At 52.6% G+C, this 56,562-nt stretch carries 60 protein-coding genes, 1 other RNA gene and 2 pseudogenes (2 of these 63 cut by a window edge); 18 read left to right on the top strand and 45 right to left on the bottom strand.

Annotation, left to right across the window (positions count from 1 at the left end):
- The 8 genes and pseudogenes from OGY17_RS20530 to ffh form a co-directional block, all read right to left on the bottom strand.
- Positions 1-139, bottom strand: the 5' portion of a protein-coding gene (locus OGY17_RS20530; RefSeq protein WP_234103736.1) for a hypothetical protein. The gene continues 695 nt to the left of window position 1, outside the view; 139 of the gene's 834 nt are visible here — the first part of the coding sequence; it begins with the start codon at positions 137-139; the stop codon falls past the left edge of the window.
- A pseudogene (locus tag OGY17_RS20525) lies at positions 121-492 on the bottom strand (tyrosine-type recombinase/integrase); the annotation flags it as partial. The gene OGY17_RS20530 and the pseudogene OGY17_RS20525, both read right to left, overlap by 19 nt.
- 62 nt (positions 493-554) lie before the next feature.
- Positions 555-731 carry a YdcA family protein gene (locus OGY17_RS23375; protein ID WP_458573879.1) on the bottom strand — a complete coding sequence of 59 codons (177 nt, stop codon included), beginning with the start codon at positions 729-731 and terminating at the stop codon, positions 555-557.
- A gap of 515 nt (positions 732-1,246) precedes the next feature.
- Positions 1,247-1,594: a 50S ribosomal protein L19 gene (gene rplS, locus OGY17_RS20520; protein WP_002914145.1), complete on the bottom strand. Its 348-nt coding sequence runs from the start codon at positions 1,592-1,594 to the stop codon at positions 1,247-1,249.
- 39 nt (positions 1,595-1,633) lie between these two features.
- A complete protein-coding gene (gene trmD / locus OGY17_RS20515) occupies positions 1,634-2,401 on the bottom strand; it encodes a tRNA (guanosine(37)-N1)-methyltransferase TrmD (protein ID WP_003031232.1) in 768 nt (255 codons plus the stop codon).
- A 44-nt stretch (positions 2,402-2,445) separates the two neighbouring features.
- Complete coding sequence (rimM, locus tag OGY17_RS20510) at positions 2,446-2,994, bottom strand: ribosome maturation factor RimM (protein WP_003031230.1); 549 nt, start codon at positions 2,992-2,994, stop codon at positions 2,446-2,448.
- Positions 2,995-3,012: 18 nt separating this feature from the next.
- Positions 3,013-3,261 carry a 30S ribosomal protein S16 gene (rpsP, locus tag OGY17_RS20505; protein ID WP_003031228.1) on the bottom strand — a complete coding sequence of 83 codons (249 nt, stop codon included), beginning with the start codon at positions 3,259-3,261 and terminating at the stop codon, positions 3,013-3,015.
- A 249-nt stretch (positions 3,262-3,510) separates the two neighbouring features.
- Positions 3,511-4,872: a signal recognition particle protein gene (ffh, locus tag OGY17_RS20500; protein ID WP_003031226.1), complete on the bottom strand. Its 1,362-nt coding sequence runs from the start codon at positions 4,870-4,872 to the stop codon at positions 3,511-3,513.
- Positions 4,873-5,037: 165 nt separating this feature from the next.
- Here ffh and OGY17_RS20495 point away from each other — a divergent pair, with 165 nt between their 5' ends.
- Entirely contained in the window at positions 5,038-5,829 is a 792-nt protein-coding gene (locus OGY17_RS20495; protein WP_003031224.1) for a cytochrome C assembly family protein, read from the top strand.
- A gap of 18 nt (positions 5,830-5,847) precedes the next feature.
- Positions 5,848-7,137, top strand: a complete 1,290-nt coding sequence (locus OGY17_RS20490; RefSeq protein ID WP_008785520.1) for an HlyC/CorC family transporter — start codon at positions 5,848-5,850, stop codon at positions 7,135-7,137.
- Positions 7,138-7,186: 49 nt separating this feature from the next.
- On the opposite strand, the gene grpE is transcribed toward OGY17_RS20490, so the two are convergent.
- Complete coding sequence (gene grpE, locus OGY17_RS20485; protein WP_008785521.1) at positions 7,187-7,780, bottom strand: nucleotide exchange factor GrpE; 594 nt, start codon at positions 7,778-7,780, stop codon at positions 7,187-7,189.
- A 122-nt stretch (positions 7,781-7,902) separates the two neighbouring features.
- Here grpE and nadK point away from each other — a divergent pair, with 122 nt between their 5' ends.
- From nadK to bamE, 3 genes are all read left to right on the top strand, one after another.
- Complete coding sequence (nadK, locus tag OGY17_RS20480; RefSeq protein WP_032944608.1) at positions 7,903-8,781, top strand: NAD(+) kinase; 879 nt, start codon at positions 7,903-7,905, stop codon at positions 8,779-8,781.
- 85 nt (positions 8,782-8,866) lie between these two features.
- Positions 8,867-10,528: a DNA repair protein RecN gene (gene recN / locus OGY17_RS20475; protein WP_286608249.1), complete on the top strand. Its 1,662-nt coding sequence runs from the start codon at positions 8,867-8,869 to the stop codon at positions 10,526-10,528.
- Between the two features lie 149 nt (positions 10,529-10,677).
- A complete protein-coding gene (gene bamE, locus OGY17_RS20470) occupies positions 10,678-11,022 on the top strand; it encodes an outer membrane protein assembly factor BamE (RefSeq protein WP_008785524.1) in 345 nt (114 codons plus the stop codon).
- Positions 11,023-11,072: 50 nt separating this feature from the next.
- Here the strand turns inward: bamE and OGY17_RS20465 are convergent, their stop codons facing one another.
- A complete protein-coding gene (locus OGY17_RS20465; protein ID WP_008785525.1) occupies positions 11,073-11,369 on the bottom strand; it encodes an RnfH family protein in 297 nt (98 codons plus the stop codon).
- On the bottom strand, positions 11,353-11,796 hold the full coding sequence (ratA, locus tag OGY17_RS20460; RefSeq protein ID WP_003826396.1) for a type II toxin-antitoxin system toxin RatA: 444 nt from the start codon (positions 11,794-11,796) through the stop codon (positions 11,353-11,355). Before ratA ends, OGY17_RS20465 begins: the two co-directional genes overlap by 17 nt.
- 154 nt (positions 11,797-11,950) lie before the next feature.
- On the opposite strand from ratA, the gene smpB reads away from it, so the two are divergent.
- The 8 genes from smpB (at position 11,951) to OGY17_RS20420 (ending at position 31,307) form a co-directional block, all read left to right on the top strand.
- Positions 11,951-12,433, top strand: a complete 483-nt coding sequence (gene smpB, locus OGY17_RS20455; protein ID WP_003031211.1) for an SsrA-binding protein SmpB — start codon at positions 11,951-11,953, stop codon at positions 12,431-12,433.
- 584 nt (positions 12,434-13,017) lie between these two features.
- Entirely contained in the window at positions 13,018-24,228 is an 11,211-nt protein-coding gene (locus OGY17_RS20450; RefSeq protein WP_286608247.1) for a BapA/Bap/LapF family large adhesin, read from the top strand.
- A gap of 100 nt (positions 24,229-24,328) precedes the next feature.
- On the top strand, positions 24,329-25,738 hold the full coding sequence (locus tag OGY17_RS20445; RefSeq protein ID WP_286608245.1) for a TolC family outer membrane protein: 1,410 nt from the start codon (positions 24,329-24,331) through the stop codon (positions 25,736-25,738).
- A complete protein-coding gene (locus OGY17_RS20440; protein WP_234103740.1) occupies positions 25,735-27,921 on the top strand; it encodes a type I secretion system permease/ATPase in 2,187 nt (728 codons plus the stop codon). Before OGY17_RS20445 ends, OGY17_RS20440 begins: the two co-directional genes overlap by 4 nt.
- A 7-nt stretch (positions 27,922-27,928) precedes the next feature.
- A complete protein-coding gene (locus tag OGY17_RS20435) occupies positions 27,929-29,092 on the top strand; it encodes a beta-barrel domain-containing protein (RefSeq protein ID WP_234610515.1) in 1,164 nt (387 codons plus the stop codon).
- Between the two features lie 72 nt (positions 29,093-29,164).
- Positions 29,165-29,528: a transfer-messenger RNA gene (gene ssrA / locus OGY17_RS20430) on the top strand.
- Positions 29,529-29,900: 372 nt separating this feature from the next.
- On the top strand, positions 29,901-30,851 hold the full coding sequence (locus OGY17_RS20425; RefSeq protein ID WP_286608242.1) for a hypothetical protein: 951 nt from the start codon (positions 29,901-29,903) through the stop codon (positions 30,849-30,851).
- 18 nt (positions 30,852-30,869) lie between these two features.
- Positions 30,870-31,307 carry a hypothetical protein gene (locus OGY17_RS20420; RefSeq protein WP_286608240.1) on the top strand — a complete coding sequence of 146 codons (438 nt, stop codon included), beginning with the start codon at positions 30,870-30,872 and terminating at the stop codon, positions 31,305-31,307.
- Positions 31,308-31,399: 92 nt separating this feature from the next.
- Here OGY17_RS20420 and OGY17_RS20415 read toward each other — a convergent pair.
- Both OGY17_RS20415 and OGY17_RS23370 read right to left on the bottom strand, forming a co-directional pair.
- Positions 31,400-31,778 (bottom strand): annotated as a pseudogene (locus OGY17_RS20415) (HumD family translesion DNA polymerase).
- 2 nt (positions 31,779-31,780) lie between these two features.
- Positions 31,781-32,023, bottom strand: coding sequence for a DNA polymerase V (locus OGY17_RS23370; protein WP_502872515.1), 243 nt, complete (start codon positions 32,021-32,023; stop codon positions 31,781-31,783).
- 75 nt (positions 32,024-32,098) lie between these two features.
- On the opposite strand from OGY17_RS23370, the gene OGY17_RS20405 reads away from it, so the two are divergent.
- Positions 32,099-32,341, top strand: coding sequence for a DinI-like family protein (locus OGY17_RS20405; RefSeq protein ID WP_115642623.1), 243 nt, complete (start codon positions 32,099-32,101; stop codon positions 32,339-32,341).
- Positions 32,342-32,386: 45 nt separating this feature from the next.
- Here OGY17_RS20405 and OGY17_RS20400 read toward each other — a convergent pair whose 3' ends face one another.
- The gene (locus OGY17_RS20400) at positions 32,387-32,941 is read right to left on the bottom strand and encodes a recombinase family protein (RefSeq protein ID WP_286608238.1); all 555 of its coding nucleotides are present in this window, start codon (positions 32,939-32,941) and stop codon (positions 32,387-32,389) included.
- Between the two features lie 125 nt (positions 32,942-33,066).
- Between OGY17_RS20400 and OGY17_RS20395 the strand changes: the two genes are divergently transcribed.
- Together OGY17_RS20395 and OGY17_RS20390 are read left to right on the top strand one after the other, a co-directional pair.
- The gene (locus OGY17_RS20395) at positions 33,067-33,366 is read left to right on the top strand and encodes a gp53-like domain-containing protein (protein WP_286608237.1); all 300 of its coding nucleotides are present in this window, start codon (positions 33,067-33,069) and stop codon (positions 33,364-33,366) included.
- A gap of 4 nt (positions 33,367-33,370) precedes the next feature.
- Entirely contained in the window at positions 33,371-33,814 is a 444-nt protein-coding gene (locus tag OGY17_RS20390) for a tail fiber assembly protein (protein WP_286608236.1), read from the top strand.
- Here OGY17_RS20390 and OGY17_RS20385 read toward each other — a convergent pair.
- The 28 genes from OGY17_RS20385 to OGY17_RS20245 all read right to left on the bottom strand — a co-directional run bounded on the left by OGY17_RS20385 (position 33,786) and on the right by OGY17_RS20245 (position 53,979).
- Positions 33,786-34,259 (bottom strand): tail fiber assembly protein, encoded by a 474-nt coding sequence (locus tag OGY17_RS20385; RefSeq protein WP_286608235.1) that lies wholly within the window; start codon positions 34,257-34,259, stop codon positions 33,786-33,788. The two genes, OGY17_RS20390 and OGY17_RS20385, sit on opposite strands and share 29 nt — an antisense overlap.
- A gap of 2 nt (positions 34,260-34,261) precedes the next feature.
- Positions 34,262-34,948 (bottom strand): gp53-like domain-containing protein, encoded by a 687-nt coding sequence (locus OGY17_RS20380; protein WP_286608234.1) that lies wholly within the window; start codon positions 34,946-34,948, stop codon positions 34,262-34,264.
- A gap of 3 nt (positions 34,949-34,951) precedes the next feature.
- Positions 34,952-35,536 carry a YmfQ family protein gene (locus OGY17_RS20375; RefSeq protein WP_286608233.1) on the bottom strand — a complete coding sequence of 195 codons (585 nt, stop codon included), beginning with the start codon at positions 35,534-35,536 and terminating at the stop codon, positions 34,952-34,954.
- A complete protein-coding gene (locus tag OGY17_RS20370) occupies positions 35,527-36,585 on the bottom strand; it encodes a baseplate J/gp47 family protein (protein WP_286608232.1) in 1,059 nt (352 codons plus the stop codon). Before OGY17_RS20370 ends, OGY17_RS20375 begins: the two co-directional genes overlap by 10 nt.
- The gene (locus tag OGY17_RS20365; RefSeq protein ID WP_286608231.1) at positions 36,572-36,997 is read right to left on the bottom strand and encodes a phage GP46 family protein; all 426 of its coding nucleotides are present in this window, start codon (positions 36,995-36,997) and stop codon (positions 36,572-36,574) included. The genes OGY17_RS20370 and OGY17_RS20365 overlap by 14 nt, the downstream gene beginning before the upstream one ends.
- The gene (locus tag OGY17_RS20360) at positions 36,997-37,545 is read right to left on the bottom strand and encodes a phage baseplate assembly protein V (RefSeq protein WP_286608229.1); all 549 of its coding nucleotides are present in this window, start codon (positions 37,543-37,545) and stop codon (positions 36,997-36,999) included. Before OGY17_RS20360 ends, OGY17_RS20365 begins: the two co-directional genes overlap by 1 nt.
- The gene (locus OGY17_RS20355) at positions 37,545-38,624 is read right to left on the bottom strand and encodes a phage baseplate assembly protein (protein ID WP_286608227.1); all 1,080 of its coding nucleotides are present in this window, start codon (positions 38,622-38,624) and stop codon (positions 37,545-37,547) included. The genes OGY17_RS20360 and OGY17_RS20355 overlap by 1 nt, the downstream gene beginning before the upstream one ends.
- Positions 38,621-39,919: a DNA circularization protein gene (locus tag OGY17_RS20350; RefSeq protein WP_286608225.1), complete on the bottom strand. Its 1,299-nt coding sequence runs from the start codon at positions 39,917-39,919 to the stop codon at positions 38,621-38,623. The genes OGY17_RS20355 and OGY17_RS20350 overlap by 4 nt, the downstream gene beginning before the upstream one ends.
- Positions 39,920-39,958: 39 nt before the next feature.
- On the bottom strand, positions 39,959-41,863 hold the full coding sequence (locus OGY17_RS20345) for a phage tail tape measure protein (protein ID WP_286608223.1): 1,905 nt from the start codon (positions 41,861-41,863) through the stop codon (positions 39,959-39,961).
- A 141-nt stretch (positions 41,864-42,004) separates the two neighbouring features.
- Positions 42,005-42,274 carry a phage tail assembly protein gene (locus tag OGY17_RS20340; protein ID WP_276294949.1) on the bottom strand — a complete coding sequence of 90 codons (270 nt, stop codon included), beginning with the start codon at positions 42,272-42,274 and terminating at the stop codon, positions 42,005-42,007.
- Positions 42,274-42,630 (bottom strand): phage tail tube protein, encoded by a 357-nt coding sequence (locus OGY17_RS20335; protein ID WP_286608218.1) that lies wholly within the window; start codon positions 42,628-42,630, stop codon positions 42,274-42,276. The genes OGY17_RS20340 and OGY17_RS20335 overlap by 1 nt, the downstream gene beginning before the upstream one ends.
- A complete protein-coding gene (locus OGY17_RS20330; RefSeq protein WP_286608216.1) occupies positions 42,630-44,126 on the bottom strand; it encodes a phage tail sheath subtilisin-like domain-containing protein in 1,497 nt (498 codons plus the stop codon). Before OGY17_RS20330 ends, OGY17_RS20335 begins: the two co-directional genes overlap by 1 nt.
- The gene (locus OGY17_RS20325) at positions 44,116-44,280 is read right to left on the bottom strand and encodes a DUF2635 domain-containing protein (RefSeq protein ID WP_286608214.1); all 165 of its coding nucleotides are present in this window, start codon (positions 44,278-44,280) and stop codon (positions 44,116-44,118) included. Before OGY17_RS20325 ends, OGY17_RS20330 begins: the two co-directional genes overlap by 11 nt.
- Before the next feature lie 8 nt (positions 44,281-44,288).
- Positions 44,289-44,849, bottom strand: a complete 561-nt coding sequence (locus OGY17_RS20320; RefSeq protein WP_286608212.1) for a phage tail terminator protein — start codon at positions 44,847-44,849, stop codon at positions 44,289-44,291.
- Positions 44,846-45,352: a hypothetical protein gene (locus tag OGY17_RS20315; protein WP_286608211.1), complete on the bottom strand. Its 507-nt coding sequence runs from the start codon at positions 45,350-45,352 to the stop codon at positions 44,846-44,848. The genes OGY17_RS20320 and OGY17_RS20315 overlap by 4 nt, the downstream gene beginning before the upstream one ends.
- Positions 45,327-45,740 carry a phage head closure protein gene (locus OGY17_RS20310; protein WP_286608208.1) on the bottom strand — a complete coding sequence of 138 codons (414 nt, stop codon included), beginning with the start codon at positions 45,738-45,740 and terminating at the stop codon, positions 45,327-45,329. Before OGY17_RS20310 ends, OGY17_RS20315 begins: the two co-directional genes overlap by 26 nt.
- Complete coding sequence (locus OGY17_RS20305) at positions 45,737-46,060, bottom strand: head-tail connector protein (protein WP_286608206.1); 324 nt, start codon at positions 46,058-46,060, stop codon at positions 45,737-45,739. Before OGY17_RS20305 ends, OGY17_RS20310 begins: the two co-directional genes overlap by 4 nt.
- Before the next feature lie 34 nt (positions 46,061-46,094).
- Entirely contained in the window at positions 46,095-46,289 is a 195-nt protein-coding gene (locus OGY17_RS20300) for a hypothetical protein (RefSeq protein ID WP_286608204.1), read from the bottom strand.
- A gap of 43 nt (positions 46,290-46,332) precedes the next feature.
- A complete protein-coding gene (locus OGY17_RS20295; protein ID WP_286608202.1) occupies positions 46,333-47,550 on the bottom strand; it encodes a phage major capsid protein in 1,218 nt (405 codons plus the stop codon).
- 16 nt (positions 47,551-47,566) lie between these two features.
- On the bottom strand, positions 47,567-48,217 hold the full coding sequence (locus OGY17_RS20290) for an HK97 family phage prohead protease (protein ID WP_286608200.1): 651 nt from the start codon (positions 48,215-48,217) through the stop codon (positions 47,567-47,569).
- Positions 48,207-49,433 carry a phage portal protein gene (locus OGY17_RS20285; RefSeq protein ID WP_286608198.1) on the bottom strand — a complete coding sequence of 409 codons (1,227 nt, stop codon included), beginning with the start codon at positions 49,431-49,433 and terminating at the stop codon, positions 48,207-48,209. Before OGY17_RS20285 ends, OGY17_RS20290 begins: the two co-directional genes overlap by 11 nt.
- A complete protein-coding gene (locus OGY17_RS20280) occupies positions 49,433-49,615 on the bottom strand; it encodes a hypothetical protein (RefSeq protein WP_191219745.1) in 183 nt (60 codons plus the stop codon). The genes OGY17_RS20285 and OGY17_RS20280 overlap by 1 nt, the downstream gene beginning before the upstream one ends.
- An 11-nt stretch (positions 49,616-49,626) precedes the next feature.
- Positions 49,627-51,360 (bottom strand): terminase large subunit, encoded by a 1,734-nt coding sequence (locus tag OGY17_RS20275; RefSeq protein ID WP_286608196.1) that lies wholly within the window; start codon positions 51,358-51,360, stop codon positions 49,627-49,629.
- Positions 51,357-51,851, bottom strand: a complete 495-nt coding sequence (locus OGY17_RS20270) for a phage terminase small subunit P27 family (protein ID WP_140434873.1) — start codon at positions 51,849-51,851, stop codon at positions 51,357-51,359. Before OGY17_RS20270 ends, OGY17_RS20275 begins: the two co-directional genes overlap by 4 nt.
- Before the next feature lie 127 nt (positions 51,852-51,978).
- On the bottom strand, positions 51,979-52,332 hold the full coding sequence (locus OGY17_RS20265) for an HNH endonuclease (RefSeq protein ID WP_286608194.1): 354 nt from the start codon (positions 52,330-52,332) through the stop codon (positions 51,979-51,981).
- Positions 52,333-52,384: 52 nt separating this feature from the next.
- The gene (locus OGY17_RS20260) at positions 52,385-52,594 is read right to left on the bottom strand and encodes a hypothetical protein (RefSeq protein ID WP_286608192.1); all 210 of its coding nucleotides are present in this window, start codon (positions 52,592-52,594) and stop codon (positions 52,385-52,387) included.
- Positions 52,595-52,814: 220 nt separating this feature from the next.
- Positions 52,815-53,270, bottom strand: coding sequence for a hypothetical protein (locus tag OGY17_RS20255; RefSeq protein WP_286608190.1), 456 nt, complete (start codon positions 53,268-53,270; stop codon positions 52,815-52,817).
- Between the two features lie 481 nt (positions 53,271-53,751).
- Positions 53,752-53,979: a hypothetical protein gene (locus OGY17_RS20245; protein ID WP_286608189.1), complete on the bottom strand. Its 228-nt coding sequence runs from the start codon at positions 53,977-53,979 to the stop codon at positions 53,752-53,754.
- Positions 53,980-54,276: 297 nt separating this feature from the next.
- Here OGY17_RS20245 and OGY17_RS20240 point away from each other — a divergent pair, with 297 nt between their 5' ends.
- Together OGY17_RS20240 and OGY17_RS20235 are read left to right on the top strand one after the other, a co-directional pair.
- Entirely contained in the window at positions 54,277-54,486 is a 210-nt protein-coding gene (locus OGY17_RS20240; protein WP_286608187.1) for a hypothetical protein, read from the top strand.
- Positions 54,487-54,886: 400 nt separating this feature from the next.
- Complete coding sequence (locus OGY17_RS20235) at positions 54,887-55,246, top strand: hypothetical protein (protein WP_286608184.1); 360 nt, start codon at positions 54,887-54,889, stop codon at positions 55,244-55,246.
- A 9-nt stretch (positions 55,247-55,255) separates the two neighbouring features.
- Here OGY17_RS20235 and OGY17_RS20230 read toward each other — a convergent pair whose 3' ends face one another.
- The 3 genes in view from OGY17_RS20230 to OGY17_RS20220 are tightly spaced (at most 23 nt apart) and all read right to left on the bottom strand, a layout consistent with a single transcriptional unit that may run on beyond the window.
- On the bottom strand, positions 55,256-55,759 hold the full coding sequence (locus tag OGY17_RS20230; protein WP_286608256.1) for a hypothetical protein: 504 nt from the start codon (positions 55,757-55,759) through the stop codon (positions 55,256-55,258).
- A 23-nt stretch (positions 55,760-55,782) separates the two neighbouring features.
- Complete coding sequence (locus OGY17_RS20225) at positions 55,783-56,331, bottom strand: lysozyme (protein ID WP_286608182.1); 549 nt, start codon at positions 56,329-56,331, stop codon at positions 55,783-55,785.
- Positions 56,303-56,562: the 3' portion of a phage holin gene (locus OGY17_RS20220; RefSeq protein WP_001568784.1), read on the bottom strand. The gene runs 19 nt beyond the window's last position; 260 of the gene's 279 nt are visible here — the last part of the coding sequence; its start codon lies beyond the right edge, outside the window; the stop codon is at positions 56,303-56,305. Before OGY17_RS20220 ends, OGY17_RS20225 begins: the two co-directional genes overlap by 29 nt.

Genomic DNA, 56,562 nt, shown 5'->3' with positions numbered 1-56,562 from the left:
CATAGGTATAAATTTTAACTAAAGATGTTCCTGATAACACACAGTAAACTATTATAATAAAAATAATAACTTCAGAGAGATTCGCTATCCCCATGAACTTTCGTTCATAAACATCATACGTCAATTCTTCTTTTTCCATTTTAATAATCCATTTTTAAAATTAGCTAATGTGTTTAATATTACAGCTTCTTCAAGATGGTCTGGAGCAAAATGTGCGTACCGCATGGTCTCACGAATATTCGCGTGTCCAAGTATTTGCTGGAGTACCAGAATATTCCCACAATTAATCATAAAATGACTAGCAAAAGTATGTCGTAATACATGAGTTTTTTGTCCTTCAGCCAACTGTATATCGGTCAGAGCCAGCATTTTCTTGAACTCCTGATAGCAGGGGTGGTACATTTTTCCCTGCAAAGGATCCAGCTCGTAACAGAGCCACTGAGGGATCGGAACCGTACGATTCTTCTTTCCCTCCGTTTTCGTGAAAGTCAGCTAGCTGTAAATGAGTCAGACATTCGGCTTCATATAATCCAGTTAGCCTCAGAAGACAATATTTAAGAACACTTTTTCTTAGAGCGACTAATACTACCATCATTACAGACAAATTTTCCGTCAGCGGTGCAATGCGATACTCCACCTTTAGATTTAGAACATGGGTAGTTTTTTGCAGATACAGTAGAAGATGAAATTGAGAGCAGTATTATTATTAGAAAAGAAAAACATACTTTCATTAGTATTATCCTTTAAATAGAGAACATCAAATATTACTCATGATTTTTATTGTTGCTGCCTGACATTCCTCGCACGCTTTAGCACCAGTTAGGTACTAAAATCCTTATCGAGCACTAGCCAGCTACAGGACCAAACCCAGCGTAATCACCCAAACAATAATCTTGGTAAATATAGAAGCATTGGGTTTCGCAATTACAGACCACATACTATCAAAACAATGTTTACCGTTTGTGATCCGTTTCTAATATGTCGTAAAAACAAGGCGATGCAACCAAATCAATATAATTATTTTTATTATAATCACCATCAACATGTAATCAACTGCACTGCATCCACCATTACAACCGTAACAACAATAAACAATGCTTTCTGAACTTCAGTTCCCGCCAAAATATCGGATAATTTATTTATTAACCACACTCCACAATATTTCGACATATTATGGGCAGCATCAATAAAAAAGGGCCAGCCTTTCGGCCAGCCCTTTTCTAACAGGATGTCGCTTGCGCGAATCTTAGTTAAGACGCTCTTTGATACGAGCAGACTTACCAGTGCGCTCACGCAGGTAGTACAGTTTAGCTTTACGAACAGCACCACGACGTTTAACAGCAATGCTGTCAACTACCGGAGAGTGAGTCTGGAAGACACGCTCAACGCCTTCGCCGTTGGAAATTTTACGAACAGTGAATGCAGAGTGCAGACCGCGGTTACGAATAGCGATAACCACGCCCTCGAATGCCTGCAGACGTTTTTTGGAACCTTCAACAACCCATACTTTCACTTCCACGGTATCACCCGGACGGAAGGAAGGTACGTCCTGCTTCATCTGTTCTTGTTCAAGTTGCTTAATAATGTTGCTCATAATTTAATCTCTTATCCTGGGTAAACTGATATTGGGGGCTTACGCCTGCCCATCATGTTTATGTTGCTGTTGTGCGTGTTCCTTTTTGAACTCCGCCAGCAACCTTGCTTGCTCTTCAGTCAGAGCCAGGTTTTCCAGAAGTTCAGGTCTTCTAAGCCAGGTCCGGCCCAGCGACTGCTTCAAACGCCAGCGACGTATCTCAGCGTGGTTCCCCGACAGTAACACCGCCGGTACTTCCATCTGCTCTAACACTTCAGGTCGGGTATAGTGCGGGCAATCCAGCAACCCATCAGCAAAAGAATCTTCGATTGCCGAAGCTTCATGACCCAGAACTCCCGGAATAAACCGGGAAACGGAGTCGATCAGCGTCATTGCCGGTAACTCACCGCCGCTGAGTACGTAATCGCCGATTGACCATTCTTCGTCAATTTCGGTTTGAATCACGCGCTCATCTATTCCTTCATAGCGACCACATACCAGAATCAGCTTTTGATTCGTGGCCAGTTCGCTGACGCCCGCTTGATCAAGCTTGCGTCCCTGAGGTGACAGATAAATCACCTTTGCGCCTTCACCAGCCGCAGCTTTTGCTGCATGAATGGCGTCCCGTAAAGGTTGCACCATCATTAACATCCCCGGCCCGCCGCCGTAAGGACGATCGTCCACGGTACGGTGCCGGTCATGAGTAAAGTCACGAGGACTCCAACTCTGGATGTTCAGCAGGCCATTTTTTACTGCCCGGCCAGTTACCCCGTAATCGGTAATTGCGCGGAACATTTCTGGAAACAGGCTAACGATACCTATAAACACAAGCCAATCCCCATAACGCCGACTTTTACCGTTTATCCGGTGGTTTAAAAACCAGGATCCCAATCTACTTCGATAGTACGAGTAGCGAGATCGACTTTCTTGATAACCTGCCCATCGAGGAACGGCACAAGACGTTCCTTGATACCAAACGCATCTTTCAGGTTTGCCTTGATGACGATGACGTCATTCGAACCGGTTTCCATCATATCGACGACTTTACCGAGATCGTAGCCTTCAGTAGTCACTACCTGGCAGCCCATAAGGTCTTTCCAGTAGTAGGAACCATCTTCCAGCGCTGGCAACTGCGAGGAATCCACGACAATTTCGCAATTAGTCAGTAGATTCGCCGAATCACGATCGTCAACGCCTTTCAGCTTGATGATCAGATCCTGATTGTGGTGCTTCCAGCTTTCCAGCTGTACTTGCTGCCACTGACCCGCCTTCTGGATAAACCAGGGCTGATAGTCAAAAATGCTTTCGGCGTCTTCAGTGGAAGAAAACACTCTGAGCCAACCACGGATACCGTAAGAAGACCCCATTTTCCCCAAAACGATGGGTTCCACAGGAGCCTGTGCGGCGAGTTGCTTGCTCATCATGACCACCGTGACAGATTAAGCTGCTTTGTTTGCTGCTTTGATCAGCGTAGCTACGCGATCAGAAATAGTCGCGCCCTGGCCAACCCAGTGAGCGATGCGATCCAGATCCAGGCGAGTGCCTTCTTCTTTTTCGCTAGCGATTGGGTTAAAGAAGCCAACGCGCTCGATGAAGCGACCGTTGCGTGCATTACGGCTGTCGGTAACAACAACCTGGTAGAACGGACGCTTTTTAGCGCCGTGACGAGCTAAACGAATAGTAACCATAACATCCTCTTGTGTGAATAAAACACCCAGGCCCCATCGAGGAACGGAGCCCGGGTGTCATATTAAAAGCCCGAAAATTTTACTGATTTCTGGGGAAAATGCAATCAGCAGTTGATAACTCTGCTATAAAAGGCCGTTGGCGGTGCCGTCAGTTCGGTGCCGGCGTGCGCGCAGCCACCGGAGCGTACACGCGGTACGTGAGGATGGCGAGCACACCCCGGTGCCGAAATGGCAAACAAGCCAGGCCGATTAGCGGCCTGGGAATCCTGGGGGCATCATCCCCTTCATACCACGCATCATCTTCGCCATTCCGCCCTTCTTCATTTTCTTCATCATGCGCTGCATGTCGTCGAACTGTTTCAGAAGGCGGTTTACGTCCTGTACCTGCATACCGCAACCGGCAGCGATACGGCGTTTGCGGGAACCTTTGATAATTTCCGGCTTAGCGCGTTCTTTCATCGTCATCGAGTTGATGATGGCTTCCATACGCACCAGCACTTTATCGTCCATCTGCGATTTCACATTGTCAGGGATCTGACCCATGCCCGGCAGCTTGCCCATCAGGCTTGCCATACCGCCCATGTTTTTCATCTGGTTGAGCTGTTCAAGGAAATCGTTGAGATCGAAGCCATCGCCTTTTTTCAGCTTGCTGGCTAATTTTTCTGCCTGCGCACGGTCAACCTTGCTTTCGATATCTTCGATCAGCGACAGCACGTCACCCATGCCGAGAATGCGCGAAGCAATCCTGTCCGGATGGAACGGCTCCAGTGCTTCGGTTTTCTCGCCGACGCCGAGGAATTTAATCGGCTTACCGGTAATATGACGAATAGAGAGCGCCGCACCGCCACGGGCATCACCATCAACTTTTGTCAGCACTACGCCGGTTAACGGCAGCGCTTCGTTAAAGGCTTTTGCGGTATTTGCGGCATCCTGACCGGTCATGGCGTCGACCACAAACAGCGTTTCTACCGGCTTGATAGAAGCGTGGACCTGTTTGATTTCGTCCATCATGGCTTCGTCAACGTGCAGACGACCGGCGGTATCCACCAGCAGCACGTCGTAGAATTTGAGTTTGGCTTCTTTCAGCGCGGCGTTAACGATATCGACCGGCTTCTGGCCGACATCCGACGGGAAGAAGTCAACACCGACCTGCTCGGCCAGCGTTTCCAGCTGTTTGATCGCCGCCGGGCGATAAACGTCCGCAGAGACCACCAGCACTTTCTTCTTGTGCTTCTCGCGCAGGAATTTACCCAACTTACCGACGCTGGTCGTTTTACCCGCACCCTGCAGGCCCGCCATCAGCACCACGGCTGGCGGCTGCGCAGCCAGATTCAGGGTCTGGTTTTCTTCGCCCATTGCCGCAACCAGTTCGTTACGGACAATCTTGACGAACTCCTGACCCGGCGTCAGGCTTTTGTTAACTTCATGACCAACCGCTTTCTCTTTTACGCGATTGATAAACTCACGCACTACCGGCAGCGCTACGTCAGCCTCCAGCAGCGCCATGCGCACTTCGCGCAGCGTCTCTTTAACGTTGTCTTCAGTAAGGCGTCCACGGCCACTGATATTGCGCAGCGTGCGCGACAAACGATCGGTTAAATTATCAAACATTGTCTCTCGCCTGGGGTGGAAACGGTCGGTCGCGACAGCGACACATCAACAGAAATTTGTCGCAGTATAACATGAAGCCGCCTTTGTTGTTATGCAACGGTTGGAGCAGCGGTCACGTAACGCTATACTGCTTTTCTTTATCACTGGCCAACTGTCGACACCTATATGCCCGTTTTTGCTCTGCTCGCCCTTGTCGCCTACTCAGTCAGCCTCGCGCTGATTATTCCCGCTCTGCTGCAAAAAAACAGCGGCTGGCGGCGTATGGCTATTCTCTCTGCGGTCGTTGCGCTGGTAAGCCATGCTATCGCCCTGGAAGCGCGTATCCTACCCGGCGGTGAAAGCGGACAAAACCTGAGTCTGTTGAACGTCGGCTCGCTGGTAAGCCTGATGATCTGTACGGTAATGACCATCGTCGCGTCCCGCAATCGTGGCTGGCTATTGCTGCCCATTGTCTACGCCTTTGCGCTGATAAACCTGGCCTTCGCCACGTTTATGCCTAACGAGTTCATCACCCATCTCGAAGCTACGCCAGGCATGATGATTCACATCGGGCTATCACTGTTCGCTTACGCCACGCTGATTATCGCCGCGCTCTACGCGCTACAGTTGGCATGGATCGATTACCAACTGAAAAACAAAAAACTGGCCTTCAGCAATGAGATGCCGCCACTGATGAGTATTGAGCGGAAGATGTTTCATATCACCCAAATTGGCGTGGTTCTGCTGACGCTCACCCTGTGCACTGGCCTGTTTTACATGCATAACCTGTTCAGTACCGAGAACATTGATAAAGCCGTTCTCTCTATCGTGGCATGGTTTGTCTATATCGTTCTGTTGTGGGGGCATTACCATGAAGGTTGGCGCGGACGTCGCGTCGTATGGTTTAACGTCGCAGGCGCTGGCATTCTGACGCTGGCCTATTTCGGCAGCCGTATCCTGCAGCAGTTCGTGAGTTAAATCTTTAAGGAACCCTACGTGGAACACATCTCCACCACCACGCTCATTATCACGCTCCTCATCATGGTGGTCATTTCCGCCTATTTTTCCGGTTCTGAAACCGGAATGATGACCCTGAATCGCTACCGCCTACGCCATCGGGCCAAACAGGGAAATCGTCAGGCAAAACGGGTTGAAAAGTTACTTCGCAAGCCGGATCGCCTGATAAGCCTGGTGCTCATCGGTAATAATCTGGTGAATATCCTGGCCTCCGCACTCGGCACCATTGTCGGTATGCGCCTGTATGGCGATGCTGGCGTCGCCATTGCCACCGGGGTACTGACGTTTGTGGTGCTGGTTTTTGCCGAAGTGCTGCCAAAGACGATTGCCGCGCTATATCCGGAAAAAGTTGCCTATCCGAGCAGCGTCCTGCTGGCTCCGCTGCAGATTCTGATGATGCCGTTAGTATGGCTACTCAACACCATCACGCGGCTTCTGATGCGCATGATGGGCATCAAAACGGATATCGTAGTGAGCGGTTCGCTGAGTAAAGATGAACTGCGAACGCTGGTGAATGAATCGCGCTCGCAAATCTCACGCCGTAACCAGGATATGCTGCTGTCAGTGCTGGATCTGGAAAAAGTCAGCGTCGATGACATCATGATCCCGCGTAATGAAATCATCGGCATTGATATTAACGATGACTGGAAATCAATCGTGCGTCAGCTTTCGCACTCCCCGCACGGTCGTATTGTGCTGTATCGCGACTCGCTCGACGATGCCATCAGTATGCTGCGCGTACGTGAAGCCTGGCGATTGATGGCCGAGAAAAAAGAGTTCACCAAAGAGACCATGTTACGCGCCGCCGACGAAATTTATTACGTTCCGGAAGGCACACCACTCAGCACCCAGCTCATTAAATTTCAGCGCAATAAGAAGAAAGTGGGCCTGGTCGTTAATGAATATGGCGATATTCAAGGACTGGTTACGGTCGAGGATATTCTGGAAGAGATTGTTGGTGACTTCACGACCTCAATGTCACCCACGCTTGCCGAAGAAGTCACGCCGCAGAATGACGGTTCGGTGATCATTGACGGTAGCGCCAACGTTCGTGAAATCAATAAGGCGTTTAACTGGCACCTGCCGGAAGATGACGCACGTACCGTGAACGGTATTATTCTTGAAGCGCTGGAAGAGATCCCGGTTGCCGGCACACGTGTGCGTATTGGGCAGTACGATATCGATATTCTCGACGTGCAGGATAATATGATTAAACAGGTGCAGGTGTTGCCCGTTAAACCGCTGCGGGAAAGCGTATCGGACCAGTGAGAGTAATCCAGACCGGGTAGCGCATCAGCATTACCCGGTCTGAGGCTAATTAGCCTTTGGCTTTCGCCACAGAGACCATCGCCGCACGGATGGTACGTCCGTTCAGGGTATAGCCTTTCTGCATAACCATCAGCACATTACCGGCAGCAACGTCGTCAGACTCTACCATTGCAATCGCCTGGTGCACGTTCGGGTCCATCGGCACGTCGATATCTGCAACCACCTGTACGCCAAACTTCGCCACGACATCCAGCATTGACTTACGGGTCAGCTCAATACCTTCGACCATAGCCGCCATAGCGTCATTGCCTTTGTCCGCAACTTCCAGCGCACGGTCCAGGCTATCCAGCACCGGCAGCAGTTCGTTGACGAATTTTTCCAGTGCAAACTTATGCGCTTTTTCTACGTCCAGTTCGGTACGACGACGCAGGTTTTCCATTTCCGCTTTGATACGCAACACGCTGTCGCGCTCGCGCGTTTCGGCTTCAGCAAGCTGAGCTTCCAGATTCGCAATTTTTTCATCGCGCGGATCCACCTGCTCAGCAGAAGCGTCTGGTTCAACCGCCTCAACTTCTTCGTGCTGATCCATGATAATTTCTTCCGGGGCTTGCCCCTCAGGCGTTTTCTGTTCTTTACTACTCATGAATTTCTCCGCGTTTTTTTCGCATTCATCTCGCTAACTTGGCTTATTATGGGGATCAGATTCAGGGATTCAAGGGAAGTACTCACATTGTCACTAATCTTCGTTACAAGGACCTCGAGAAAATGAACAAACATTTCAAGTGTATTGGCATTGTGGGGCATCCACGTCACCCCACTGCACTGACCACACATGAAATGCTCTACCGTTGGCTGTGCGCCAAAGGTTATGAGGTTATCGTTGAGCAACAAATCGCCCACGAGCTGCAGCTGAAAAATGTGAAAACCGGTACGCTCGCAGAGATTGGCCAGCAGGCAGACCTCGCCGTGGTAGTCGGCGGCGACGGCAATATGCTGGGCGCCGCACGCACCCTGGCACGTTATGACATCAAGGTTATTGGCATTAACCGCGGTAATCTCGGTTTTCTGACCGACCTTGACCCAGACAATGCTCAACAACAGTTAGCTGACGTGCTGGAAGGCCACTACATCAGCGAAAAGCGCTTTTTACTCGAAGCCCAGGTATGCCAACAGGATTGCCAGAAGCGCATTAGCACTGCGATCAATGAAGTTGTGCTGCACCCCGGGAAAGTGGCGCACATGATTGAATTCGAAGTCTATATCGATGAAATCTTTGCCTTCTCTCAACGTTCAGATGGGTTAATTATCTCCACACCAACTGGCTCTACCGCCTACTCGCTCTCTGCCGGAGGCCCAATTCTGACACCTTCTCTGGATGCCATTACGCTGGTTCCGATGTTTCCGCATACGCTTTCCGCGCGACCGCTGGTGATCAACAGTAGCAGCACTATACGCCTGCGTTTTTCTCATCGCCGGAACGATCTCGAGATCAGCTGTGACAGCCAAATAGCCCTGCCTATACAGGAAGGTGAAGACGTATTAATTCGCCGCTGTGATTATCATCTGAATCTGATACATCCAAAAGATTACAGCTATTTCAACACATTAAGCACTAAACTAGGCTGGTCAAAAAAATTATTTTAATTTAACGCCAACCTCTTTACTGTATAAAAAACCAGTTTATACTGTATGTAATTACAGTTATGGTTTTTCATACAGGAAAACAGCTATGTTGGCACAACTGACCATCAGCAATTTTGCTATCGTTCGTGAACTTGAGATCGATTTCCAGAACGGAATGACCGTTATTACCGGTGAAACCGGTGCGGGTAAGTCCATTGCCATTGATGCTCTCGGTTTGTGCCTGGGCGGACGCGCAGACGCCGACATGGTACGTTCAGGCGCCACGCGAGCCGACCTCTGCGCGCGATTCGCCTTAAAAGACACCCCCGCGGCTCTGCGTTGGCTGGAAGAAAACCAGCTTGAGGAAGGCCGTGAATGTTTGCTGCGTCGTGTTATCAGCAGCGATGGACGTTCACGCGGCTTCATTAACGGCACTGCCGTACCGTTGTCACAGCTGCGCGAGCTGGGCCAGTTGCTTATTCAAATCCACGGTCAGCATGCGCATCAGCTCCTGACAAAATCAGAACACCAAAAGTCTCTGCTGGATGGTTACGCCAATGAAGCGTCCCTGACTCAGGAAATGGCTGCGCGCTACCAGCTGTGGCACCAAAGCTGCCGTGACCTGGCGCATCATCAACAACAGAGTCAGGAACGCGCAGCCCGGGCGGAACTGTTGCAATACCAGTTAAAAGAACTGAACGAATTCAACCCGCAGTCAGGTGAATTTGAGCAAATTGATGAAGAGTACAAGCGTCTGGCTAACAGCGGGCAATTGCTCACCACCAGCCAACAGGCGCTGGCTATCCTGGCGGATGGCGAAGACATCAACCTGCAAAGCCAGCTGTACACTGCAAAGCAACTGGTCACTGAACTGGCGGGCATGGACGGCAAACTTTCCGGTATCCTGGATATGCTGGAAGAGGCCACGATCCAACTCAGCGAAGCCAGCGACGAGCTGCGCCACTATTGCGATCGTCTGGATTTGGACCCTAACCGTTTGTTCGAACTTGAACAGCGTATTTCCAAACAAATCTCATTGGCCCGCAAGCATCATGTTGCCCCTGAAGCGCTGCCACAGTTCTATCAGTCATTGCTGGATGAACAACAGCAGTTAGACGATCAGGCCGACTCGCTCGAAACCTTAACCCTGGCGGTGAACAATCACCACCAGCAGGCTCTGGAAACGGCAAAAATGCTGCACAAACAGCGCCAGCATTATGCTCAGGAGCTGGGACAACTGATTACAGAGAGCATGCATACTCTCTCAATGCCGCACGGTGTCTTTTGCATTGATGTGAAATTTGAGGAACATCATTTGAGCGCAGACGGTGCCGATCGCGTAGAGTTTAAAGTGACCACTAACCCAGGCCAGCCGTTGCAGCCGATTGCGAAAGTGGCTTCAGGTGGGGAACTGTCGCGCATTGCGCTGGCTATTCAGGTTATTACCGCACGCAAAATGGAAACACCGGCGCTGATTTTCGATGAAGTGGATGTCGGTATCAGCGGCCCGACTGCTGCGGTAGTGGGAAAAATGCTGCGTCAGTTGGGCGAGTCAACTCAGGTAATGTGCGTTACTCACTTGCCGCAGGTTGCTGGCTGTGGTCATCAACACTTCTACGTCAGCAAAGAAACGGATGGCGCGATGACCGAAACACACATGCAGCCGCTTGATAAACGCGCTCGCCTGCAGGAATTAGCCCGCCTGCTTGGCGGTAGCGAAGTGACGCGCAATACCCTCGCAAATGCAAAAGAACTGCTGGCGGCATAAACTTTTTTACCTTGTTAAGGTCTGAGTTCAACATAAAATCGCCGACCGACCCGACAGCAAAAGGTTTTAAAGTGGTGAAAGGTCTATTATCATCGGCATATTACATATGAGCCGCGTACTGCTCGGGCCCGAAAAGGAATCAAATCACTATGCGCTGTAAAACGCTGACTGCTGCTGCAGCAGTACTACTGATGTTGACTGCAGGCTGTTCCACTCTGGAGCGAGTGGTTTACCGCCCTGACATCAACCAGGGAAATTATCTGACACCTACCGATGTCGCCAAAGTGCGCACGGGTATGACGCAACAGCAGGTTGCTTATGCTCTGGGTACACCAATGATGTCCGATCCTTTTGGCACTAACACCTGGTTTTATGTGTTCCGTCAGCAACCTGGTCATGAAGGCGTAACCCAGCAAACACTGACGCTGACCTTTAACAGCAGCGGCATTTTGACGAACATTGATAACAAACCTGCTTTGACCGACAACAAGTAGGATTAACAGATTAAAAAAAGGTGCTCAATGAGCACCTTTTTTATTGTCTGCTATTTTTTAGCAGATTTCTCTGCTCGCTGTCTGCGCAGCTCTTTCGGATCGGCAATCAGTGGCCGGTAAATTTCCACCCTATCACCGTCCTGGAGAACATCAGCAAGCTTTACCGGACGGCTGTAAATGCCCACTTTATTTTTGCTGAGATCGATATCGGTACGTAATTCCAGCAGCCCGGAAGCGCGGATAGCCTCTTCCACCGTAGCGCCCTGTTGCAGCGTCACGCGCTGTAGATACTGTTTCTCGGGTAGCGCATACGCCACTTCAACAACAATTTTAGCTGACGCTGACACTGTAAACCTCTTTCGCGCGGACCGTGAAGGCCTGCACCATGTTCGAAGCCAGCTCTTTAAAGATACGACCAAATGCCAGCTCGATTAACTTATTGGTAAACTCAAAATCGAGATGAAATTCAATGCGGCACGCTTCATGACTCAGTGGCGTAAACTTCCATCCGCCAATGAGTTTCTTGAACGGTCCGTCGACCAGATGCATCAGGATACTCTGGTTACTGGTCAGTTGATTGCGCGTAGTGAACGTTTTGCTAATCCCTGCTTTCGAGACATCCACCGCCGCGGTCATCTGTCCCGGAGTCGACTCCAGCACACGGCTACCGGTGCATCCCGGTAAAAACTGGGGATAGGATTTAACATCATTCACTAGCTGATACATCTGTTCCGCACTGTAAGGTACTAAAGCGGTCCGGCTAATCTGAGGCATAACAATTTCCATCAATATCAATCACACAAATAATACCATTTATCCCCCGCTAAAAAAAACGCTATAGCCTAACTCGTGCTAAGATAGCGCCTTGCGCCCCGCTGGATGAAATGGGGTGTTTTTCGATTCCAGATTACCTATACTGAGCGGCATTATGACGAAGAAAAAAGCACACAAACCTGGCTCAGCCACAATCGCGCTTAACAAGCGCGCACGACACGAATACTTTATTGAAGAAGAGTTCGAAGCAGGACTCGCTCTGCAAGGTTGGGAAGTCAAATCCCTGCGGGCGGGTAAAGCTAACATCGGCGACAGCTACGTCATCCTTAAAGACGGCGAAGCGTTCCTGTTTGGCGCCAACTTCACGCCAATGGCTGTTGCCTCAACGCATGTGGTATGTGATCCCACCCGTACCCGTAAGCTGTTGTTAAACCAACGTGAGCTCGACTCCCTGTATGGTCGAATGAATCGTGACGGTTATACCGTTGTTGCGCTTTCACTGTACTGGAAAAATGCCTGGTGCAAAGTGAAAATTGGCGTCGCGAAAGGTAAGAAACAGCACGACAAGCGCTCCGATGTGAAAGAACGCGAATGGCAGTTAGATAAAGCGCGTATTATGAAAAATGCTGGTCGCTAAACGCTATTCTCCTGTGACCAGTCTCTCATCCTGAGACTGGTTCTTATTTTTTAGTTATTGAAACCCACCCAATACATTCATCAGGTTTATGGTTTATTTGTGCTGAATCGTTCAGGTATGAAATAAACTCCCCTGGCATTACCGTAGCGCCCCATAGTCTAATAAAATAAAACTTCAAGACCATATCGCATATATTCAAACTTATTTAATAACACTATTATTACTGTTGTTTATTATATCCCCGTCCATTTCAATTAAATGAGTAAACCTTTAAATACAATAAGTTAACTAAAGACAAATCATTGAATACACACCGGGAAGTATACTTTTCAATTAGCCAAATATATTTTTATATATGGATAAGTTGCAGAATACATTCTTTCTGACTATATCATCTAATACGAAAGAACTATTCAGCTAACAGGGCCCGAACGTATTTGATAAGTAAATGAACCTCTGCATGATCTAATCAATGTAATTACCTGTGTAAATTCATCTTTATGGTGAACGGGGCCCCTGTCTGCTCATTTTCCCAGCGCGCTGTTGCGGATTAATACTCCCGACATGCCATCAGGAGTGAACATATGCGTCTACTCGCCGTTGTATCAAAATTAACTGGCGTTTCCACAAATGTTGAATCCTCTGAAGTTACGCTCAGTTCGCCTTCTATCGTGAAACTGTCGGTGTCACGTGAGGAGGTAAGTCAACTGACTCGCGTGAATCAGGATCTGGTTGTCACACTCCGCTCAGGTGAAACCATCACCATTAAGAACTTCTATGTCGGAAAAGGTGATGCGCAAAACCAGCTTGTTCTGGAAGACAGTAATGGCGCGCTGTGGTGGGTTCAGGATACTGATGGGGCATTCCATTTCCAGCATCTGGACGATCTCACTCCGCTAATGACTGCCGAGGGAAGCCATGAAGGCGGCGCCGTCTGGCCGTGGGTTCTTGGTGGGATCGCGGTCGCAGGCGGAATTGGCCTCGCGGCGGGTGGTGGAGGTGGCGGCGGTGGTGGCGGCGGGAGTGATAATAACGCCGGCAACGGAAATGGCGGAAATGGCAACGGTAATGGCAACGGTGGTAATGGGGATGGTGGTTCACCGCCAACAACAACCCCTAACATGCCTGACGTACCCGTTATCACCAGCGTAATCGATAACCAGGAGCTGATTACTGGCCCTGTTAATCAGCTGGAATCCACCAACGACAATACGCCCACTCTTCAGGGCACCGGCCCCGCAAATGCCACATTGCATATTTTTGATAACGGCGTCGAAATAGGCCAGGTCACTATCGATGCCAACGGCAACTGGTCGTTTACGCCATCCTCTCCACTCGCAGACGGTACCCACAAGTTTACCGTCAGTGCATCAGACGGTACGGGCAGCAGCGACATGTCGGACAGTTGGGAGATTATTGTCGATACGCTTGCCCCCGACGCCCCTGTGGTCACAGAAGTAACTGACGATTCAGGTTCCATTAAAGGCTTGATAGGTAATAACGGTGTAACCGACGATGCCACGCCAACACTCACAGGCACTGGTGAAGCGGGCTCTTACATCAGCATTTCTGATAATGGCATTCTGATTGGCATGGTTCAGGTGGATGACAATGGTAACTGGACGTTTACACCTGACACGCCGCTTAGCGACGGTGTTCATAATCTGACGCTGACGCAAACTGACGATGCGGGTAACGTGAGCGCGGAAACGAGTGTACCGACATTCACCGTCGATACTACCCCGCCTGAAGGCGCGGTCATTTCCTCCGTAAACTTGCAAGGCACCGAGGTAACCGGTAGTGCTGAGGTAGGAAGCCAGGTCATTATCATCGGTAGTAATAATCAGGTTTTGGGTTCAACTACCGTTGATCAAACCGGCAATTTCGTCATCGCGATTTCACCTTCACAGACGCACGGTGAAGCGCTGATCGCGAAGATTCAGGACCAGGCAGGCAACGTCGGGCCAGACACGTCCTTCAATGCCACCAACTCTGGCTACCCGGGCGTGCCTGTTATCATCAGCATTGTGGATGATGTTACCCCCTCAACTGGGCCATTGAACAATAATCAGGCCACCAACGACCCAACGCCTACGATCTCGGGTACCGCAGACGCCAACAGCACGGTTAACATTTATAACAACGGCGCGCTTGTTGTAAGCGTGCTTGCCGATTCCAGCGGCAACTGGACCTGGACCTCCAACACCAACTTGCAGGACGACTCATACTCCTTCACCACCACAGCAACCAACCACCTGGGCACGGGAGGAACGTCAGCGGCATTCAATATCACTATCGATACTCAGCCACCGTCAGCGCCGGACGATCTGAACGTATCTGCCGACGGCTCTGTCGTCACCGGTACAGCCGAACCAGGAAGTACCGTGACCATCAATAATAATAACGGTCTTCAGATCGGCAGCGGCGTCGCCGGAACGGATGGCTCATTTACCATCACCATTAACCCGCCTCAGACCAATGGTGAAACCATTACCGCTATCGCCACCGATCCTGCCGGGAACCCAAGCCTACCGGAAACCGCGCTCGCGCCAGACATCACGGCCCCGCTGCCGCCAGCTAATCTGGTGATTAATCCTACAGGCGATCAGGTTACCGGCATGGCGGAACCCAACAGTACGGTACATATTCTGGATCCTGGTGGCGCGATAATTGGAACAGTAACCGCCGGCTCGAACGGAGAATTCACCGCCACGCTGGTTCCGCCGCAGACCAACGGAGAACATCTTGTCGCCAACGCGACGGATGCTGCTGGCAATACCAGCGGCAACAGCGCGATTACCGCCCCGGATACCACGGCGCCTGACGCGCCAACCGGCGTCACCGTCGCCGGGGACGGTGGTTCTGTAAGCGGACATGCTGAAGCGGGAAGCACCGTCACTGTAAAAGACAGCAATGGTATTCAGATCGGCACAGGCCAGGCAGACAGCGGCGGCAACTTCACGGTGTCGATTACGCCGTCGAAAATGAACGGCGAAACGGTAAAAGTTACCGCAACGGACAGTAGCAATAACGAGAGTCAGCCAACTTCCGCGGTGGCTCCGGATATTACCGCCCCTGGAACGCCCATCATCACCGCCGTGACGGATGACCAGCCCATGTATCAGGGCCCTCTCAATAACGGCGATGTCACCAACGATAGCAAACCTAAGCTGGAAGGCACCGCCGAAGCAGGTTCTCAGGTCAAAATTTACGATAACGGCACCCTGCTGACGACCGTTGTCGCAGATATCAACGGTAACTGGAACTATACGCCAGTCTCGGCACTAAGCGAGGGCGCTCACATCTTCACGGTGACCTCCACAGACGCCGCGAATAACACCAGCAGCGCGGCAAGCTGGAAAATAATTGTCGATACCATTGCGCCAACTGTTCCAGTGATAACGTTGGTTAACGATGACGTTGGCAGCATTACGGGCAGCGTTGCAAATAACGGTTGGGTCACCAACGACAATACGCCAACCATCTCGGGTACCGGTGAGCCAGGTTCACTGGTAAACCTGTACGATGGCATTCAGTTATTGACGGTTATTCTTGTCGACAGCTCGGGTACCTGGAGTTATACCGTTCCGGGGAATCAGGTGCTCAGCGATCGCACCCATCAGTTTACGGTATCGGCAACTGATGCCGCCGGTAATGTCATCACCTCACCCACAGTGGTCAGCGTTACCGTAGATACCCAACCGCCAGGCGCTCCTGTCATTTTGGCTGCTACCGACGACGTTGGGAATGCACCGATCGATCTGCCTACCGGAAGCCGTTCAAACGATACCTTGCCAGAGCTGAAAGGAACCGGAACAGACGGTTCTAAGATCACTCTTTATGATGGAGCTACGCCAATTGGAAGCACGACTGTTTTGCCCGGAGGCACCTGGAGTATTCAACTCGACCAACCGCTCAGTGAAGGCACACACAATTTATCCGCTATTGCCACGGACGTTGCAGGCAACGCCAGCAATGCCGGGACCTTTACGCTAACGATTGATACCACCCCACCAGCAGCCCCGGTTATCAGCTCCGCAGAAGGTCTGATTGGCACAAATCTACAAACGCTGAGTAACGGCAGCAGTACCAAGAGCTTGAATCCCGAACTCTCCGGAACCGGCGAGCCCGGCGCGAAGATTACGATTTATGATAATGGCGGTTCCATTGGTACCGTCACCGTACAGCCAGACGGCACCTGGACATTTACCCCAACCTCACTCGCCGACGGGCCGCATAAGTTCACCGCTACAGCGACTGACGTTGCAGGCAACACGGGGATCCTATCGGCCAGCTTTACCTTGACGGTAGACAACACACCTCCCGCACAACCAGCCGCGCCAATCATTACCGACGATGTCGCTCCAGTAACAGGTGTGGTCACTAACGGCAACACCAACGATACCACGCCAACCTTTAGCGGCACGGGGAACGTCGGAGATTTGATTACCGTTTATCTGAACGGCACTCCCCCTTTGCAGGGAACGACAACAGTAGGTGCAGACGGAACCTGGAGCTTTACTCCGCCAGCACCGGTTACTCCAGGTACTTACCAGGTAACCCTCACCGCAACCGATCCTGCAGGCAACGTCAGCCAGCCATCAACAGCTATAACACTGAACATCGACACGACGCCGTCTGCGCCGCCGGTGATTATCGCCGCCAATGATAACGTCGGCGATATCATGGGTGACCTTGCACCCAACGCCGTGACCGATGACACCACGCCAACCATTCGTGGTACAGGTGTCAATGGAGACATCATCACTCTGTATAACGGCGGTACGGTGATCGGTACTGCAACGGTGGCAGGCGGTACCTGGAGTATTACCCCCGGGACTGCGCTGGCAAACGGGAGCTACACATTAAGCGCTACCGCAACAGACCCCGCAGGTAACGTCAGCGATAATTCAAACAGCATTTCGTTTACGGTTAACAACACGAAGTTAACGTTGCCGCAGGTCACGGATATCCAGGATAACGTTGGCGTCTTTACCGGTTCGCTAACCAGCGGCAGCGTCACGGACGATACAACGCCAACCATTAGCGGTACCGGCACACCGGGCAGTACGGTTTTGATTTTCGATGGTAACAATCCCATCGCCATTGCGACAGCTACCGTTGCTGCTAACGGCAGTTGGAGTGTGGATGTCCCCCTCACGCCCAATATCACTCACACACTGACTTTCGGCGCTGTGGATGACGCAGGTAACTCACTGGCAGCAGATAACCCGCTGACGTTGATTGTCGATACCCTGCCGCCTGCAACGCCTACGGTTACCAGCGTAGACCCGAACGGTACGCTGGTTAGCGGCTCTGCCGATCCAGGCAGTACCGTCATCATTCGCAGCGGTACTTCGATCCTCGGCCAAGGGATCGCTGACGATTCAGGTAACTTCTCTGTCACAATTTCGCCAGCGCAAACAACCGGTCAGGCGCTCAACGCCATCGCTCAGGATCCCGCCGGAAATCAAAGCGACCCGACAACGTTTAGCGCTGCTACCTCCAGCGTTCCTCATCCACCAACACTTGAGATCGTTGATGACATCGCGCCCATCATGGGGGTGATTGGCAACGGTAAAACCACCAATGACACCTTACCACTACTGCAAGGGACTGCCACTGCAGGAGCGACTGTTAATATTTATGTAAATGGTGTTTTGCAAGTTCCATCGGTAATAGCCGACGTTGTTTCTGGCGCATGGAGTTATCAGTTACCCGCCCCACTAACTAACGGTGCAACCTATAACTTCACTGTGTCGCAAACCGTCGGTGGCATACCCAGCGGTCAGTCCCCCAACTACGCTATCACCATAGACACGACGGCACCGCAAGCGCCAACGATCACCAGCATTATCGACGATGTTGCCCCCGGCACTGGATCGTTGGATAAAGGGCAAATTACAAATGATTCACGTCCGACGCTCAACGGAACTGGCGAACCCGGGGCAACCATTACCCTCTACGATAACGGTGTCGCTTATGCCACAACGACCGTAAACAGTAACGGATTCTGGAGCTTTACCCCGACAGCACCGCTGGGAGAAGGCGATCATCTCTTTACCGCCCGCGCAACGGACGCCGCTGGCAACCAGGGAGATCCATCCAGTGATTTCCGGATCATTGTCGATACCCTGGTACCGAATGCGCCATCTATTGTGACGGTCACGGACAACGTTGGTACGATCCAGCCCCTGACCTCCGGGCAGTTGACCAATGATAATACCCCAACGCTTGCTGGCGTTACCGAGGCGGATTCGGTTGTTACCATCCGCGATAATGGCACGGTAATCGGCACAACCACCAGCGACGAAAATGGCAACTGGAGCTTTACGCCTGCCCCTGCTCTCGGAGAAGGAAGCCACTCGCTGACTGCCAGCGTTACAGATAACGCGGGTAACATTAGCCCGACAACACCACCATTTGTGGTCGTCGTCGACACGCTGGCGCCAGCCGCACCGAGCATTACCTCAGTAATTGACGATCAGCCCGGCAATACCGCGCTGACCAACGGACAGCTTACAAACGATGCGCAGCCTACCCTGAACGGCAAAGGCGAGATTGGCGCCATCATCACGATCCGTGATAACGGCGCTGAAATAGGTACAACTCAGGTGGACGAGTCAGGTAACTGGAGCTTCACTCCGGATGCTCCGCTGGGACAGGGGCAACATAATTTCACCGTCGTTGCCACAGATCAGGCGGGAAACACAGGCGGAGTATCATCATCGTTTACTATTGAGCTGGACTCTATTGCCCCGTCAATACCGGTCATCAGTTCGGTGCAGGACAATACTGCGCCGACAACCGGGCCTATCTCCAACGGGCAAATCAGCAACGAAAGTCGCCCGGCGCTCAGCGGTACCGGTGAAATTGGCGCGACCATTACCGTGCTGAGCGATGGTCAGCCGATTGGCACCACCATCGTCGGCGCAGGCGGAAGCTGGAGTTTTACGCCCTCTGCGGCATTGGGTAACGGCCAGCATACTCTGACCGTCACGGCTACAGATAGCGCAGGCAATACCAGCCTGCCTTCTGGTGGCTTTACCTTCACCGTCGATACTCTGGCACCGACAGCACCAGTGATTACTCAGGTTGCGGATGATGTCGGCCCACTGATTGGAAATCTGAACAACGGTCAGGCCACGAACGATCCACTTCCGACGCTTAGCGGTACGGCAGAAGCCAATTCCATGGTGAAAATTTACGATAACGGAGCGCTGATCGGATCTGCTCCTGTAGATGGTACGGGCGCCTGGACCTTCACACCGGGAACCCCACTTAGCAACGGTAACCACGCGCTGACGGTAACAGCCACCGACGCGGCTGGAAACGTCAGCCCGACGTCTGCGGGATTTAACATCGTTGTTGATACCGTCGCCCCGCTTGCGCCAACGATTATCCAGGCGTTTGATGACGTGCAGCCGGGAACCGGAACGCTATCGAACGGAGCCTCTACCAACGACACCCGTCCCGTACTCAGCGGTTCAGCGGAAGCCGGTGCCCGGGTAGCCATCTACGATAATGGCGCGCTGCTGGCAACGGTGACTGCGACGATAGACGGCACCTGGGAATATCTGACCACCACACTTGGCAACGGTCAGCATGTGTTTACCGCCATCGCCACCGACGCCGCCGGGAACGTGAGTCCTGTCTCAGGTGGGTTTACGATTAATGTCGACACCATTGCACCATCCATCCCGCTGCTGGTCTCTGTGGTGGATGATATCGCAGGCGGCGTGTTCAATGCAGCGCTCAGCAACGGACAGCTGACCAACGATGCACGCCCGACGCTGAACGGCACCGCCGAGGCAGGCAGTACCGTCAGCATCTATGACGGAAGCACCCTGTTGGGTACCGCGCTGGTGCAAAGCAATAACAGTTGGTCGTTTACCCCAACCACACCGCTGGCTAATGGATCGCACACCTTCACAGTCACCGCCACTGATGCGGCGGGCAACACCAGCGGCGCGACGGCAGGCTTTAGCGTGGTGGTTGACACCACGGCGCCGACGCAGCCTTCAATCAGCAGCATTATTGACGATGTCGGGCCAAACACCGGGCCGATTGGCAGCAATCAGCCGACCAACGACGCGCGCCCAACGTTAAACGGCATCACGGAAGCCAACGCGCGAGTTGATATTTATGATAACGGCAGCTTTGTCACCAGCGTAACGGCGGACGGCAGCGGCAACTGGAGCTACACCCCGACTACCGCGTTGGCACAAGGTACCCACTCGTTTACCATCACTGCAACGGACAGTGCGGGTAATACCAGTGGCATATCGTCTGCGGCAGCGATCGTGGTCGATACCGTTGCCCCGGGCATCCCAACCGGGCTGGCGGTAAACGCCAACGGCACCGCGCTCACCGGCGTTGCCGAACCAAACAGCACGGTCATTATTACCTCCAGCGGCGGAACGGTGCTCGGCACGGCAACCGCCAACGCCTCCGGTAATTTCACCTTCACTCTGAACCCACCGCAAATCAGTGGGCAAACTCTGATGGCCAGCGCACAGGATGCCGCAGGCAACATCGGTACGGCGGGTAACGTGCTGGCACCGTTTACCGGCGTACCGCCTGCGCCTGTTATTGCCAGCGTGCTCGATGACGTCGGCACTATCATGGGACCCGTCGCTCCCGGTAAAACCACCAATGACACCCTGCCAACGCTCAGCGGAACGGCGCAGGCTAACGCCGTCATCAATCTGTACAACAACGGCGTGCTAATGGGCTTCACGACCGCAGACGGTAACGGGATCTGGAGCTTTACCCCATCCGGTGCACTCAGCGAAGGTAACCATGCGTTTACCGCCACGGCAACCAACGCCAACGGCGCAAGTGGGTTGTCCGGTTCGTTCAGCGTGATCGTGGACACCACGCCACCGACCGCGCCAACGCTCCTGATCAGCGCCGATGGCGGTACCGTCAGCGGCGTCGCCGAAGCGGGAAGCACGGTCACCATTTCTCTGCCCGGCGGCACCAGCGTGACGGCAATCGCCAACAGCAGCGGTGTCTACAGCGTCAACCTGCCGGTTCGCCAGATTGAAGGGCAGTCGCTGTCCGCCACGGCGACCGATGCGGCGGGAAATACCTCATCGCCGACAAGCGCTCTCGCACCAGTATTGCCGCTGCTGGCTGAAGACAATATCACCAGTCTACCGCTACAAACCGATGTCACCGTCAGCACCGAGCATCAAAGCGATTATGGTTTCCTGTTGGTCAATGCGCTGGGAAATGTCGCCAACGTGCTGGGGAACGATACGGCAAGCGTGAATTTCAGCATCGCTTCTGGTGGCAGCGGATCCATTACAATCAATGCCGCAGCGACCGGCGTAGTGCTGTCGCTGTTAAACACACTTGAAGTCGTCATCCAGCGCTTTGACACCGCGCTGAATGCCTGGGTGACGGTGGTGGATACCGGAAAACCAGACTTTGCCAGCCTCCTCACTCTGGGCGCCTCAGGCGTAACGCTCAATTACAGCGGACTGACTGGTGGTGATTACCGCGTGGTCAGCTACAACACCAACCTGCTGGCGACCGGGGCATACACCAGCCTTGATGTCTCAGTGGTAAAAGCCAGCGCAGGAACCATCACCGGCGGTACTACTGAGACTGGCAATATCATCACCGATATCGATCCCGCCAACGGGCAGGATAATGCCCCTTCCGGCACGCTGGTCACCGCCATCACCGACGGTAACGGCAACGTCGTGAACATCCCGGCGGGCGGCATTGATGTGCAGGGGAAATACGGCATCTTGCATATCAATCAGAACGGTAGTTACACCTATACCCTGACCAATACGTCAATCTCGGTGTATGGCCGTTCCGAAAGTTTCACCTACACGCTGACGCATGGCAGCGATCACTCCTCGGCAAAACTGGTGGTAACGCTCGGTCAGGCGCCCACCACCAGTACGGTAACCGCGGCAGACGATGTGGCTGCGCTGACTTACGGGACGCAGGTCATCGCGGTTGATCATGGCACATCACAGCAAACCGGCTTCACCCTCGCCAACGTCGGACTGGGTAATGTGCTGGATGTCAGTCTGGTTAACGGTTTAACCAATCCGATCAAATTTAATGTGGATGATGGCGCAACCCGCACGCTGACCGTCAAGGCCAGCGTTCTCGGCGTCACGGTTGGCGGTTTTGACCTCTATGTTTATCGCTTCAACGAGTCCATTCAGCAGTATGAGCAGTTCCGCGTGAAGCCCAACTGGGTCACGGCGCTGCTAGGAGGTAGCTCAACGGATTACACCATCACCCTGCCTGGCGGTGACTATCTGTTCCTGCTTAACGCCTCCGGCGGTCTGACGCTGCTGACCAGCTATACCCTGAATATCCAGGCCGATCACACCTACGCCGTCGACAGCCTGAGTGCGACAACCAATGGAAACCTGCTGGTCAACGACTCAGCTCCGGCCAATACCGTTATCACCGAAGTTAACGGTGTCACCGTAAACGGAACGGGCACTACCACCATTAACGGGCAGTACGGCACGCTGACTATTGATGCGAAAGGGAACTATACCTACACGCTGAGAAGCGGACTGGGCGCAGACGGTATCAATACGCCGGACAGTTTCGTGTATAAGGTCAAAGCGCCAAACGGCGATACCGGCAGTGCATCGCTGAATATCAAACCAACCCCACAGGCGCTGGATGCAGTAAATGACGTCAGCAGCACGATGGCGGTTAGTACCCAGGCAGATACTTCCCGGTCGTTTACCGACGACAGCGTCGGGAACGCCAGCTGGAGTGCCCAACTCCTTTCACCCACCTCAAAAAGTGGTACTGGCGTCATTGAAATCGCTACGGGAACGGCGGTGCAAAACGCCATACTGCATTTTAACGTCGCGTCAGGTCTGACGCTGGGCGGGCTGACCGTCACCTGGGCGCTGTATGACAGCAACAACATCAAGATTGCCGGTAACTCTTTCAATGGCGGATTGCTGGTTGGTGGCAATATAGATATAGCCTTGAGCGGGATCGTACTGCACCCCGGCAACTATCGCCTCGACTATACCGGAAGCGTCGGGGGGCTGGGGCTGGGGAATATCACCATCACCCCCAGCGTGAAAGGTACGATAATCGACCTGCAAAACTTCGAGACTTCCACAGCGAACAGCGTCACCGGCAATATTTATGACGGAGACCATATTGCCAGCGTGCATACCTTGCTGACGGTGAACGGCACGGGCGGCAGTACCGTCACACTTGATCCGCTGAGTAGCACGACCAGCGCCATCATTAACGGGTTGTACGGCAAACTGACCATTGGCATTGATGGTCATTACACCTATGCCCTCAACAGCGATGTCTCGCTCTCCACCATCGTCACCAAAGAGACATTTACCTACACCCTTAACGACCAGAATGGCCATACCGATACCGCTACGCTGACCATCAATATGAATCCGCAAGTGGTGAGTACCGTCGATGCCGATCGCCTGACTGGCAGCGCCTACGGCGATACGCTGATTTATCACCTGCTCAACGCCAACGACGCTACCGGCGGCAACATTAGCAATGGTGCTACCGACACCTGGACCAACTTCTCACTGGCCCAGGGTGACAAAATCGATATCGGCGACCTGCTGGTGGGCTGGAACGGGCAGAACGCTACGCTCGGCAACTACCTCACCGTAACCACCAGCGGTAACAACACGGTGATTGCCATCGACCGCGACGGTACGGGCAACACATATCACTCAACCAATCTCATAACGCTGGAGAACGTACACACCACGCTCGATGAGCTGGTGCAACAAAATCACATCGTGCCCTGACGTTAACGCAATGCGTTAAAGCGCCATAACTACAGCCCCGGATGCCATGACGTCCGGGGCAATAACAGTCGTCGCTGCCGTATTTTGTAAGGGATAAACTATGAGAAATGTCGCGCCTGTTGCATTACTTCTGGCATTAACGCTCTGTACCCTGCGGGTGAATGCCGAAGATGAACCGCAAATTATTACGCCGGAAGGACTGGCCACCAGCCAGATGCTTCCCTCGCTGGACGGCGCGGTTGCCGATCTGCCGCTGAGCGCTGCCGCCCCCGGCAACCTGATGCTCAACGACGCGGTAAGTCGTGCCGTGAGCTGGCATCCTTCTATTCGTGAATCGATCGGCAAACTGCTTTCGCAAAACGAACAGATCGACGTGGCGAAATCGAAATATTACCCGCAGGTTTCTGCCGGAATGAATAACGGTTACAGCAATACCTATACCGACCACGGCTTTAGCCCGGCGCTGGTTATTTCGGTGTCACAAATGCTGTACGACTTCGGCAAAGTCGCAAGCCAGGTCCGCGCCGAGACCGCCGGAGCCGCACAACAGCAGGCGAATGTGTTACTCAGTATTGATACCATCGCCCACGCAACCGCCAACGCGATAGTCCAGGTGCAGACGTGGCAGCAAATGGTGGACGCCGCCGAAGAACAGCTCACCGCCTTAAACGACATTGGTCGACTGACCCGACAACGCAATGATGAAGGGGCAACCTCGCTGTCCGACGTGGTGCAAACCGATGTGCGTATCGAGTCTGCACGTTCTCAGCTGGCGCAGTATCAGGCCAATCTCGACAGCAGTAAGGCCACATTGATGAGTTACCTCGGCTGGAACTCACTTAACGGCATCAGCAACGAATTCCCGGCCAAACTGGACAGCAGCTGCGATGTGGTCAAACCGGAAGATAAACTGGTTCCCGCGGTTCTGGCGGCCTGGGCACAAGCGAATGTGGCACAGGCAAATCTCGATTACGCCAACGCGCAGATGACGCCCACCATCTCTTTGGAACCGTCGGTGCAGCATTATCTCAACGACAAATACCCCAGCCATGAGGTGCTCGACAAAACCCAGTACTCCACGTGGGTAAAAGTTGAGATGCCGCTGTATCAGGGGGGCGGACTCACCGCCAGGCGCAACGCCGCCAGCCATGCGGTAGAGTCTGCACAATACTCCATCCAGCGCACCCGACTCGAAGTACGACAAAAATTACTGGAGTCCCGCAGCCAGGCAATGAGCCTCGCCACCGCCCTGCAGATTCTGCGCCGCCAGCAGCGACTGAGTGAACAAACGCGCGAGCTTTATCAACAGCAGTATCTGGACCTCGGTTCGCGCCCGCTGCTCGACGTGCTTAACGCCGAGCAAGAGGTGTATCAGGCCCGTTTTGCCGAACTCCAGACTCAAAACCAGCTGCGCCAGCTCCAGCTGAACTGCCTCTATAACACTGGCTCGCTTCGCCAGGCGTTCGCCTTAAATAATCGCAGCATTCAATCGGTGGAGATCAAGCTATGAGCGACCTCGATTCACATGCAAAAGATGCGATTAGCGAACACGCTCTTAGCCACTGGGCGCAGGCGATGACGCATATTGCCAATCACTATCGCGTGGCCTGTTCTCCCGGCGCAATCCAGGCCAACGCCCCGTGGTTTGCGGGAAAAAGCCGGGCAACGGCCCTGTCGCAACTGGCGCGTCAGGCGGGACTGTCATTTCATGCGCTGGATACCGCCACGCAGGTGTTCGGTCAGTGGCGTCTGCCGGTGGTGGCGGAACTGCGCGACGGCCAGCTAATGGTGATAGAACATTTCAACGGCGAAGATGCACTGGATGTGTTTATCATCGCCGAAGAGGGCCAGCGTAACCGGCTCACGGTCGCAGAGCTTCTGCCGGAGATCGTGAGTATTACCGCGCTACGCCCGCTGTCGGCGCTGAAGGACAGTCGGGTAGACCGCTATATTTCGCGCTTCAAGCCCGACTGGATGCGCGAACTGGTGTTAAAAGACATTAGTCCTTATCTGCCGGTCATGATTGCCGCCTTTCTGATTAACCTTCTGTCGCTCGCCGGGATTATCTTTTCTATGCAGGTTTATGACCGGGTGATCCCCGCCCAGTCTTATCCAACGCTGTATGTTCTCTCCACTGGCGTTCTGGTGGCAGTGCTGTTTGGCTTTTTGCTGCGCGAAGCGCGTACCCACATAATGGACCTGCTCGGAAAACGTGCCGATATGCGCATTTCCGATCGCGTGTTCAGCCATGCATTGCGCCTGCGCAACAGCGCCGTCCCCCGCTCGACGGGGAGCTTCATTTCTCAACTGCGCGAGCTGGAACAGGTTCGCGAGATGATCACCTCCTCAACCATGTCGACCATTGTCGATCTACCGTTTTTCTTTTTGTTTATCGTGGTGCTGGCTTTTATCGCCCCGCCGCTGGCATGGATAGCTCCCGTCGCTGCCCTGCTGATGATCCTGCCCGGTTTGCTGTTACAGAAGAAACTGGCGGTGCTCGCCAACCAGGCTGCCCATGAATCCACCCTGCGCAACGCGGTGCTGGTCGAGAGCGTTCAGGGGCTGGAAGACATCAAGCTGATGCAGGCGGAAAACCGCTTTTTACAGCAGTGGAACAGCTACATCCGCATTACCGGAGAGTCCGGGCTGCGCACGCGCAGGCTGACTCAGGGGCTGATTGGCTGGGGCATGTCGGTACAAAGCCTGGTCTACGCCGCGATCATTATGTTCGGCGCGCCGATGGTCATTGAAGGCACGATGACCACCGGCGCCGTGGTGGCCGCTTCGATGCTCGGTTCCAGAATGATTGCCCCAATGGCTAATCTGTGCGGCGTGCTGGCCCGCTGGCAACAGGTCAAGGCGGCGAAGATGGGGTTAGACAGCATCATGCAGCTTCCCACCGAAACGCAGTACGACGAAGACCGGGTGCATCAGGAGATTTTTCACGGCCATTATCTGTTTGAGAACGCACACTTTCGCTACCACAGCGACGATCAGCGCGTTCCGCTGCGCATCTCGCGCCTGGAGGTCATGCCCGGCGAGCGCGTGGCAATCCTCGGGCGTAACGGTGCCGGGAAATCAACCTTGCTGCAGGCCATGGCGGGTGGTGTGGAGATTATCCAGGGCGATGTCCGGCTCGACAACCTGAGTCTGGCGCAGATCGATATGGCTGATTTACGCCGTAACATCGGTTTTCTTAGCCAGAACGCGCGGCTGTTTTTCGGCACCCTGCGCGAGAACCTGACCCTCGGCGCACCGCATGCCAGCGACGCGCAGATCTTCGAAGCGCTGGAGGTCAGCGGCGCGGCAGCTTTCGTAAAACAGCTCGCCAAAGGGCTGGCGCATCCCATTATGGAGGGCGGCAACGGTTTGTCCGGTGGACAACGGCAGTCGATCCTGCTGGCAAGAATGCTGCTGCGATCGCCCAATATCGTGCTGCTCGACGAACCCAGCGCCTCGCTGGATGAACATACCGAGCGGGAGTTTATTCAGCGCCTGAACCAGTGGCTGGGCAACCGCACATTGATTGTCGCCACTCATCGCGTACCGGTTCTGGAGCTGGTCGAACGCGTGGTGGTATTAAAAGAAGGCCAACTGGTTATGGATGCCCCGAAAGCGCAGGCATTAAATGCGAGCCGGGCACCCGCCCCAACTCACGGTCGGGAGTGGAAAAATGAAAACCAATCCGCATGATGCCGCCATGGACGACCTCGATATCCGCCGCGAGCATCGTTTTTCCGGGGCCAGCCGTATTATTCTGCTCAGCACGCTGCTGTTTGCCGTCCTGGGTATCTGGGCATATTTCGGCAAGCTGGATGAAGTCTCAACCGGCAGCGGAAAAGTGATCCCCAGCTCGCGAGAGCAAGTCTTGCAGTCGCTGGATGGCGGCATTCTCGCCGAGCTTACGGTACGCGAGGGAGATAAAGTGCAGGCCAATCAAATAGTCGCCCGCCTCGACCCCACCCGTTCTGAGTCCAACGTTGGGGAGAGTGCAGCCCGTTATCGCGCCTCACTGGCTTCCAGCGCAAGGCTTAATGCCGAAGTTAACGATCTGCCGCTGGTCTTTCCCGATTCACTGCGCGCCTGGCCGGATCTCATCGCCTCCGAAACTCGCCTGTATAAAAGCCGCCGCGCGCAGCTTGCGGATTCAATGGTGGAACTGCAAGATGCACTGGTCTCAGTAAATAAAGAACTGGCCATCACCCAACGGCTGGAGAAAAGCGGTGCCGCCAGCCACGTAGAAGTGCTGCGCCTACAACGACAAAAAAGCGATCTGGGATTAAAAATCACCGACCTGCGCTCGCAATATTTCGTGCAGGCGCGGGAAGCGCTGTCAAAGGCCAACGCCGAAGTGGATATGCTGGCGGCGATTTTAAAAGGACGCGAGGATTCCGTCACCCGCCTGACCGTACGCGCGCCGATGCGCGGTATTGTGAAAAACATCCAGGTCACCACCATCGGCGGCGTTATCCCGCCCAACGGCGAGATGATGGAGATTGTGCCGCTGGACGATCATCTGCTGATTGAAACCCGCCTGTCGCCGCGTGATATCGCGTTCATCCATCCCGGCCAGCGGGCGCTGGTGAAGATAACCGCCTATGACTACGCCATTTACGGCGGCCTGGAAGGCATAGTCGAAACCATCTCTCCGGACACCATTCAGGACAAAGTGAAACCGGAAATCTTCTATTACCGCGTGTTTATCCGCACGCATCAGGACTTCTTACAGAACAAACTGGGACGCCATTTCTCCATCGTACCTGGCATGATTGCCACAGTGGATATAAAAACAGGTGAAAAAACCATCGTCGACTATTTAATCAAACCGTTTAATCGCGCAAAAGAAGCGCTGCGAGAACGCTAAATCCTTGAGGATTAGGGGTCGCGGGGGCTGGTCACGCGTGTCACAAGTCTGTTATACTTGCTCTAACACATTGGGGCTGATTCTGGATTCGACGGGATTCGCGAAACCCAAGGTGCATGCCGAGGGGCGGTTGGCCTCGTAAAAAGCCGCAAAAAAATAGTCGCAAACGACGAAAACTACGCTTTAGCAGCTTAATAACCTGCTCTGAGCCCTCTCTCCCTAGCTTCCGCTCTTAAGACGGGGATCAAAGAGAGGTCAAACCCAAAAGAGATCGCGTGGAGGCCCTGCCTGGGGTTGAAGCGTTAAAACTAATCAGGCTAGTCTGGTAGTGGCGTGTCTGTCCGCAGGTGCCAGGCGAATGTAAAGACTGACTAAGCATGTAGTGCCGAGGATGTAGGAATTTCGGACGCGGGTTCAACTCCCGCCAGCTCCACCAATCATGATTGGACAGTGCTAGGACAGTACTAGCAAAAACAGGAAGTTAGCAGTCTCAGCAGGACACCGACCAGACGGTGAGGAGACAAAAAAGGATACGCAAAGGAGCCGCGGCTCCCAAGTGACATGAAAGCCCGCTGATGCGGGCTTTTTTATGTTAGTGCATTAATAGTTAGCTTTAGTCCCTGATAAATACACAGCTTTCGTCTTTCACTTATCCGATCTAATATTGTAGATACACTCAAGAAAACAAATGGTTATCATCAATACCAGTAGGCTTGAGTTCGATATATTTTTTCAAGTTCAAAGCAGCTCTGGAAGGTTGCGCTGTTTTGCTTAGTCCAAGTTATGTTTTATTACACGGAGTTTTGGAATGGTTGTGGCTGCGAAAGAGAATCATGTCAAATCAATCAGAGTAGGATTTTATACCAGCTCTGAAAACATCCGTTCCAGCAACAAAGGTGTGACAGCAGGTGCATTTGAGAATTTATTTCAAAAATGCGCTCAGGGATTAGGTCAAGCTCATTACGCAGAATTCAGAGAGCGTGAACTCAAAATTCAGTTTATAGAAAAGCCAACTGATGGCGATTACTATTTTGGGTTCATGTCGAGACGCCGCAAAAGCGCAAACTTGGCATACATCACAGACACTCAATGGGTAGAGGAAAAAATCCCTTTGGCAGGAGCTAAGTCACTGTCAGAAAGGACATATTTTATCTATTATCCTTCAATTGACATCCTAGTTCTTTCACTAAACCATTTAGGTCCTAAACATAGCGATCTAGCGTTTTTACTGTTCAGTTGTAACACAGTTCAAACCTCAATTTCGTTCGAAGCTATCTGGAAAGAGGAAAGCGTTAAGGAATTACTGGAAACAGGTTCAAACCTAAAAAGCTGTGAGATTTCTTTGGCTATCCCCAGAAACTTCAATGAAACTAACTACCAGTTAGATGGTATGCTTGCCCAACAGATGATCAACATGATTAAGGGGACTGACTCTAGTCATTTAACACTTTCACTCCGGGGACATTCGCCACTTAAAAAGAAAATGGGGGGATGGCTGACAGGAGATGTTAAAGCCAGTATAAAGGAATTGTTAGAAAAATTCCCATCAGGCAATGGTGGTCTATCATTTGAGAAAGTTGATGTTGTTGCTCAAGGCGAAAGGAAAAAAAAGAATCTAGTTGATGAAGTGTTAACTGTAAGAAAAATGGTAAGTATTCAGAAAGATGGCTATCCGACTGATGCAGATGTAAAGACAGCCATGCTACAGGCCAAAATAGAAAACAGTAAATACCTTATCAGATATTTTCTAACTAGTTGATTTAATAGGATTCATAAAATGGGTCAATGGATGGTTTTTTTGTTGAAGACAATTATCGCTGCAGCTGTTGCTGTGTTCGGCGGGAAGCATCTTTACCAATTAGATCATACTGCCATAATCTCAGCTGCAGGTGTTCTTTCTACAGTGGCTGGTGTTTTATTCGGCTTTATTTTGGCATCATTAACGCTACTTACAAGCTTTGATAGTTCAAAAGGCTTGATAGGGGCATTAAAAAAGAATAATGTGCTACAAGGTATTATCAAAGGATTGTTTTCCACAGGTAACACCTTAATCGCTGGATGTTTATCCGCATTAATCTCAATGTTTGCCCCTCAAGTGCTTCAATTTAACGTTGATTATTTCTTTCTCCTGTTGTCATTTTCATACCTGATCATTTCAGTGATTACTTTTTGTTATAACTGGAAGAATTTTTCATCAATAATTACATATGTTTAACTTAGATAGCTTAATTTTTCGTCGAAATAAACAACATTACAGCTAACTGAATTGATGCATTTTGAACAAAAAGCAAACACATTTTAGTTGTATCAAATAACAGGACAGTCATCAAACTCCGCGTTCCTGGCATCATTAATGATGTACGTGATAACTCCGAATAACGTGAAACCATCCTCATCAATAGGGGGCAGCTCCCTCCTCCCGTTCTCCAGATTAATCAGGTGGGGTTGGGGATGAGTACGATATCGCTTAATCCTGAATTCCCCATCTATCGCACATATCAGCAGCGAGCCATCACAGGCTGAAAGAGATGCGTTCACAACAAGCAGCGCCCCCCTGGATTATCCCTTCCCTGAAATGTGAACGCGATGCCCGCATGAAATAAGTCGCTGCGGGCTGACTGATTAGCTGCTGATCGAGGGAGATCCTTGTTTCAACGTAATCTGCCGCAGGTGAAGGAAAGCCCATGTCTATAGTCCTCCGTTTGGATTGAACAGCTGAAAGGTGCGGTTCTCACCTTCCTGCGTTGATACATCTCGGAATGTTGTCACATACCATTCGATCCATTCGTTAGCCTGCTTCATCGTCCAGTGCCAGTTAACCTTGCCCAGTTCCTGAACAAACCGCTGCGTGGTGACTGTCTTCCGGCCATTCGGTTCCTGCTGTATCGAAGCATACCAGGCCATTTCAATATCGCTGCGTCGTGGCATCATTACGCCCCCTCTTGAATACTGGATAAAAACACAGTATAAATACTGTATATCCACCCAGTAAAGAGGCAATGAGCAATGTTCGTGGAACTCGTTTATGACAAAAGGAATTTTGATGGTCTGCCCGGTGCAAAAGATATCATTCTGGGCGAATTGAGTAAGAGGGTTCACCGGATTTTCCCCGATGCTGATGTTCGGGTTAAACCGATGATGACACTGCCGGCGATCAATACTGACGCCAGCAAGCACGAGAAAGAACAGATAAGCCGAACGGTTCAGGAAATGTTTGAAGAGGCTGAGTTCTGGTTAGTCAGTGAATAAAATTCTGTCCGCTACGGCTTGATGTTAAAAAGTGCTGTAGCGGAATCATGAACCACCTACTGGGAATTTCTTATACAGCGTTGAAACACCAACATCGAATATGATTGCTACCTGCTTTCTGTCCATGCCACCTTTTATCAATCTCCCCATCTGGGCCCACCCATCATCACTAAACTTTGGGCGCCTGCCACCAATACGCCCTTCTGCTCGTGCGACTGCTAAACCGGCCAGGGTGCGTTCGACAATAAGCTCCCTTTCCATTTCTGCCAGTGCGCCCATTACATGAAAGAAGAATCTCCCCATAGGCGTACTCGTATCGATGCTATCCGTCAGGCTCCGGAAGTTAACACCTTTCTCCCGCAATTCCTCCACTAACCCAACAAGATGCCGCATGCTGCGCCCGAGGCGATCCAGCTTCCAGACCACCAGCGTATCGCCTTCAGACAGAGTCTTGAGTACTTTCTTCAACCCCGGTCGGTCAGACGTTCTGCCGCTGATCTTATCCTCGAATATCAGTTCACATCCTGCGCACTCCAGTGCGTTTCGTTGCAATGCGGTGTTCTGGTCATTTGTTGACACACGTACATAACCGATGAGCATGAGAAATACCCCTGTAAAAAGCCGGGATCATGCCATCTGAGCGGAATAACTGCATTTTCTAAAAGGTTCAATTGAGAGAAGCGGCGAAACGTGATGTTGGTACGGATGCAAATCAGATACCTGATATGTCAGCGTTTGAGGCTCAGTTGTCCCTTAGCGGCTATGCCAAAGAACCCTCTGGTTTAATCAGACAATGGATTGGAGGCAATACAGGAGGAATGGCGGCGGGTGAAGCAAAGGTGATTGAACTTCCTTTCCCGTTCCCTTCCGGCATTCTTGCCGTAGTACCTTATACCGGTGCGCTGGCTCCCGGCTTTGGTGCTGGCGTAGGAGTTAAATGGACCGGAAAAAACCAGATCACGCTTTATAACTCATCAATGACACAGGCAATTGCCGATTATGGATTTATCGCGTACGGGAGATAAAACTATGAATAAAACATTTAATTACGTTTTTAGCCCGACCAGTAATCTATTTTATCCTGTTGCTTTGCGGGCAGATTATGAAAAAGCGTCGTCTTGGCCTGCCGATCCTGTCGGCGTAAGTGACGTAATATATTTTGAATATTCAGGAATACCGCCTGAGGGGAAAATAAGACGTTCCGATGCTAACGGGATGCCCTGCTGGATTGATGCGCCATTAAAGAGCACAGAGGAACTTATCGCCGAAGCGGAAAAAGTCAGACAGGTGCTTATCGCTCAGGCCAATGATTACATAAACAGTAAGCAGTGGCCTGGTAAAGCAGCGATTGGACGTCTTAAGGGCGATGAACTAACTCAGTACAATTTGATGCTGGATTACCTGGATGTACTGGACGCCATTGATACTTCCAGCGCGCCAGATATTAACTGGCCTGTCCCCCCGGAGCGGTAGGCCATACGGGTTTTGCGGTATCAACGCGCATCAGTAGTACCCGGTATTTTTTCCATTCAACTAGGGCGGCAGTCTCTTCAGCTGTCGCAATCCCTGCATCAACGGCGTCCTGACGCCAACTAATTTCAGTGTCAGCAGTAATTCGTAAAGCACTTTTTTTCTGCATATTTACAGATAAAGTCTCTTCTGCTGTGGGTGGAGGGATATCCACCCATGCAGGCATACCATTACCGTTTACACCAAGTATTTTCCCTTCAGGCGGCTGTCCGATAAATTCGGCTGATACTTCATCAGAAACATCTATGCCATTCTCAGGCCACATACCGCTTTCCTGGTATTCAGGTTTCAGCAGATAGGCCAGGAAACGAATATTCTTTGCGTCCCAGATATATCCATCGATACGTATTGGGGGCTGGTTGACTATTTGCTCGGTTTTATCGGTCATAATCAGTATCCAAATGCCAGAAATACGGCTTGAGAATTGTTTGAATCCGGGCTTGTCCCTGAGGTGAGACAGGTCACGGCATCAAATCCGGTGCTATTGGCGCTTTCGCACGAAGTGACAATTTGTGCATAGGTCCTTTTGGTGCAAAACACGCCCCATACATTTACCGGGAACGGCGTTGGATATGTAACAGCAAGGGTTTGCGGAATACCGATAGTGGTGCTGTTCGGTAGAGTACGCCGGAATATCTGAATGATAAGACCGTTAGGTCCTTTAACAAGCAGGTTGTCGGTACCCTTTCCAGTTAAGGTGAAATAGCTCATGTCAGGGATATCGTAGGAGTTTACATTTCCTATATTTCGCCCTGACGCCGAACCGAGGTTTCCCAAACCAAGGTTTGCGAGAGCAGTGGCGATGGCCGCCGCGCCGTCAGCTTTAATATCCCCAAAGGGATTTGAACGGCTCAGGAGCAGTTTTTTTAATGCCGTCAGCAACTGGTCGCGTTTTTCCTTGTCCGGGGTGACGCCTGATGCCTCAACCACCCCCACCAGCTCTTCCTGCAGCATGTCAAAATAATCGTCATCCAGATCGGTAGCAGGTGTACCGGTCTGAGGGTTTCCACGGGTAAAGCCGTTCTTGCCCGCGCCGAATTTATCCTTCTGCGCGGTTGCGGTATCTATGCGGTGCATGAGTTACTCCGGATATTTAAAAATAACGTAAGTATGAGAAGGGCAAAGTTTGTTCAGAACACACTCGACAACCGTGTCTCCCCAGATCCGCAATGCAGAATTGCAGGGATCAATACAGGTCATCCAGGCGGTACTGGTGGAAGATGGCATGTTCACCTGCCAGTAATAACGCCAGTCAGGCGAATACACGCCATCGGTACAGGCTGAGGTACAGGTAAAGGTGCTTTTGTCATAGCGCGTAATGGTGGCGCCCGGTTTCCCCAGCGCGGCAAGCTGGGTAAGAAAGAAATCCTCGTGGATACCCCCACTCAGATTGACCTTTGCGTCCAGGCGCTGCTGACGCTGGCGCAGTGTCTGCGTTCCTGCGGGGATACACTCGTCAGGCAGGCCGCACAATCGTTCCCAGCGATTAAGCAGTTCGGTGGTGGTGCGCGGGTCAAGCTCAAGTATCAGGTCATCTGCCCGCTGATGCACCCGCAACAATGAGGGTGCGGAGCCGGACACTGCCGGATCGCTGACTGACCATGCGGGTCCCGGAGGCAACAAGGCAGACAGCAGGCTGATGTAATCGTCGTTTGTCACGTCCATGCGATGTCCCCCATCACCGCCAGTTCATTTTTCGCGACAGGAATAGTGGCGGCTGGCTCAATAAGCTGATGGCTGTATTCCCCGGTCGCAATCGAAATGGCCTCGTTGATACGGGACAGCTCCAGTTCCCCTTGCGGATAACCGTCGCGTAGCAGGAAGGCGCGTAACTCCGCCGTGACCGCCGCACGAATTTCCGGTGTGTCCGGCGTAATTCTGACGTGAAAATTCACCGTATGTTCTACCGGTTTAAACACATAGAGATCGGAGCCGGCCACCGGGGCAAGCGGCATAATATGCGTTCTGGCTGACGTCACGGTATCGTCATCGGGGATCGGATTGACCAGATCACTGCTGGCCACCATCACCCCAACCGTTCCGGTCCCCATCCAGTGACGATAAGTCCAGGCCCGGATAATGCCGGGGACCTCTTTTGCCCAGACAGCATAATCTCCGTCGGCACCGCCCTGCGGTGTCCAGTAGTAGCGTTCAATGACCCGGGCGCGCCAGGTCTCCAGATCCTCAGTATCAAATCCACCCACCAGTGTGTCGGCCAGACCTGAAGAGGGAAGTCCGTTCACCGGCGTGACCAGAATGAGCGCAGTACCGTCATCCGCGTTACCACTGACACCGGCAACTGAACACGCAACCGGCACACGCAACACCCCACCCGCACTGACGGCGTCCGCCGTGGCCGTGTACTGGATCAGATCGTCACGCTGAATCACACTGCCGGTAGTGACTTTCAACCCGTCGCTGACCCCCTCCCATCGCATATACCCGGTCGCGGTTGTTGCAGGTTTACGTGGGCAGCGCTTCATGGCGGCGTGGCGCGCCAGCCAGGCTTCATCACACCGATCTGGCAGCATGTTCATGGCCAGGTAATCGATATAGCCGTACACGGTGTGCAGCGCTGCTGCATACACTTTCGCCCGCACATCTTCATCCATCCGCCTCAGCGCATCGTTAACATCCAGCCGGGCGAATAAATCGGTGCGGAGCATACTGATATTCTCTGCCAGCGTCGGGCGCCGGAATTCACTCTCCGCCATGGGTGATTACGCTCCATAAATCATCAAAAATCAGGGTGACCGGCCCACTTCGGCGCCAGAGGGTGAGGCTGTTTGCCAGTTCGTTGATGCCTGTTCGCCGGATATCCAAATCGATTCGGGAAACCACGCCGTCATCCAGCATCCACTGCAACGCATCGCGAATACAGGTTCTGATGTTATTCACCAGCTGATTGGTCAGCTTACTGCGCTGGTAAAGCCAGAGTTTTGAACCGATGCGATCATTCTGTACCGCAGGCCAGGTGTCCCCCCACCACCCCATCGGCACATCAGCCTGGTCATCCGGATCGGCGCGGTGCCAGGTAAAAAGGGAAATCACCACCGATCGGGTCAGGGGATCCAGCGACGCATTCGCTTTCACCCGCTGCCCGTTCACTGTCAGCCACAGTTCCATTACGCCTCCATCGGTTTATCCGGTGTGTTGGTGTTACTGCCCTGCCCGTTTTCCCGGTGTCGGTGGCCGTTATAGGCCACACGCATGGCGGTCATCGTCAGGCCAGAAGAGTCACAGAGATCCTTAATCTGACCTGTCGCCTCAATATCCATTTCAAAACGGGCCTTTGGTGCGTTGATGAATCTGATGGTCTTTCCCGCACCGTCAACGACAATGCCATTTCGGGTAAGGTGAACCTTCTGTCCGAGGTCGTCATACAGTGCCGCCTCTCCGCCTTTCAGACCTTTCAGCCGGTACCGGCGGTCGGCAACCACGATGGCGACACCGTGAGAACGATCGCCATCGGGAAAGAGCACAATCGCCTCAGCGCCAGGTGTGGCCCGCGCAGTAAATCCATAGGGTTCGAGATGCTCTATGCCGCCTTTGGATTCGCCCGCGATCAGTGAAACATCCACCATCTGACATTTCGCCGCAGCATTAATGCTTTTCACGACTGCCCGACCAATCAGGCTGAGGAGCTGTCGCTGCAAACCGGGTAACGCACTCATCAGAAAGGATCCTCCCGGGTTTTACGCGTTTTCGTTTTTCTGGTTTTTGGATCATCCGGTTCAGGCAGATAGGCATCCGGCGGCGCCACACGGATTTCCGCCAGTGTGCCGCTCTGGTCTTTGGTAAAGGTCACTTGCGAAATCAGTAGTTCCGCATTATCGAAACCGCAGACGGGGTCGAAGACGATGACCCGCTGGTTTGGCTGCCATAACATGCCGTTCCCCTGCCGCCAGCCCTGCACCACATAGGTGGTTTCATCGGTTCTCGCGGCCCGCTGCCGGGCTTCAAACTCCGCCCTCGCAATACAACTCGCCCCCGTCGCCTGTCCGGTCTGCCTCACAGACATCGGGCGGTAGCGGGATACCATCGCATCCTCCGTCCTGGCCCGCAGCGCCGTGGTGGTGGCAGACCCGAAATCGTCATCATTCCCGGCACGCTGTCCGGCGACCTGATAGACGGAGAAGCGTTCGCGGATACTTTTTTCGGTATCGCAGGAAAGGATGTTCTGCCCGAGAACCAGCGCGGTGTGAGCACGGGTTGCGCCAATACCGCCAATCACCAGCCTGCCCCGGGGATCGTCATACGCCAGCGCCTGCTGCTGACCCAGTATTTTGTTGATGACCTCGATGACGGTTTCGCCATGATCGGGCTGAACATCGGGGATAACGCTGGCGGGCGCCCCGGCGCTCACCACCTCGATGCCAAAGGGACGCGCCAGAGCCTGAGCAATCTGTACCAGAGATCGACCATTGAACTGTGTCGGCTCTGCCGTACAGTCAATCAGATCAGCGGTCAGGCTCCGCCCGGAAATGCCGGTACTGACGGAGCGGGCATCGTACCTGACGGGAGTGGCTTCCACCCAGCCGGTAATGACGAGGTCGTCACCGATGAGCACTTCCACCCGGGAGCCGTTTTTAATACGTGGCTGGAGCGTGGCGGTACCGTCATCCCCCGGCCACTGACGGGTAATTTCAACGCTGAAATCGCGCGCCAGCCGCTCAATGCCTGCGCCGATCCTGACCGACGTCCAGCCGCCCCATTCCCGCCCGTTCACTCGTAATGTCACGTTATCATTCATCGTACCGGCACCCTCAGTGGAACAACCGGCACGAAGCCGGGATGTGAAATGGCATTACGCCGGATGATGTCGCTTTCCCTCGCCGCGTTATCAAACCAGGACGCTGCCAGTACCAGTGCGGGGGTAACTTCAGCGGGAACGCGCTGTACAGTTTTTTGTACCTGCTCCAGGCGGGTTTTCATGTCCGTGTTCAGATCGGTTTTTACCCGACGTAACGCCAGAAATAAGCGGTCATCGGTGGTGCGCGCCATCTCCTTATCGATAGCAACATTCAGTGTGTCGCGGATATCGACAAGCTGCTCCCAGGTGGGCAGATCGGTAACAACAGGTTCTTCCGGAGTGGTATTCAGCGCAGGGTGAGTCACCATTGGCCAGCCGGTACCGGGTTGGCTATCAGTGGGCACAGGAGCGGGTGCCGGCAGACGCGTTACCGTGTGTGCTGCTTCACTGATGGCCGTGGTGCGAATGGCACTGGCAACAGTGTTACTCTGCTGCGTGGTGGTCCTGGTGGTGACGCTGTCAGTCTTCCAGACGCCCCGGGGCTGCAAATCGCTCCCGAGACTGACCCCGGAAAAGGTTTTAATCATCGTGAAGAGATCGCTGGAGTTACCGTACAGGCGGTTGCCTGCCCGCCACATTTTCTGCAAATCGTCGACAAAGGTTTTCCCGGATGAGGGGGGCGGAAGTAGCACTGAAATGTCACCCTGCAGCAATCTGGCGGCATCAGAGACGGCGGAGTCCACCACTTTCATGGCGCCGGAGACATATCCCAACATCGATGTGGCGTTACTGATGACGTCGTTCTGAACAAAGTCCGCCACACCCTCAATGCTGAAATCACTGAAACTGCTGCTGATACAGTCATCAAGCGCCGAACAGGAAGACGTCAGGTTCTGAGCAGTCGCGGCACCGGCTGTGGGATAAGACAGCTCGCCAGCCTCAACAAATTTAAGATCGAAACGAACGACACGCCCTTCGCTTCTGGATGTGCTGACGCGAACCTCACCGTCCACACAAACACTCATTTCCCCGTAGACCGGATGAACCAGCGCCCCCGGACCGGATTTGTTCAGAGCCTCAATCAGTCTGTCACGCTGGTCAAAACAGTCTTCCCCGACAACATAGGCTGTAAGAGAGGGACGAAAAGAAACTTTACCCAAATCTTCGGTATAGGGTTTGTCACGGTTCGGGTATTCGTGGGTTTCCACCCGACGACCAACACCACTGCTCTCTTCCTCGACTTTGAACGGAACGCCACGAAATGATGCGTCCTGTAACCTGTCTTTCCACGCCATATAAACTCCGGACATAAAAAAACCCGCCGGAGCGGGTTATCAGCCCCCCATACCAAAGCGGGTGTAGCCAACATCGTGATTTACATCGATGCCACTGGAGCGGGTATCTGTTACCCGCATCCCGGGTGGAGCATCTTTGAAGGAGACCGTAATTTCGCCCTCCGCTTTTTTTGGCGCGGCCGGGGTTATCTGATACGGGTTATATCCCTGAGCGGGAACACCGGTACCGTATGCACCGTACCCCCCCGCCCCCCACTGAGCCGCATTAGCAGCGGTCACCGTATCGCTGGCCCCCTCAGAGAACCATTCAATGATCGGCTTTACCTTCGCCCACATATCCTGAAACCACTGAACGATCGGCCCCCAGTTATTAATCACCATGCCCAGAGGGGACCAGTCGAATGCCATCTTCGTCCAGCTCATGCAGTCAGCAAATATCGGCTGCAACATAGCCCACAGTTCCTGAAACCACTGGACGATCGGCCCCCAGTTATTGATGACAATTCCCAGAGGGGACCAGTCAAAAACCATTTTTGCCCAGCGCATCCAGTCAGAAAATATCGGCTGAACAAAGTCCCATAATGCTTTGAAGTACGGTCCCACAACATCCCAGTTTGAAATGATCAGGCCCGCCACCAGCGCAATACCTGTTGCTATCATGCCGATGGGTGTCATCGCCATAATCCGGCTGACCATACTGATGGCGCCACCCACCCCCATAAATACCAGCTTCAGCACCGTCAGTCCTGCTGCAAGGCCAAAGACACCGCGGATTACTCTGGGATTTTCATCAGCAAACGTTGTGAATCGTTCACCGAGATCGCCCAGCCAGGTGGTGATTTGTTTTGTGTCATCGGAGAACGCCCCGCCAATAGCCGCCAGACCATTGGTCGCCGTACCAGTCATCGCTTCCCACAGGTTGGCAAGCGTGCCCAGTTGAGCCTCCACACGCTTGTTCAGGCTGGCCTGCCTGTTCATTTTCTGCTGCACCTGATCGTAACCATCCTTGCCTTTGTCGATCAGTGCATTCACGACCTGCAGTGTTTCAGCATCATCGCCAAAGAGTTCCTTCAGCACCCCGGTACGCTTCACATCGGTGAGTTTTCGCAGCCGGGACAGTTGCCTGAACATGTTGTCCAGGCCACCAAAGCTGCCTTTGCCGTCAGTAAAGTCGAGGCTGATATCCAGATTTTGGCGAGCCAGCACCTTGTTAACCGCACCGACCTTTTTGACATTCAGTCCGGACTGGATGACTTTACGCAGGGCGTTACCTGCGGATTCCCCCTGCATGCCCATCTGATCCATCATGACGCTGATCGGGGCCAGACCGCGCGCTGCCTCCAGACCATCCTTGTTGACCATTTTCAGAACAGAGCTGGTCTTCGTAAAAAACGACAGCATATTGGTATCGTCAACGCCCAGGTAAAACGCCTTCTGTATCGTATCGAAGAGTCCCATCATGTCATCGGAGGCGGTCCCCGTCGCATCCTGCATTTTCGCCGCAAACTCAGCCGCTGCCTCCGGGGTCTTTTTCAGTTGCACAGCCAGATACGCCGTGGCTTTCCCGACGCCCCCCAGGATGTTTTCTGCCGGGATCCCCTGGCGGACCAGCATCTGCATCATGTTCTGAAAATCAGCCGTGGTTCCGGGTAACTGATTACCCAGCCCGACAGCCAGTTTATTAATGCCATCAAAGCTTTTACCGACCTCGCCGTTCGCCTCCATCATGGCGACTTTCAGCCCCATCGCGGCATTTTCCTGATCCGCATAACTCTTCATCGACAGCGTTAACCCGGCGGCAAGCCCTCCCGCCAGTGCAAGCCCACCTTTCGAAGCATCTTCCGCCTGGCGCTTAAACCCACGGATATTTTTCTGCATCTTCGTGAGCGTGGGCGTTAACTTATCAACGCCGGTAATGAGCGCCTTCAGCTCAAATTCAGCCATGAGTGCGTTTCTCCTGCTCTATTCGGTTCGCCTGACTGACCAGCAGAGGGATATCACTGATCGGTATATTCAGTAACTCGAAGGGATTGATGCGCCAGTAACTGGCGCAGTCAAAATAACGATCAGTGAGGAATTCCGCCGTCAGGCCTGGAGGAAAAAACCGGCCACCAGCCAGGCGGCTGCATTCAGATCGGAGGGAGACATCTGATCCACAGAGCTTTGCGGCACTTTAGCCAGTCGCACGATGTATTTCGATACGACGTGGGCCAGCAACTTCACGGACTCGTCCTGGTTCATCTGATACGGATACCCCAGTTCCCGGACGTCCTTTCCTGTGGGTTCTTCAAACTCCAGTACCGACAGCGTTTCGCCGTGCGCGATAATCGGTTTCTTTAACTCAAGCTCTTTCATTACTGGTAATCCCCCTCTTCACCGTGGAATTCAAGCTCTGCTGTCCCTTCTTCCGCATTATGGTTTGCTTCACCATGCAGCCAGGCAGACGACAGCACATAGACCTGACCATTCGCCAGCTCGGCGGTGATGGTCATTTCATCGGAACGGGTGATTTTGTTGACCGGAAAATTTTTCGGTACCTTGAACGTGCCTTTGACGTAGGGAGCCCGGTGCGTTTCTTTACGATCCACCGAGCCATCCAGGCCAATGAGATCATCATTAACCTTCGTGTTCATTGGCACTTCAATGCCACCGGTCAGCGAGAGCTGCTGACCATCAATCTTGAAATAACAGGTACCCCCAATACGCGCCATTATGCGGACTCCTCCTGGTACTGAAGACGGAACTGATTAACCACCGCGAAGACACGCAGCTGGTTGACATAATCTGGCGGGAAGAGCGTGTTCAGACGGTTCGGGTCACTGGCATCACGTTCAACAATCAGGTGCGTTTTGAACAACTCGTAGTTCTCCACGATGCCCGCCCGCTCCAGCTGACGGTACGTTGTCAGCAATTCCCCTTTGATAACTGCCGGAGTCACGATGGCCTGACCGGGTCCAAAGCGTGTACCGTCGTTCGCCAGTTTATGGCGCCCGTATTTGCTGGTGATCACCGATTTAAGACGCCGCAGCACGTAGGCGCTGGTATGCAGCGTTTCACTGTCGAGATAGCTGTTATCCGCCACGCCATACGCATTTTTCTTATAGGTGGTGACATCGCGCTGAATGCGCAGGATGCCGCTTTCCACATACGCCGTCGCCACGCCGTGAGACAGCAGCGTCTGCTGCTCAGTCATCGTAAAACGCTTCCCTTTGGGGGCAGGTAGCATATCCACCAGTTCCCCCGTCTGTGTCGGGCGCGCCGGATCATTACGGATAAACACCGCCGCCCGCGCCGTCCGGCTTGCCGCCAGTTCGTCTGCCGGGGTCTGCATATCCTTCTCGTAACCCGCGAGGGTGATGTGCTGCTGATTCAGTTGATCACCTGCGGTCACCAGTTCCGACAACGAGCCGATCTTCGCCGAATACACGTGACCGTAGAGCTGACGCGCATAGCTCCAGCGACCGCTGGTATCGTTCATTTCGGTCACCAGCGTGTTAATGGACGCGGTGTCGCTGAACGGCAGTCCGATATAATCAAACGGTTCATCCGCCATCGCGGCGACCGCGCCAGTCAGCACAGGCGCACCACTGCCGGCTGTACCGGCTGCAATCGCAATCTGAACACCAGCAGGTAAAACCTCTCCCCCACCAAAACCGTAATAATTCAGGGTGACGGGGATTTCATTGCCACATAGCCCCTTGTGTCGCGCAGTCAGCGTCACCACACCCGCCGCAGCGGTCGCCGTCAACGGCAGAGTCAGATCGGCATTGATGGCATCTTTAATGCTGCTGGCCACCGTGGCCACATCATCACCGTTGATGACGACAGCCTGGATGCGGGTGCGTCCGATATACAGATTCACCGTGCCGGTTTCGGTCGCCTCACCGGTCACCGTCATAACCACCGTTGCGGCTGCCCCGGCGGATTCGGGTACCGCGATGACATACAGCTCACCAAACGGATCGGTTTTACGATAAGCGGCAACCATACGCGCCAGCTGACTGCCAGGACCGCAAATCTGGCGGGCATAATCTGCCGATGGCATCAGCACCAGGCTGTTCGTCGCAATGGTTGCATCATTGTTGGCGTGGCCTATCAGAAGCGATGGCGCGCTGTCCTGACTGGTATTCGCCGCAGAGTTATCCATTTCCGCATAGAACAGCGGCACCAGCGTGTTCGCGGGAATGGTATTCATACTAATCGTCATTGGTTTTCACCTTTTTATTAACGCGCCGGATATCACCGGCCGCTTCACGTCGCAGCCAGTAGTTATCTTCTTCAACCTTTCGCCCCTCTGAGGGCAAAAGGTCACCCCGGGCCGGGTCAGGAACTGACCGCCCTTTTACAGGTTTTACAAACATGGGACCTCTCAGGAAGGGAGTGTTATTTCAGTGTGGAGCTCAGTATTGCCGTCGGGACCTTCGCCGGGATCGATAAAATCGACGTCAATCGCCAGTGTGCGTAGCTCATCCAGGCTGTTGAGATCGTCCTGCTGGCGGGTGTCATCCTCTGTCAGTTCAGTCTCCACGCTGAAATCGAACTGGTAGATCAATTCATGCCGGTTCAGGTCCAGCAGCGTTCCACCCTCGTAGGTGATCGGATTGCCGCGCTCGTCCGGATTCCAGCCAAGAAGCGCTTTGAACAACATCTGGCGGACCTCATCCACCACGTCATAAGAGGCAAACTGGCCACGCTCATCGCGCCCGTTACTCAACATGACGATAACGGAAAAGCTTTCGGTCAGATCCTGCCAGTAATCGGTCTGGCTTTTATTTTCACCGGGCGAGTCATCTCCGGGTACCACATAGGCGGCCGGGAGTTTCAGTTTCCCGACATCGGGCAGATTTTTAAACTGTGCAGCCCCTGCCACCCGGTGTTCAAAATACGGGCACCTGGACCGCAGGGCGGCCACAACGGGAGTGAGTTTCATCGGCGACGTTTCTCCGGTTTCAGGGATTTACGGAGCTCGCTTGCCAGAAAATAGCGTGTCCAGCTGCTGTTCTTTTCCAGGGTTTCCACCATGAAGTTATTACGCGGCGCCAGCCGCCAGCCACTTCCCCCGGATGCGCCGCGATGATGACCGCGTTTACGCTTCGCACCGCCCCGCACCCCGTAGAAGAGAAACGCGGGGTAAAAGTCACCGTTGATCATCCGGTTCCCCTGTCCGTTCTTCTGGTTTGGAGCTATGCGGACCATAAAACCCGGGCGGCGACTGCTTGCCTTTGGCACCATAAATCCGATGGATCTGGCCAGTCTCCCCGTCTGATACCCCGGGCTTTCACCGGGCTCAGAACGTCCGCGCTTCATTACCAGCCTGCGGGCATCACGCATATGCACCTGACCGATGCGGATGAATGCCCGGCGAACGCGCGCGCGGTTAAAGCGCAATTCATTGGGCTGCTGAAAATCAACGTGTAAAAAGGGTTCCGCCATTGCTGCCACCTCCGTGGGTTGCAGGAAACTTACCTAACTCAGTGCATTCGAGTAACAGGAAACGGCGCTTACCGTTAAGATCACGCCCCCGCCGCACCCGGTACACCTTACCGTCGTGGGCCACCTCAAAATCTGACGTGATCCCCCGGCGATACCTGATGGTGATGTAATGTGTTACTGCTTCATCAGTCTGCGCTGTTTCCTGGTAAGTCGTGGCGCTGGTCTGCACCACCTTTGCCCATGCCAGGAATGAAACCGGATAGTCCGGCTCAACACCGAAATCGGCTGACGGGGTATCAACCTGCAGACGAAGCCGGACACGTTTATCCAGTTCGCCAGGGTCCGGAAGCAGGTATGTCGCGCTGGTTTGCGCTTGCCGAATTTTCATCGCGGATAAAACCTGTATGGAGATACAAGCCAGTTATATGCCTGCGGCGCTTCAAGCTTTTCGACCTCAGAGGTCGCTGACCGGTTCTCGTAGAAGTGAGTCACCAGCATCAGCATCGCGAGGCGGATATCATCCGACACGACAAGCCCGCGCGTATCCCCATCAGGAATGTCGTCTGCTTTGGCATATAAAGGGCGATTAAGGAAAGTGCTTGTCCTGGATTCCGCTGCGGCACCTAGAGCACTGAGCAACACATCTTCAGAGGTGTCATCGTCCTCAAGCCGCAGTTGCCGCTTTATCTCTTCATTCGTCAGGATCATGAGAAACACCTGTAAAAAACCCGCCAATAGCGGGTTATTTTTTGGCTTTTTTATCGGTTTTTACCGGATCCTGTTGTGGGTCAGGCGGCGGGTAGTCAACGTCAAGGATCCCCAGTTGACTGGCAATTTCCAGAGCCCGGCCCGGTAATTCAGGATGTTCACCCGCCGGGATAACCTCGATGCGGCAACCATCAGGAGACCACTTCAGGCTCGTTTTCAATACAGGCATGGTATTCACCTCTTTCATTAAAGAGGGGCCGAAGCCCCGGCACTTATGGAGCAACTGGCGCGCCAATCTGCATCAGTTTGATGGACTGCGAATCTGTCAGCATGCCACCAGTACGCTTGGTGGTATAAAAACCGACATACGGTTTGTTGGTGTACGGATCACGGAGAATGCGGGTGCCGATACGATCGACAATGGTATAACCGCGTTTGAAGTTACCAAACGCGATGGCTTTGGCATCAGCCGCAATATCAGGCATCTGCTCATTTTCCGCGATACCGTAGCCGACCAGCGTGGATGGCTGATTGACTTCCAGCCCCGGGCGCCACAGATAGTTACCTTCCGAATCCTTGAGGATGCGGATCGCAAACAGGGTGTTGTTGTTCATCATGAACCTGGCGCCGCTACGGTGTGACTTACGCAGGGTATATACCAACTTGATGATGGCATCCGCCGTTACTGCTGCGGCTGAACCGGACAGGATATGCTGCAGAGTACCGAAAGCGCGTGCTTTGTCGTCGTCGAGGCTGGACGCATAAGCCAGGAACCCTTTTGGCTTTTTGGTACCGTCCCCGGTGGTGAAGGCAATCTCTTCCTTCTCAGCAAATTCAGTGGCCAGTTCACTGTTGATCCAGTCTTCCGCATTAAAAAACACGTCATCGAGCATTTTCTGCGTCGCCTGCGGGTTGCCGTAGATTTCCCCCATAAAAGGTTCGATCATTTTCAGTTTGGATGCGTCCGTTGCCGGGCGCGCATCCGTCTCCCCCACCCAGCCTGATGCCGTGCCACCCTCACTCACCAGTTTTTTATATTCAGAACCCCCTACGGTGATCACCGTGGACTCCTGGCGCATCACCACTTCATCCTTCAGCAGGGTAAGGATGTTGCGATCCAGTTCTTCCGGAATGGCATATCCACCATCTTCATCGGTGCCCACCTGTAATGCTTTACGCTCCAGCTCACGAAGGCCGTCATCATCACCTTTACGCATAAACTGCATAAAAGCGGTCTTGTGCTCGGTCGCCGCTTTGGAATGCTGCTGTGGGCCGCCAGGGCGTTTGAGCGACACCAGCTCAGTTTCCAGATCGGATTTCAGATTTTCCAGTTCGGTCAGTTTGACGTTCAGGGTGTCGACTTCCCCGGCTAACTTGCCTTTCTCACTTTCGAGGGCGTCAATTCGCTTATCGTTTTTGGCCCTGAAGTCATCAAACTTCGCCTGCAGTTCCTGCGCGACCTGTTCTACATCTTTAATTTCGACTGCCATGTTTTTTTACTCCGGATTAAAATTTGATGTTTTTAAGTGCATCCAGTGCAGTGCCCACGCCATCAACATCGCGCTGATTCAGTGTGCTATAACCCCCGGCCATGAATGCCTTGGCCTGGGTACGTGAGAGCCCAACGTCGCGCAGGACTCTTTCGATACTTTTTTGGGACGGCATCTCGCCCCGGGCAAACGCGCTTTTAACATCACTGATGCGAGCCTCGTCATTCGACGGGAACGTCACCGGGCTGACTTCCCAGAGATCAATCTCCTTCAGAAGAAACACCTCTTTGGTCCTGTCGTATTCCCAGTCTTTCAGCATGTAGCCAATAGAAAGGCCGGTTAAAGAACCGGCCTTCATGTGAGCATGTGCGCGTCTGGCAAGGGGATCGTCATCGATAAGGAGTCGCCCCTTAACGTATAACCCGACGTCATCCTCTTTCATGTCGGTATAGATGCCGATGGGTTCATCCATCTGATGCTGCCAGAGCATGGCGGGCATCGTGTTCTTTTCACGCCACGACTGAAGTGATTTACTGAATGCGCCAGGCACGACCACATCGTCGTAGCTGTCCTTCACACCAAATACGGATCCGTAGCCCTCAAATTCACCGCTGTCACTGACGGATTTCAGTTTCAGCGGCATATCCAGTCGCTGCTTATTCTGCATGGGGTTTATCCTCTTGCGGTTTCGCTTTGCTGCCGTCTGACGGCTTCGTGGTCATATTCATTGGCGTCAGGTAGACGTCCCCGCCCGGACGAGGATTGCGATCTTCAAGTTCAAGGCAGTCATTGGGGGAATACATGCCCCAGTTGATGGCAGTGGCATATGCCTCAAAGCGTGACTTCATATCGCCTCGCAACAGCGCGCCGACATTAAATTTTGCGTAGTACGTGCCCAGTTTCGATTCCCGGATCAGGCCGATATTGATGCGCTGCTCAATACGAGTGAGGTACGGGATTAATGAATAATTGATAAAGCCTAGGCCCAGTTCTTCAATGTTGCTGAACGTTGCCCGATCCGTGTTCTGGACCATATGCATCGGTACTCGAAAAAGGCGGCAGATTTCCTCAAGCTGAAACTTACGCGTTTCCAGAAACTGACTGTCCTCGGCGCTCAGTGCCATCGATTTCCAGTCCAGCCCCATCTCGAGGATCATGGGTTTATGAGCATTACCCAGCCCCTGGTGTTTTTCGGCAAAATCCTCTTTTAGTCGCTGGTAAGCGAGATCGCTTAACTCCTGCTCTGTCCGTAACACACCGGAAGTGACCGCACCATTACTGAACAACCTGGCACCGTGTTCTTCCGTGGCAAGCCCAAGGGAAATTGCCTCACGGGCATAAGCTATGGGGTTCAGACCCACCAGGCCATCGAGGGTAAGAATACGTACATGCCAGATGTCCTCCTGCCCCAGCACATCAGTGCTGCCGTCAGGAAATGTGACCTGGTAAACCGGCTCCCATTGACTGTTAAGTTTCGGCTGGACACAGCCTGGGTCCAGAGGGAGAAGCTCAACCACCTCACCCAGGGCCTTGACCTTATATGCGTAAAAATTTCCGCGAAGACATAAGCAAACCACCAGCAACTCCCAGAACTCCTGTGGTGTCATAAAACCATTCGGTTTTATGGATACCAGCTTATGCAGACGCTCGCTGGTCGCCTTTTCTTTACCTCTGCCAACGGTTTTATAAATATTGCAGGGAAGCATGCCGATAGATTCAGCAAGGACGCGCACACAACCAAAAACAGCGGTCAGACGCATTGCGCGCCCGCTGCTCACCCGCTTTCCTGTATAGGTGTCGTAAGTCAGACCTATTTCCTGCGCCAGCTCTGATGCCGTGGTTACCGGCGGGTTACTTTTGGCGAACATGCCAGAGAAAAACATCAGTCACCCCCTGATTGTTTACTGCCCGAAATGGAGAGTGCTTTAGCCACCAGCCAGGACCAGAGAAGACACAGAAAACCACCAGCGATAACGCCTGCAGGGGGATAAATCATCCATACCCCAAATGAGAGCAACAGTGCCCCCAGCACCCCGACCAGTGGGGTGAGTATTTTCAGGATCATAAACGCCTCGGTTAAAGTGAACGGATACCGTGAGACTCGAGTCGGTCAGACAAGGTGTCTACTTTCTCGTAAAGCATCGAACGTCCGATCGACATAATCAGCGCCACCGCGCCGTCGATTTTGTTCTCGTTCTGCTCTTTGATGGGTTTCACCACATCGTCATTGCCAGGAATACATTTCCCAACGACGTTCGCGATACACCAGCTCATGATCGGGTTCCCGTCATGGTGAAACCTGCCGGACTCAATGGCGGCTTCCAGCTCTTTCATCGGGTCTGACATGTTGGTGTAGTTCTGGATGATGGTGATCGGGCTCAGACCTTCGTCAGCCAGGTCGTGCGAAAGGCCCGTTGCGCCAAACGGGTCGATCGGCGATTCGCTGACCGGGTTCAGTTTGTTCGCCGCTTTGGCTTCTTCCAGGATGTAGCGGTAGTCCACCTCGGCACCGTCGGTAACGGTCAGAACCCCCATCTCCACCCATTTCTGGAAACGTTCAGCCGTGCGGCGATCCTCGCTTTTCTCCACGCTGTAGACCGTGTCATACGGCACCCAGAAGCGCGGCGCCACACTGTAATAATGCGTTTTCCCGTCAATCTCCCGGGTAAACAGCCGCGCCATACTGTTCATATCCAGTTTGCGCGCCAGGTCGAATGCCAGTACGCAGGGCTGCCCCTCAAACTGCTCGAGGGTCAGCGTTTTGTCTTCACAGTTCTGCCAGCTCACCAGATTGAAGAACGCGGCGCGGGCCGCCACCCAGATATTGAGGTGCTTGGTTTTGAATATCCCGGCCTGACGGGCATTGTTTACTGCACGCATCTGCTGGCTGAGCAGGAAGTCACGGTAGACCGACACCCCCATATTCGGGTTGGCCTTCTCCAGCACCTTTGGATCGGTCCAGTCATCACCTTCATCCACGGTGTAGATAATGCCGAACAGCTCCTCATTCGGTACCGAACCGTTCAGCATTTCGATAACTTCGCGCCGCTTGTCGTAGCAGGGACCTTCGATGTTGTAACCGGCGGTGGTGATCGCCCACATCAGCGGCTGGCGCCGGGCCCCCATCCCGGTCAGCATCGTGGTATAAAGCGCATCCGTAGGATGTTCGTGATACTCATCCACAATGGCGCAATGCGGGGATGCACCGTCGCCGGGATTTCCGATCAGCGGTTCAAAGCGCGCGCCGTCTTCAGGACGGTTCATGTTGGAGGCATTCACCTCAATGCCAAACGCTTCCACCAGCAGCGGAGTGCGCTTGCACATCAGGCGAGCCGGGCGAAACACTTCCCATGCCTGCTTCTCGGTCGTGGCACCAGAATAAACCTCCGCGCCAAACTCGTTATCGCAGGTGAAACAGTACAGCGCCACACCGGCAGAGATAGCCGATTTGCCGTTTTTGCGCGGGATTTCGGTATACACCTCCCGGAAACGCCGCAGCTTAGACCCCTTCTGCACCCAGCCAAACGCGCAGCAGACGATGAATAGTTGCCATGGTTCCAGGGTGATCGGCATTCGTTTAAAGGCCCATTCGCCCTTGGTATGCGGCAGCAACTGGATGAACTTCGCCGCCTTTTCTGCCATATCCTTATCGAAGCGGTACCGGAACTTTTTACTCTTTTCGGCCGCCATATCATCGATATGACGCTGACAGGCCTGAATAACAAACTGACACGCCGGGATCTTGCCCCGCACAACGTTGCGGGCGTACTGGTTCGCGGCGTTGACGTTGGGGTACGATTTCCGGCTCATGAGTTAATCATCTTCAGAAAGGGGTTTGAGGTTTTCTTCTGGCCAGCGAGACCGATAAGTCGCTGCCGGCTGCTGGGGTCGAGCCCCAGCATGGAGCCAGTCGAACTCATCTCCGACTCCTGCTCTTTCTTGGCGGTCAGTTCAGGGTTTTTGATCTTCCCCCCCATAGCTCCGATGATGGTGTTCCCCTCGGACGCAATATTTTTTACCGCGCGGCGCCAGAACTCATAGGCAACACACCAGCGCTCCAGCACTGCCAGATCGGTAACGCACAGCAGCCCCTGGCCACAAAGCTCTTTGGTTGTCAGCTCCCACATAATTAATGCCAGCGGAAGATCGTCTTCGGCAAACCAGTCCGGCGGCGAGACGCCTTGTATCGGAGTGAAGACTGGCTCGTCTTTATTCAGGGCCCGTTTACCGGGATTTCCGGCCAGCTCTTTCCGCGCCGTTGGCTTGGGACGACGACCGGAAGCCCCCGCCTTTCCAGCCATGGGCAATGCTCCTGGTTAAATTTGATTTTTCGCGGGTATAAAAAACCGATGAGGCGGGCAGTCCGGAAGGATGCGAGCTGCAGGGATTTACCCTCCCCCTCCCCTGGGTGGATTCAGATGATAGTTATTATAATTTAAGCCTTTCACGCGCTGTCTTCGCGGCGTGACACGACCAGCACAGGCTTTCGAGGTTGCGGTCATCATCCGTGCCGCCGTGAGCCTTGGCGATGATGTGGTCGACACAGGAGGCCTGCTTCACCACGCTCCGCCGGAGATGTTCCTGACACAGCCCTTTGTCACGCTTAAGAATGCGGGCCCGGATAACTTCCCACTTCGTCCCGTAGCCACGCTGGTGACGGGATTGCCCTGGTTTGTACTGGCGCCAGCCTTCGCCTTTGTGGGTTTCGCAGTAACCAGAAGGATCGGTAGTAGTAAAACGGCAGCCGCGAACACGGCAGGCTTTCGGTGTTCGTGGTGGCATGTCATACCTTCCATTAAAAAGGCTGCATTGGTATGCAGCCTTACTTGATGTATCACAGATCTTTGGTTGAAATGGTTACCCACTGCAGCGAACCATTCATTTCGATCTCCATCTGCAATGGCTTGCAAGTAATCACACCATTCTCAGTATCAACCTTTGTAATTACGTGACCTTCTGGAGCCTCGTACTTTCCACTCTCAGGTAAGTTGGCACGATGTTCTGCCCCTAACCTTACACTGTTAATTGTCACCTCTCCGATCATTTTCTATTCCCCATTAAAGCCGTGTTTATTTCGGCAAGAGGATAATTCCACAAAAATTTTAAGCTGCAGTGACTTAAGATGCTGTTTGCTCTAGAAGGCCATGTATATCAGATAAGTGATCACAAAAACTTCTTGCTGATGAGCGAGAGTCTGCGCGGACGCCGCCCCGTAACGCGCAGGATCGCCGGAAAGGACCCGCAGGCATTAACAAACACGCTAACTATTTCAGATTCATGAATAACATCACCCCTATGAGCAAAGCCAATTCGGATTTATATACTTTCCCCGCCAAAAAACAAAATTGACGATCCCGTAACTTGCTCATATTCTCAGACAATTCTTCATTAGGGTTTGCAGATAGATAAATAGTACATCTGGCCTGTAAATTACTAAATGCAGCTATAATCAACTTTCTATTCACGTGCTTAGGATCATCATCTAATGTCTTGGGTATAGAAATTAGGGTGTTATTATACTCAATGATTGCATCTATTAGCTTTAATTTTTTATCTTCATTATATTGCAATTTCCATTGATCTAATGCACGAAAAGCCACTACCCCAGCAAAAAAAGTAACAAGCACACTAGCTAAACCTATCAGAGCAGAAAATTTACTCCAGAAAAGAGCATCCTGAGCAACTAACAAAGATTTGTACGATATATAGTCATAAACCATAACATATGATCTCAATTTCATAATTTCAAAAAGCAATCTTACATTAACTGACTAACCATGGTGTAATCGAAATTCGACATTTTTATGCATCAAGTTTCAACTACTGATCGTTAGATTCTCTAACCGAGTCGTAAGGGTGCTCCAATGTCAATCCTGCCGGGTAGCCTTCATCAGAGCGGTCAGCATAGTACAAGGTTCTTCTGCAAGGCTTCCGAGCATGTCAGCGAGCATTGCGGCGTCGGCTCCAGCTGTCATGCTTCTGAAGACAGCAGACCGACTCAACATCTGCACAAAATCACCTCTGACGAGTTCAATAACCTGCGTGAATGATGATGACCTTAGAACCGAAAAAATAATCGTTTCCCGCGCCGCTCCCGCCCCGTGGCAGGCTACCCTGCCAGGAGGCCCCATTAAATAATAATGATTACCATTTACTGTAATAAGTGGGGAGTAACAAAAAACCGCCCTAAGGCGGCTGTTATTAATTATTTAATAGCTTTTCGATGTTAGATGGAACTGGTACGCCAGGCTCTGCTTTTAGTTTGTTCAGCCTTTCGATGATAGCATTCCTTTCCGTCTCACTCGCTGCCTGATAATAAGGTTTTATCCCTTTAATGATTTCATTAGCTGTGGCAGAAGAACCAACGCCAGCACCGATTTCATTTCTTTTCATGGCATTATAAATTACTTGCTCAATAGCCTGATTCATACTCATTACCCTAAATGAGTGGTGACATACCACAACCTGTATATATGCCCACAGCATCAAAAATCAAGCCCTTTAAAACTAGCATTTTGACATGACCGCTTCGATTCGCTCTCGCACTAGTAGTACTTCTTGACGATTTGACAGGAACCGTTTCTGAAGCTCGCCCCGGACCGGTTTTGCCCTAATTTCCTCAGCTTTCTGTTAAGTACATCAAAACTAAGTTCTGACGAATGCTTTACTCGTTGATTTAAAATGCGATCACAGTGATATTTGTTTTTTCACCACAGGAGATCTGCAATGTCACCAGCTGCTTTAGCTCGTCTAATTGAACAATCGAACTCAATAAATCCAGATATTGCTGTCGCTGCAGCTTATGCACTCGGCGAGGGTGGGTCCGCTGCAGCCCCAGCAGTACTATCCCGTTTGATTGATATGTCCCGCTCTATGAACCCAGATATTGCCGTCGCCGCAACAAAAGCTTTAGGCCGCCTGTACCGCAGAGGTTAATTATGAATGCCATTACGATGGGTCTACCAATTGTAATGGCAATAAAAAACCGCCCGGAGGCGGTCTAGTTAGAACTTATGTTCTTTCTACTTTATGAACAGATCCTTTCCGAAAATGAATTCTTAGCTGCCTTTTGCATTGCGGACATTTACGACTGCTTGAACCATCACCCTCTGAAATGCCTACGTCATAGGTTGATGTGCCACCGCAATGCGGGCACGCAACTGTTGCCTTTGCCATTTTTATCTCCTTGTGTTTTGTGTTCACATGAAGTAATCGGCCATCTTATTAGAAACTTTATAATCCATTATCGAATCCCATCAATGAAGGGCTTCTGTAATGCTCTGTGAGATGGGTTCGTTAAATGATATGTTTCCAAATATAACTATAAGGAGATGAAATGTTTAATTTTCTCAAAACACTCAATAGACTCATCAATCAACAAACCACCCAAGAAGTACCGCAGGAACATTCAACCGAACAGCTTCTTCAGTGGGCTACTGGATGCATGTTAGAAGGTTTGCCGGACGAGTTTTACGAAGCGAGAATTTCCTGTTTCCGCAACACTGACTATGAAGGACGTGTTGCAATCGCCTCAATACATGACGTCAAGTTGACTATAGAAAGCGAATACACTTCTTTCTCTCCGCCCGATGATCTTTACGCTACACATTGCATAGAGCAAATTCTTGCTGGAACTAACTGGGGCCAAGCAACTATAACTTTCAACCCAGAAACGACAACATTCACATGGCAATAACTATCTCTTTTATGGCGAGGCTTTGGTGTTTTCAATTTCCCGTATTCCTGCCAGTTGGTTGTTCCCCTTCTCAATGATGGCCAGCAGCGGCTCAATCCAGAGGACGGCCTGACAATACGTCATTGAGCTGGCGGCAGAGGCACTATCATCGGCTCCGTTAGCGTTCCCGGAATCGGCGCGCATTGCGCTGGTACGTAAACGGTTCGCGTAGTTGAGCAACCCACTAGAGACATCAGCAGGAACAGGCAGATCACAGGTCTTTTCACGGCGAAGAATCTCCCGGTATTCGATAACTGTCTTTTCGGTGCCAGCATCTATCAACGAGTTAAGGCGGTTGGCGTTTTCCGCTATCTGGTTAAACCGGTTGAAGTTGAAAGCCTGCGTGGTTATTACCGTCGCCTGTAGTGCGTTATCGCTGCGCAGTACCCGGTTGTCGCTCTCGGACGTGGTCAGCGCAGCATTACTGCGGGTCAGCAGCACACAGAGCACCGCGATGAAGATGATAGCTGCCATCCCAACAACAACGATGCTTCTGTTCACTGGTCTATCCCCCAGCACGTTAGCGCGCTTTCCTGGTCTCGTCGTTCTACCTGACCGTAACAACCATTCTTCTGACCTTTGGTCAGACGACAGTCGCGGCCACCGTCTTTTATCCACCAGCCGATCGCTTCACATGCGCCTTTACGGTCACCTGCATTGAGTCGTTTGTAGAACGTAGACGGGAAACATTTTCCAGGGCCGATGTTATATGGGCAGAAAGATGCGATCCCGGCTTTCTGTGGTTCGGTCAGCGGTATCTTGATATTTCGCTCAACCCACGCCAGCGCCTTATCGCGCTCAATGGCATTTACCTGGGCGCATTTCTCAGCAGACAGCTTCATGCCCTGAACTACTGGCTTACCATCAACCATCGTGGCGCCACGGCAAATAGTCCAGAGTCCGCCGCCGTCGCGATACGCCGTCAGACTATTCCCCTCTTTCTCATCCAGAAACTGATCGAGAATTACAGGTGCGGAAGCCCCGGCAAGAATCAAACCAACGACCGCTGCGCTCAGTTTATTCTTCAGCTTTGGTGGCATAGCCATTGCGCCGATCCTCCCGTTCTTTCCAGCGGAAATACCAGTTCACTGCACAGGTGATAACAGTGCATGCGATACCGACAATGATTGCCCAGTCGCTCAGGCTTAATCCTGCAATTCTGTCGGCCAACATCCAGGACACCTCTTTTGCCGTTTTAGCTGTTTCGGCATATGCCTTCGCTGATACACCGCAGCCGGTCAGCGTGGTGCCTGTTCCATATGAAAGTCTGCTGTAGA

The organism is Citrobacter sp. Cpo126 (assembly GCF_030332445.1).
In the GTDB taxonomy this organism is placed as follows: Bacteria; Pseudomonadota; Gammaproteobacteria; order Enterobacterales; family Enterobacteriaceae; genus Citrobacter; species Citrobacter portucalensis.
This window is presented reverse-complemented; position numbering and strand designations above follow the sequence as displayed.

Excerpts from the sequence above, each read along its gene's own strand:
- OGY17_RS23375 (WP_458573879.1), bottom strand. The coding sequence starts at position 731 with ATGAAAGTATGTTTTTCTTTTCTAATAATAATACTGCTCTCAATTTCA.
- rplS (WP_002914145.1), bottom strand. The coding sequence starts at position 1,594 with ATGAGCAACATTATTAAGCAACTTGAACAAGAACAGATGAAGCAGGAC.
- rimM (WP_003031230.1), bottom strand. The coding sequence starts at position 2,994 with ATGAGCAAGCAACTCGCCGCACAGGCTCCTGTGGAACCCATCGTTTTG.
- rpsP (WP_003031228.1), bottom strand. The coding sequence starts at position 3,261 with ATGGTTACTATTCGTTTAGCTCGTCACGGCGCTAAAAAGCGTCCGTTC.
- ffh (WP_003031226.1), bottom strand. The coding sequence starts at position 4,872 with ATGTTTGATAATTTAACCGATCGTTTGTCGCGCACGCTGCGCAATATC.
- OGY17_RS20495 (WP_003031224.1), top strand. The coding sequence starts at position 5,038 with ATGCCCGTTTTTGCTCTGCTCGCCCTTGTCGCCTACTCAGTCAGCCTC.
- grpE (WP_008785521.1), bottom strand. The coding sequence starts at position 7,780 with ATGAGTAGTAAAGAACAGAAAACGCCTGAGGGGCAAGCCCCGGAAGAA.
- nadK (WP_032944608.1), top strand. The coding sequence starts at position 7,903 with ATGAACAAACATTTCAAGTGTATTGGCATTGTGGGGCATCCACGTCAC.
- recN (WP_286608249.1), top strand. The coding sequence starts at position 8,867 with ATGTTGGCACAACTGACCATCAGCAATTTTGCTATCGTTCGTGAACTT.
- bamE (WP_008785524.1), top strand. The coding sequence starts at position 10,678 with ATGCGCTGTAAAACGCTGACTGCTGCTGCAGCAGTACTACTGATGTTG.
- ratA (WP_003826396.1), bottom strand. The coding sequence starts at position 11,796 with ATGCCTCAGATTAGCCGGACCGCTTTAGTACCTTACAGTGCGGAACAG.
- smpB (WP_003031211.1), top strand. The coding sequence starts at position 11,951 with ATGACGAAGAAAAAAGCACACAAACCTGGCTCAGCCACAATCGCGCTT.
- OGY17_RS20450 (WP_286608247.1), top strand. The coding sequence starts at position 13,018 with ATGCGTCTACTCGCCGTTGTATCAAAATTAACTGGCGTTTCCACAAAT.
- OGY17_RS20445 (WP_286608245.1), top strand. The coding sequence starts at position 24,329 with ATGAGAAATGTCGCGCCTGTTGCATTACTTCTGGCATTAACGCTCTGT.
- OGY17_RS20440 (WP_234103740.1), top strand. The coding sequence starts at position 25,735 with ATGAGCGACCTCGATTCACATGCAAAAGATGCGATTAGCGAACACGCT.
- OGY17_RS20435 (WP_234610515.1), top strand. The coding sequence starts at position 27,929 with ATGGACGACCTCGATATCCGCCGCGAGCATCGTTTTTCCGGGGCCAGC.
- OGY17_RS20425 (WP_286608242.1), top strand. The coding sequence starts at position 29,901 with ATGGTTGTGGCTGCGAAAGAGAATCATGTCAAATCAATCAGAGTAGGA.
- OGY17_RS20420 (WP_286608240.1), top strand. The coding sequence starts at position 30,870 with ATGGGTCAATGGATGGTTTTTTTGTTGAAGACAATTATCGCTGCAGCT.
- OGY17_RS23370 (WP_502872515.1), bottom strand. The coding sequence starts at position 32,023 with ATGATGCCACGACGCAGCGATATTGAAATGGCCTGGTATGCTTCGATA.
- OGY17_RS20405 (WP_115642623.1), top strand. The coding sequence starts at position 32,099 with ATGTTCGTGGAACTCGTTTATGACAAAAGGAATTTTGATGGTCTGCCC.
- OGY17_RS20400 (WP_286608238.1), bottom strand. The coding sequence starts at position 32,941 with ATGCTCATCGGTTATGTACGTGTGTCAACAAATGACCAGAACACCGCA.
- OGY17_RS20395 (WP_286608237.1), top strand. The coding sequence starts at position 33,067 with ATGTCAGCGTTTGAGGCTCAGTTGTCCCTTAGCGGCTATGCCAAAGAA.
- OGY17_RS20390 (WP_286608236.1), top strand. The coding sequence starts at position 33,371 with ATGAATAAAACATTTAATTACGTTTTTAGCCCGACCAGTAATCTATTT.
- OGY17_RS20385 (WP_286608235.1), bottom strand. The coding sequence starts at position 34,259 with ATGACCGATAAAACCGAGCAAATAGTCAACCAGCCCCCAATACGTATC.
- OGY17_RS20380 (WP_286608234.1), bottom strand. The coding sequence starts at position 34,948 with ATGCACCGCATAGATACCGCAACCGCGCAGAAGGATAAATTCGGCGCG.
- OGY17_RS20375 (WP_286608233.1), bottom strand. The coding sequence starts at position 35,536 with ATGGACGTGACAAACGACGATTACATCAGCCTGCTGTCTGCCTTGTTG.
- OGY17_RS20370 (WP_286608232.1), bottom strand. The coding sequence starts at position 36,585 with ATGGCGGAGAGTGAATTCCGGCGCCCGACGCTGGCAGAGAATATCAGT.
- OGY17_RS20365 (WP_286608231.1), bottom strand. The coding sequence starts at position 36,997 with ATGGAACTGTGGCTGACAGTGAACGGGCAGCGGGTGAAAGCGAATGCG.
- OGY17_RS20360 (WP_286608229.1), bottom strand. The coding sequence starts at position 37,545 with ATGAGTGCGTTACCCGGTTTGCAGCGACAGCTCCTCAGCCTGATTGGT.
- OGY17_RS20355 (WP_286608227.1), bottom strand. The coding sequence starts at position 38,624 with ATGAATGATAACGTGACATTACGAGTGAACGGGCGGGAATGGGGCGGC.
- OGY17_RS20350 (WP_286608225.1), bottom strand. The coding sequence starts at position 39,919 with ATGGCGTGGAAAGACAGGTTACAGGACGCATCATTTCGTGGCGTTCCG.
- OGY17_RS20345 (WP_286608223.1), bottom strand. The coding sequence starts at position 41,863 with ATGGCTGAATTTGAGCTGAAGGCGCTCATTACCGGCGTTGATAAGTTA.
- OGY17_RS20340 (WP_276294949.1), bottom strand. The coding sequence starts at position 42,274 with ATGAAAGAGCTTGAGTTAAAGAAACCGATTATCGCGCACGGCGAAACG.
- OGY17_RS20335 (WP_286608218.1), bottom strand. The coding sequence starts at position 42,630 with ATGGCGCGTATTGGGGGTACCTGTTATTTCAAGATTGATGGTCAGCAG.
- OGY17_RS20330 (WP_286608216.1), bottom strand. The coding sequence starts at position 44,126 with ATGACGATTAGTATGAATACCATTCCCGCGAACACGCTGGTGCCGCTG.
- OGY17_RS20325 (WP_286608214.1), bottom strand. The coding sequence starts at position 44,280 with ATGTTTGTAAAACCTGTAAAAGGGCGGTCAGTTCCTGACCCGGCCCGG.
- OGY17_RS20320 (WP_286608212.1), bottom strand. The coding sequence starts at position 44,849 with ATGAAACTCACTCCCGTTGTGGCCGCCCTGCGGTCCAGGTGCCCGTAT.
- OGY17_RS20315 (WP_286608211.1), bottom strand. The coding sequence starts at position 45,352 with ATGGCGGAACCCTTTTTACACGTTGATTTTCAGCAGCCCAATGAATTG.
- OGY17_RS20310 (WP_286608208.1), bottom strand. The coding sequence starts at position 45,740 with ATGAAAATTCGGCAAGCGCAAACCAGCGCGACATACCTGCTTCCGGAC.
- OGY17_RS20305 (WP_286608206.1), bottom strand. The coding sequence starts at position 46,060 with ATGATCCTGACGAATGAAGAGATAAAGCGGCAACTGCGGCTTGAGGAC.
- OGY17_RS20300 (WP_286608204.1), bottom strand. The coding sequence starts at position 46,289 with ATGCCTGTATTGAAAACGAGCCTGAAGTGGTCTCCTGATGGTTGCCGC.
- OGY17_RS20295 (WP_286608202.1), bottom strand. The coding sequence starts at position 47,550 with ATGGCAGTCGAAATTAAAGATGTAGAACAGGTCGCGCAGGAACTGCAG.
- OGY17_RS20290 (WP_286608200.1), bottom strand. The coding sequence starts at position 48,217 with ATGCAGAATAAGCAGCGACTGGATATGCCGCTGAAACTGAAATCCGTC.
- OGY17_RS20285 (WP_286608198.1), bottom strand. The coding sequence starts at position 49,433 with ATGTTTTTCTCTGGCATGTTCGCCAAAAGTAACCCGCCGGTAACCACG.
- OGY17_RS20280 (WP_191219745.1), bottom strand. The coding sequence starts at position 49,615 with ATGATCCTGAAAATACTCACCCCACTGGTCGGGGTGCTGGGGGCACTG.
- OGY17_RS20275 (WP_286608196.1), bottom strand. The coding sequence starts at position 51,360 with ATGAGCCGGAAATCGTACCCCAACGTCAACGCCGCGAACCAGTACGCC.
- OGY17_RS20270 (WP_140434873.1), bottom strand. The coding sequence starts at position 51,851 with ATGGCTGGAAAGGCGGGGGCTTCCGGTCGTCGTCCCAAGCCAACGGCG.
- OGY17_RS20265 (WP_286608194.1), bottom strand. The coding sequence starts at position 52,332 with ATGCCACCACGAACACCGAAAGCCTGCCGTGTTCGCGGCTGCCGTTTT.
- OGY17_RS20260 (WP_286608192.1), bottom strand. The coding sequence starts at position 52,594 with ATGATCGGAGAGGTGACAATTAACAGTGTAAGGTTAGGGGCAGAACAT.
- OGY17_RS20255 (WP_286608190.1), bottom strand. The coding sequence starts at position 53,270 with ATGGTTTATGACTATATATCGTACAAATCTTTGTTAGTTGCTCAGGAT.
- OGY17_RS20245 (WP_286608189.1), bottom strand. The coding sequence starts at position 53,979 with ATGAATCAGGCTATTGAGCAAGTAATTTATAATGCCATGAAAAGAAAT.
- OGY17_RS20240 (WP_286608187.1), top strand. The coding sequence starts at position 54,277 with ATGTCACCAGCTGCTTTAGCTCGTCTAATTGAACAATCGAACTCAATA.
- OGY17_RS20235 (WP_286608184.1), top strand. The coding sequence starts at position 54,887 with ATGTTTAATTTTCTCAAAACACTCAATAGACTCATCAATCAACAAACC.
- OGY17_RS20230 (WP_286608256.1), bottom strand. The coding sequence starts at position 55,759 with ATGGCAGCTATCATCTTCATCGCGGTGCTCTGTGTGCTGCTGACCCGC.
- OGY17_RS20225 (WP_286608182.1), bottom strand. The coding sequence starts at position 56,331 with ATGGCTATGCCACCAAAGCTGAAGAATAAACTGAGCGCAGCGGTCGTT.